The organism is Streptomyces sp. NBC_00873 (assembly GCF_045207415.1).
GTDB lineage: Bacteria > Actinomycetota > Actinomycetes > Streptomycetales > Streptomycetaceae > Streptomyces.
This window is the reverse complement of record NZ_CP108803.1, coordinates 859,896-917,299: the sequence shown is the minus strand read 5'-3', so window position 1 is coordinate 917,299 and position 57,404 is coordinate 859,896. Positions and strand designations below refer to the sequence as shown.

The window sequence follows — 57,404 nt, the reverse complement described above, 5'->3', positions numbered from 1 at the left end:
CGCGACGGCGATCTCGCTGTACTTCAGCCAACCGCTGAAGCCGTAGAAGATCTTCTCCGAGGGGTCGTCGCCGCGGCCGGCCGAACCGTGCTGCCAGCGTGAATAGAAGAGGTAGTACGCGCCGTCGCGGCCGCGGATGGGGGTGCCGCCCCAGGTGTACCAGCCGTCGGTACCGAAGATCTGCACCGCTGGGTCGACCGGCTGGATCGATGCCTGGAAATCGGGGGAGGATGGTCCGGATACCTCGTCGGCGGCCGCCGGTCCACTGAGGGAGGTGGCGGCCAGGGCCGCCGGTCCACTGAGGGAGGTGGCGGCCACGGCCGCCGATATCGTCGTGAGCGCTCTGCGCCGCGTCATGCCATTGCTGCCGGTCAAGGCCAGCTCCTTTCGGTCCTTGGGGCTCTTCGTCGTGCATCGGCCCCTTGACGATTCCTCAACTTGCCCTTACCTCGCTGCCGGGCGGCGGGGCCGCTCTTGCGGCTGTCGGAGGTACGGCGATCGCCAGGGTGCCGATCAACCGTGCTCTCGAAGGCATGGGAAGGTCTCCCTGCTGCGGGGTAAGGGAGTTTTCCTATATGATTTTCCACTACCGGCAGAACGTCAAGATGTGAGGCAGGAGAGATCCAACCGGGACCAGTTGAAGCCCGCCGTGCTGTAGGCCTCGGCGCGTGAACCGCGCCCAGGCGCCCTCGCCGTACCGGCTGCGCCGCTCGGACCCTTGACGCAGGGATCGCGCCAGCGCAGCATCCGCGCGAGAAATCCTATCGAATTTTCAGCGAGGTTCAGCGATGAAGCAGCTCTTTCCAGATGCCTTGTTCGCTGCATGCTCGCCGTGACGGTCCTCGCCACGGCTTCGTCGGCCTGCACCCTGAAGAACTCTGGCGAACGGTCCGACGCCCCAGCTGTCGCCTCCAGGAGCGAACCCGGCGGCGGGGCGGCCGAGTTGGGTGATGTCAAGGGCACCAAGGTCGCCCTTGTGCCGGGAGGCGCACACCACTGCTTCCAGCCGTGCAGGCTGGGGCGAATGCCCGGCGCGAGTACCAGCTCGGCGGTGTGACCTTCGACGAGACCGCCGAGTGGGACCAGCAGAAGCAGAACAACCTGCTGTCCACGCTTGCCGCGCGCGGTTACAACGCTTTCGGTGTGTTCGGGGACTTGCCGACCGCACGACAGCCGGCTGTCCGACCTCTCCCGGCTGAGCGTCAACGGCCGGGAGCGACAGAACTGCACCACCAAGAACATGACCTTCAATGTGAGCTCGTCGTCCGGTACCTCAGCCAGTACATGGTCCTCGAGCCCGGTGACACGGTGAACGGGGGAATCCGGCCAGGGTGGCCGCGGGACTCCCCGGCACGCCTCACCTCCGGGCCGGGGACACGGCGGAACTCGAGATCGACGGCCTCGGGTCGCGGCGGCAGATGTTCGGCCAGGGTTGATCACCGATGTCGAGCGTTCGACGGGGCGACCCCGGTCCGACGGCACTCGGGACCGTCTCACGTCCGAGACCATCCCGGGCTCTGTCGTCACCTCGCTAAACTGCGAGTGTCCCGACAAGCCCCGAGCAGCAGGAGAACGGATGCCGCCGCCCGACCGTTCCGCAGGCAGCGCAGGGGAGCCGAGCGGGAATCAGGGCTCGCCTCCTGCCCGGCAGGTGCTCTCGGACAGCGTCTACGAGGACATCAAGGCCAGGGTGATGGACCACGAGATCGCACCAGGTGCCCGGGTCGGAATCGAAGCCCTCTCGCGTACCCTCGGCGTGTCGCCGACCCCGGTGCGCGAAGCCCTGGCCCGGCTCGAGGCCGACGGTCTGGTGGTGAAACGATCTCTTTCGGGATACCGCGCGACCGAGTTGCTGACCCGCCAGGGGCTCGAGGAACTCTTCGAGATGCGTCTGCTGCTGGAACCGAGGGCCGCAGCGCTGGCCGCGACCAACGCGACCGAGGAACAGCTCGACGCCATCGAGCGGATCGTGGAGGAGATGCGGGCGCATCCGGGGCCGACCGGTCGGTACGCGGACTACCGTGACTTCGCCGCTCTGGACCAGCGGTTACACGACGCAATCGCCCAGGCATCGCATCGGCCGCTGCTCGCGGACGCGGTGGAGCGGCTCCACTCGCATCTGCACGTCTTCCGGCTCACCAACGTCAAGGTGACCGAGGACCCGACGCTGGCGGAACACGAACGAGTCGTCCGGGCCATACTGCGCAGAAAGTCCGATCGCGCCGCGGAAGCCATGGCGGAGCATCTGACACACAGCCTCGAGCGCCAGCTCAGCCACGAGACGAATTCCTGACTCACGCACAGGGGGTCACCGTGCCGAGACAGCGCCCTGCCTGCCCTGATCCCGGCACAGCTGCGGAAGGGGGCTTGACCCCTGATCTTGGACACGGCTTATGCGGTTGGGGTCAGGGTAGTTGATGGTGTGTCGAGTGGGGTTTCATGGGCGATGGGGCTGTGGCGTCCGAGGCTGGCGTGGCGGCGTCGGGTGTTGTAGTGGTGCAGCCAGCGGAACAGGTCGAGGCGGGCTTCACTTTCGTTGGCCCAGGCTTGGGCGCGGAGATTGCGAGATCACCGGCTACGACGTGCGGTCGTCCCTCGTCCCTCGTTTCTCGTCCTGCGCAGCGCCACCGATGGCGTACCCGCACTCACCGCCGCTTGCCCGATGGGCCGCCACGCGTCGGCGCTTCAGCTGCCTCTCTTTGCCATACAGGAGACAGAAGACGGCCCCTGGCCAGCGGTGACGCCGGCCAGGGGCTCCTTTTCGCGATCAGCCTATGTCAGCCGTCGTTCTCCGCCGACGGGATGTAGGCGCCCGGCACGTCCTCCGGTGCGAAGATCTTGTCCTCGCCGGGGTACGGCTTCTTCCAGTCGTGCGTCTCGTACCACGTGAAGTGGTTCATCTGCGCGGGGTTCGCGAAGTCGGGCACCGCGTGGGGCCCGGTCAGCCGCTGATGCGACTTCCAGTTGTCCCACTTTGCCGCGAGCGCCTGCTTGTCCGCCGGCACCTTCGCCGACGGCACGGGTGCCGCGCTCGGGTTCTGCGGCGCCGGGGTGTCCGGGCCGCAGGCAGGCGGGGTCTTCAGACCATCGGTCAGCGAGGTCCGGTTGGGCAGAGCGGTGAACGGCGTGAAGTCCGCGTGCTGGGTGAACGCCCCACGCATCGGGCTGGCCGCGCTGTCCTTCTGGTTCATCGGGTGGATCCCGAGGATCTGCTCGATGGTCCGCATCATCGTGATCTGCGAGTAGTAGCGGCTGTCGACCTTGCCGTGCTGCGCCCAGGGGCTGATGATCTGGATCGGGGCACGGTGGCCGTCGACGTGGTCGAGGCCGGCCTGGGAGTCGTCCTCGACGACGAAGATCGCCGAGTCCTTCCAGTACTTGCTGTGCGAGATCTCGTCAACCATCTTGCCGACCGCGAGGTCGTTGTCCGCGACCGCGGCGGCCGAGTTCGTCGGACCACCGGTGTGGTCGTTGGAGAACCAGAACATGTTCAGGTTCGCCGGACCGTTATTCTCGAAGTCCTGCTTCCAGATCTCGTGCTTGTAGACGTCCGGGACGTTCATGTCGAACTTCGGGAAGCCGGGCACCGACACCTTGTTGAGCGACGGGATCGCCGAGCCCGTTTGTATGGGGTAGGCGGTCTTCTGCCCGGTCGCGTCCATGTTCTTGGCGTCGCAGTACAGGTTCTGCCAGCTCGCGCCGGCCGGCTTGCTCTCGAACGACTGGAACTGGCCGAAGTCCCGCACGGTCTTCCCGGCCGCCTGCGCACCGGTCCAGATGAAGCCGGACTTCTGGTGGCCGAGAGCGTCGTCCTGGGTGTCGTAGCTGCGCTTGTACTCACCGGCCGAGGACTCGGTGTACTCCGGGTTGTCGGCCTGCATCAGCCAGTTGTGACCCTCGGCGGAGTTCGTGCCGATGTCGTACGTGTTGTCGTACAGCCCGAACTGCTTGGCCAGTGCGTGCTGGTTCGGCGTCACGTTCTCGCCGAACTGCGCCAGCGACGGTTCGCCGTTGCCCTGCGGCATGTCACCGAAGACCTGGTCGTAGGTCCGGTTCTCCTTGACGAGCAGGAAGACGTGCTTGATCGTCGAGGGGTCGCCGAGCTTCACCGGGACCGGTACCGGCTTCGCGTCGCCCGTGCCCTGGGTGACCGAGCCGCCGTGCCAGCCGTTCTGGGTGAAGACCTTGCCGGTCTCGGACTTGATGACGCCGTCGTCCGGCAGCGTGAACTGCGTCAGGCTCGACGTCGTGTCGTGGGTGCCGTGCCCGGCCTTGTTGGTGGGGCGGCGGGCGTCGATACCACGGGTGTTGGAGACGACCACGTTCTTGCCGACGGTGGTGATCTCCGCGGGGAAGTAGTCCGTCGGAAGCAGGCCGACGTAGCCGGCCGGCTCCTGCGGGGACGTGTACCGGTAGACGGCGACCGCGTTGGCGCGGCCGAGCGTCACCAGCAGGTGACCGTCGTCGGTGAGCGTCACCGCGTTGGGCTCGTAGCCCACCGACGCCTCCGGCCACGGCCGGGTGGCGATGGTCTGCACGACCTTGTCGTTGGCGGTGTTGATGACCGACACGTCGTTGTCGGCGGTGTTGGTGACGAACACCGCCCCGTTCTTGGCGTACACCGCGGTCGGGTGCAGACCGACGTCGATGCTCCCGACGGCGGCGGACGGGTCCGCCAGGTTGATGACGCTGACCGTGCCGGTGGTGGTGGCACCGGTGTCCGGGTCGGCCGGCACCTGGGTGCCGTAGGAGTTGATCGTGGTGTCGCCGGCCTTGGCCGGACGCCCGCCCTCGTTGCTGACGTAGAGCTTGTTGCCGACCATGGCGATGCCACGGGGGGCGTTGCCCACGGTCCAGCTCTGCTTGATGGTCCCGGTCGCCCCGTCGATGGCGACCACCCGGTTCTGGCCGTTGACCGCGGAGTACACGGTGGAGCCGTCGGCCGAGAACACCGCCGCACCCACCAGTGCGTGCTTGGAGCCGTCGGCCGGGATCTTGATGGACGTCGGGTTGGCGACGCTGCCGTCCGGGTTCACGGTGAACTTGGTGTAGCCGTCGGTCTGGCCCAGCCACAGCTGCGCCCCGTCGGGCGAGTACGTGGGGCCTTCCTGGCCGACGTCGTTGCCGCTGATGCGCAGGTCCGCCGCCGCGTTGTTGCCGACGCGCTGCTTCACCTGCCCGGTCTTGAGGTCCATGACGACCAGCGCCATCCCACCGTCGGTGACCGAGGCCGCGAGGTGGGTGCCGTCCGGGCTGACCGAGGACGACATGATCTTGCCGTCGTTGATGACGGTGCGGCTGCCGTACGGGGCGATGTACTGGTCGGCAGAGACGACCTGGCCGTCAGCGGTGACCTGGCCGACCTGCTGGGTGCCGAACTGGTGCGTCTGGGCAACAGCGGTGCCCGTGACGGCGAGAGCGACAGCGATGCCCGCCGTTACCAGAGTGGTCCGGCGGCCGACGCGCCTACCGAAAAGGCTGATCTGTTCCTTCTCGTTGATCCGACGCTGCCGTGTTACCTGCATGGAATTATCCCTTCGGGGTGGTGTGCAGCAGTTCGACGTTGCCGTCGAACTGCCAAAGTGGGTTCGGTGCGTCTCCGGTCGGGGTCCGCACCAGGAAGTAGCCGTTCACTTCCTTCGGTCCGTCGCCATCGGCCACGAACCGCCCGTCTGAGGCGACGTCGAGCTGGTAGATGGCCGTCCCTGCGGCCTCGACGCCGGGGAGATGCCAGGTGACGACGCAACGCCAGTCGTTGCCCGGCCCCTGGGGGGCGACCTGGCCGCCGCTCTTGTTGCACGCCGCCGTGACCCGCAGTTGCGCCTCGGTGACGGCGGGGCGGTTGAGCTGCTGGGTCTGTATGCGGTAGAGGTGGGCGAATGCCGTGGCGACCGACCGCTGCACCTTGTCCTGCTCGATTCCGGAACCCATCGACGGGGTCGCAACGGCGACGACCGTGACCGTGAGGGCGGTCAGTCCGACCAGCGGCAGGAGTCCGGTGGTGACCGCGCGGCGCCCGGAGCCGTCGTAGCTCAGGTTGGTGAAGTCGCGCCGCAGGAAAAGCAGGTAGGCCAGCGCGGTCGCGAGCACGGCCCACACCAGGCTGACCGCGATGGCGATCAGGAGCGGGCCGAGCTGTGCCGGGCTGGTGAACAGACCGTTCCAGGAGATGAAGGCGTAGCCGGGCAGGGCGAGGCGCACGGCGACGGGCAGCGGCAGCATCTGGGCGACCTGCATCGCGAGCGCGACAAGCGCGGGCAGCAGCAGTCCCATCGGGGACCGCCCCAGCGCGACCGACCCGAGCAGTCCGACCGCGGCAAGGGCCAGGGTCGGGGCGAGCACGCAGACCCAGGCGAGCAGGACCTTACCGGCGGCGTCCGCCGGCGCCAGCAGGTGGCCGTCGAGGCCGACCAGCGGCTGGTTGCCGACCGCCACGACCCCGCCGGCCGCGCTGGAACAGGCCAGCCCGGCCACGAGCAGCAGGATGACGGTGAGGCTGGCCAGCGCCTTCGCTGCGAAGATCCGACTGGGCGACCGGACCGCCACGAGCAGGTGGCGCCAGGTGCCGAGCCGGTCCTCGGAGGCGAACATGTCGCCGGCCACCACCGAAGTCAGCAGCGGGAGCGCCCAGGTGCCCGCGAAACCGAGCGTCACCAGCGGTCCGGCCCACCCCGTGGCGTGCATCCAGCGACCGAAGAGGGTGTCGGTGGGCAGCGTGCTCTGCTGGCTCACCGCGGCGACGAAGAGCGCCGGCGCGATCCAGCAGGCGAGGACCAGCAAGCGGATCCGCCATTGCGAGACCAGCTTGACCAGTTCGAAGCGGTAGGCGCGCGAAACCGGGACGCGGCGGGCACTGCCAAGGTTGTTGTCGGCGATGGTCGCGGTCATCGGCCGGCCTCCTGCTGCTCGGTGAGGGCGAGGAACGCGGCTTCGAGCGGCGACACCACGGGTGCGAGCTCGCGCACCGCGATGCCCGCGTGCACGAGCCTCACCACCAGTTCGTCGAGGGCGGGCACCCGCGCGCGCACGACGAGCACCTCGGCGTCGTGCCGTGCCCCGGCGTCGTCGACGACCCGGATCCCGGCCGTGTCGGCAGCCAGCCCGCGGGCGGCCTGCGGGTCGGAGGTGAGCAGCCGGTAGTCGAGTTCACGGTCCTCGGCGGCCAGCTTGCTCAACGGGCCGGAGAAGACGACCCGTCCGGTGGCGACGATGGTGACCTCGGAGCACAGCGCTTCGAGGTCGTCCATGCGGTGGCTCGAGAGCACGACGCTGGTTCCGTCCGTCGCAAGCCGGGTCAGGACACCGTGGACGTTCTTTTTGCCGGCCGGGTCGAGGCCGTTGGAAGGTTCGTCGAGCACGAGCAGCCGGGGTTTGGTGAGCAGGGCGGCGGCGAGCCCGAGCCGCTGACGCATGCCGAGGGAGAAGCCGCGGGCCCGGTCGTCGGCGACATCGGTGAGCCCGACCTGGTCGAGCACGTCGTCGATTCCCGCTGTCCGCGCGTCGTAGCCACGAAGAGCGGCCAGCGCGGCGAGGTTCTGCCTGGCGGTGAGCGAGGGGTAGAGACCAGGCCCGTCCACGAAGCCGGCGACGCCGTCGGGAACGGCGAGCGCCCGCCCGATCGGCGTACCCAGGATCTCGAGGCGGCCGCTGTCGGCGACGGCCAGGCCCAGCAGGAGGCCGAGCAATGTCGTCTTGCCAGCGCCGTTCGGTCCGACCAAGCCGTGGATCTGACCCTGCGCCACATCCAGATCGATGCCGTCGAGTGCGACGACGTCGTCGAAACGCTTGGTGATCCCGCAAGCCCGGATTGCGAGGAGTGTGTCCATGAGCCCCTTCTTTCTCAACCTTCAAGGACCTTAGGGGCGGCGCACAACGCTGGCAGGGGCGGCCGATTGAACGTTCATGGAACGGGAGACGACTGGAATCTGCTGCGCCGATGCCCCGCCGATAGCCGTCGAAATTTCGACCGGCACCTTTGGCCGGATCGCAGAGCACACCGGGCCATCAGACACGTGCGATCGCGAGCATCGCCGCCGGTTGGATCTTGATCACGACAAAGCGCCGGCAAGTCAGTGCGCACGAAGTGGCCAGCATCGAGACGGACTTGGGCAACGCCTGGATGCACCGAGTCCGTACGAAGTACCGTGCCCGCAATCCGGTGCGCTACCAGCACGAAGCGCGCCCACGGCGCACTGTGCAGGCGCTGCATCAGTGTCGAAGGCGGCGGGTTCGGCAACACCTCTGACCTCCAGCGGCACCTGCATGCCTACCGTGAAATCCCGCCCGCAGACGAACAGCAGACCACGCCGCCCTCGTCCGGTCCGCCGCGCGGGACGGCGCGGCGGACCGGCCGGGCGCGCGGGGCCGGCACCGCTGCCGGCCAGCACGGTCGCGGGGGAGCGCGGCGCCGGTGAACCCTGGCTCGATCTGCGCCCATTGGGCATCAGTCAACGACACACTCGAGCCAACGATCGGATGATGCGAAAAGAACGCCATGGCCTCAGTGCTGCGGGGGCCCGATGACCTTCTGCCCGATCTGCTCGGCGAGCCATTCCGCAAAGCGGTCTTCGTAGCCGTCGCGGTTGCCGCGCCGGACGTGGACGAGAACCAGGTGGGTGTCGGCGCGGGCATCGAGGCCGATGGAGTTGCAGTTGAGTAGGAGCGTCACCTCGGCGTGCTTGCCCTCGCCATGGAGGCCGCGTTCCGGCGCCTCTGGCCAGGACAGCGCGGACCAGTGGATCTCGGCCGGGTGGGAACTGACCACTGCCGCGAAGTGGTCTTCGATGCTCCCCACGGGCTGGTCCAGCATCGAGAGGGTGAATGGCAGGAAGTCCTTCACACGCGTCAAGTCGTCGGGAAGCTCCCGGGCGGGAACCCCCTGGCCAGGTCCGGGATGCCCGCCCCCGGATCGAATGGCGCCGTCCAGCTCATGAACCATGCCTCGGGAAGGGCATCACGCATCCGCGTCGTCTCGGCCAAGGTGGGTAGCTCGGCCTCCACCGACACCTCGGAGTACGGCTGGACACCGAACGCCACCATCCGGCGGGCCGTGTTCAGGGCGAGGACGAGGTCGGGGGTGCGGAAGACGGGGTAATCGATGCCGACGGACATGCGCCAACTCTGACACGGCCCCGTGCGGACGGTCCTCTGGCTTCTCGTCGAACGTCGGCTCGATCCGAATGAAACAGCCAAGCCTTCGTCGGCCCGGGCAGGCGCCTGACATGGCGCTGGGCTGACCTGCGCGGGACTCGGCACGACGGGATCGGCGAGGACATCGATCTGGTCATCGAAGCTCCGCAACCAGTCATCGTCCCGCCGCTCAGAGCCAGCCGCGGCGGCTGGCCTGGACGCCGAGCTGGAAGCGGGTCTGCGCGCCCAGGACTTCCTGGAGGCGGGCGATGCGGCGCGCCACCGTCCGTTCGCTGACGCCGAACTCGCGGGCGATGGACTCGTCGGTGAGTCCGCCGCTGAGGTAGGTGAGGAGCTGCCGGGCGTCGTCGGTGGGCGCGGCGCCGACGTCGTCCATGACCTCGTCGCCGGCGGGGAGCGGAACGGCCATCTGCCAGTACGCCTCGAACACGCCGATGAGGCCGTCGAGCAGGGCCGATCGCTGCACGGCGATGTGGTGGCGCCGCTGGGCGTCGCGCGCGGGTGCGGCGACAACGGCGAAGCGGTCGTCACAGATCATCAGGTTCAGTGCGACGTTGGGGAAGACGCGGGCACGTTCACCGAGGTTGACGCAGGTCTGAATGGCCTCCCGGCCTATCGGGTCACGCAGTACCCGGGCGCCGTAGACCACTGAGTACGCGACGCCACGCGCGAGCGCCTCCAGACAGCCGGGGGCCACCTCCGGGGGCGCGGCGAGACGGCCGGAGGGGCCGATGGACAGAGCGCGGACCTGGTGCACCGCCTCGTCCTGCACACGCCGGGCAAGCGCTTCACGGGCCTCCTCCGTCCGGACAATCTCGATGTATCCAGGGCCTTCGGCGTGGTGGTCGCGCCAGAACCGGGAGAGTTCGTCGGCGCTGTCCCGCAGGGCGCCGAGTTCCTTGGCGCGGATCTCCGCGAGGGCGTCGAGCGCGGCACGCGGGGGGCGGGCGACGAACCGTCCGCCGTCCGGTTCCACCAGGCCCAGGCCGGACAGTTCGCCGGCCGCCGCGCCGACGGCGCCCGGGGGCACGCGCAGGATCCCCGCCAGCGCGGCCGACGTCGTCGGGCCACGCTGAACGAGCGCGAGGTAGACGTCCTCAGCGGTCGCGGTGAGGCCGATGGCACGGAGTGGATGCATATTCGAATCATTGCACGCATATGCGACTTACTCCATGTCAAGATCGTCCACATGGTGACTACCGCCGGGTAGGACGATGCGCGGGATGACGTCTCGTCAGGTGAGGGATGGTCACACCGAGCGTTCACATGGGTGCATGACGTCTGTCACTTTCCTGCCATGCCGGATTCCGACAGCACCGACGGCTTCTCCAGAAGGTGCTTTCTTTGCAGACTCTTGGCCACGGCATAGCCAACCGCCTCACCCGTCCCACAAGGACGGCCGACGCGTCGGCTCCGCAGACCAAGGAGATTCCTGTGAAGAAGACCCTCGCCTGGGCCGTCACCCTCGTGACCGCGGCCACCTGCACCCTCGGCGCCGCCCTGCCGGCGGCGGCCGCGAACGACACGACGGCCACCGCCGCCACCGCCGCGGCCAACGGCTCCGCGATCGACACCTCCTCGCTCGACCCGAAGACGAAGGCCCTCGTCGACGAGATCCTCGCCAAGCTGCCGGCCAACTGGCAGGAGCGCCTCCAGACAGCAAACGCCAAGTACGGCATAGGCGACGCCCAGTGGACGGAGATCCGCGACAGCGTCATCAACCCGGGCGACTACAAGTGCCAGAGCACGGAGCTGACGGCCTACGCGAACACTCTGCTGGATGACGCCGAAGACCCGTTCGTCATTTTCATCCTCTCCCTGTTCGGCGGGTTCGACCTCCCCACGTACGATGCGCTGCTGTTCGGCAGCGAGTCCAAGGCCAACACCTTCGGTGTCAACGGCGAATACACCAACCAGCTGACGTCCGAGACCAAGGAACTCAAGAAGTTCTGGGACATCTACTCCGACGACATCCAGCTCATGCCGATGCACGGCGCCGACGTCTTCTCCTCGCCCGAGCGCGCTGCCCGCACCCTGGCCGTGCTCTACGGCGGCACGCCCGAGAGCAACCTCGACCTTGCCGAAACTTTCATCGAACTGATCAACTCCGAGCCCGTACTGAAGGGCGGCGCCAACCCGATCTTCACCTTCAACGCGTTCGCCTTCTCCGAGAAGGGCGACCCGCAGCCGCTGGGCATCTCCGACCGCATCGTCATGGGTGACGGCATCCTGGAGGCCATGCAGGCCATCGGTCTGGGCGACACCGCCCCGCGCGCCATCCTCGGCCACGAGTTCGGCCACCACGTGCAGTACGAGAACAACCTGTTCGACAACACCACGCTGACCGGGCCGGAGGCCACCCGCCGCACCGAGCTGATGGCGGACGCGTTCGGCACGTACTTCCTCACGCACTCGCGCGGCGAGGCTCTCAACACCAAGCGGGTGCTCGGCTCCGCCCAGTCCTTCTACCAGGTCGGCGACTGCAGCTTCCGCAGCAACGGGCACCACGGCACGCCCAACCAGCGGCTCGCGGCGTCCACGTGGGGCGCGAGCGTCGCCAACGACGCCGCCAACCAGGGCCACATCGTGCCGTCGATGAAGCTCGACGAGCTGTTCGAGGCGAAGCTCCCCGACTTCGTGAAGCCGGACGCGACGAACTGACGACCTGAGGACGTCACCCCGGGTGCGCGGCCCGGAGCCGGTGCGCGGCCATGGGGCCGCGCACCGGCCTCCCCATGGCCGCGCACCCGGGCCGCTTGCGTGCGTCTCCATCACGACGAGACGCACTACGTCTGTTCGCCAGTCCGGACACGGCGTCGCGGAGCCGGACCAGCGCGCATCCTCACCCGACGGGGTGGGGACGACTTCGCGTACCCGCTCGGCGCGTCGGGCCCGGTAGGCGGCCTGGTGACCGATGCCACCGGAGACGCGCTCAGCGAGCCGGCGTGACCAGCCCCGCCTCATAGACGGTGATCACGAGCTGAACCCGGTCCCGGGCGCTCCGCAGTCGCCGCCGCGAGCCGTTCGATGTCCGCCAGACCCGGCGAGGGCGCGAGCGGTGCGTGCCCCGAGGCCGCCGCGCCCAGGTCGGCCTGACGGAGCGCCACCAGGGTGCGCCGAAGGCCCGATCCGGCCGCCCAGGACGCCGATGGGGCGAGCCGTGGGGCGGTCCGGGTCGAGGGTGGTGAATCGTCCGTCGTGGAACACGGCCCGAGGGTCACAGGCGGCCGCGCCTGCCGTCCGGAGAATCCGGCATTCCAGCAGGCCACGGACCGAACGAGGTTAAACAAAAAGCTGAATGGTTGACCGGCTCGCAGGCGCAGGGTATGAGTTGGCTCCTTCCGTCCGGCCTGCGGACGGGGAAGCGCCTGGTCAGCTTGATCGCGAGAGGACGGGAATCGGTGCGGAACGACGGTGCGCTCCGCGAGTTGCGGCGACGGCATGAGCTGCTGGTGCTGACCACCCTGGTCGAGCGTGGTCCCTGCTCCCGCCGCGAGCTCGAGGATGCCACGGGGCTGTCGCGGACCACGATGTCGACCATCGTCGCCGACCTCGTCCGGCGTCGTGCCGTGGTGGGCGACGCGCTGCGACCGGCGTCGAGCCGGGGGAGGCCGACGACACTGATCAAACTGAATCCGCGTGCGGCGTCGGCGGTCGGGATGGAGCTGGGACGTGGCCATATCAGCGTCGCGATGGCCGACATCGGTCGCACTGTCCTTGCACACGTCACCGAGCCCGTCCGCGTCGACTGCGAACTGCCGGCACGGATGGACGCCGCTCTCTCCCTGCTGACGAAGGTCACACGCACGCACCGACTGGAACTCGAAGGGTTGGTGGCAGCAGGGCTCGGACTGTCGGGGCACCATCCCGATCCTGGAGCCGGCGGCCAATCAGCAGACGAAACGGTCGTCGGCGACCTGGTGGAGCGTCTGAAGGCGGCGCTCGACCTGCCCGTAACCTGGGACCACAACATTCGACTCGCCGCCGTCGCGGAGCGGGGGGCTGTCGAGCTGCCGGCCTGCGCCGACCTTGTGTATGTCGCGCTGTCCCACGGCGTCGGCAGCGGCATCGTGGTCAACGGAACACTCGCCCGCGGGGCCTCCGGTACACCCGACGGGGCGTGTACGTCCTCGCCGAGGACGCCGGCACCGTCGCCGGGATCGTGCTGCGCCGGCTCGACGTGCACGACGTGCACGGAATCCTCAACGGCCCTCGGGAGGCGAACGGCAAGTTCGGCAACGCCTCTGGCGGCATCGTCGTCGAGGCCGCCGGGTCGACCGTACCCACCTCGTTCACCGGTCTGCGCATTCTCAACAACACGATCCGGCGTGTTGACCGTGAAGGCATCTATGCCTGGTCGAACTGGTGCAACCGCGTCGAACTCGGCAACTTCTGGGCAGGGTTGTGCACGGCACCGTGGCACCCCTCCACCGGCCTGATTGTCCGCGGCAACATCCTCACCGACATCGGCGGCGACGGTATCGCGGTCAAGATGAACACCGACGCCCTGGTGGAGCGCAACAGCCTGGACGGGTACAACAAGCGCTCCGGTACCTACAACGCCGGTATGTGGACGGCGAACTCCGAACGCGTCACCATTCAGCACAACGTCGCTGCGCACGGCCACACCACGCTGGACGGCATGGCGTGGGACGTCGACCACGCCACCCGTAGCGTCGTGTTCCAATACAACCTCAGTCACGACAACGAAGGCGGCTGGTTGCTGCTGTGCCCGACCAGCACCGGAATCCGCGAGTTCGTCGTTCGCTACAACATCAGCGTCAACGATCACTTCCGTGGCGTGGAGAACTGCAGCGGAAACATCGAGTCTGGCCTGGTTCACAACAACACGATCTACATCGGCGACGGTGTGAAACAGGTCGTCGTCAACGAGAACAACACCCAGCCTCGTAACGTCCGTTTCGCCAACAACCTCGTTGTCCGTACCGGCACCGGCCAAGCGTCGCACCGCCTGATGAGCGGTCGGATGACCTTCGACCACAACCTGTTCTACGGTCTGCCCGCACCCGCCAACGCCACCGACACGGTCACCGGTGATCCTCGGTTCCGCTCTCCCGGTGGCGTCGACCCGGCCAGCTACCGGCTGAGCGACGGATCCCCCGCCATCGGTGCCGGGGCCGTTATCCCCGACAACGGCGGCCACGACTTCTTCGGTAACGACGTCCCGATCACCCAGCCACTCACCATCGGTGCCCACCAACGCGACTGACGGTCCGACGCCAGCGATGGGAGAAGGTCAGCCAGCGCTGACCCGCGCGCTCTGCGTCTGCGGCCCGCACCTACCTCCGGTGCGGGCCGCATCGCTGCTGTCGGACAGGTCAAGGCCGACCTGTTCTTCACGGACCTGGAGTACGCCGTCGTCGTGTTCGTCTTCTCCAAGGAGATGACGAACGAGAAGGAGTCCAAGAGGCGGGCAACTTGTCGGCGCGCGCCTTGAGTGTGGGTCCGACGGCTTGTCCGCATAGCCGACGACCACCGGCAGGCTGTCACTGCGGGAGTCGGCGTAGCCGTCCCTGATGAGCCGGGTGACATTGAACAGCTCGAGGTCGACGGCGTTGGAGGCAATGGCGTTCACTGCGTCGTCGGGGAGCACATACGTTTCCCCGTTCGGGCCGGACATCGTCTGGAAGCGCTTGTTCGCGCCTCCGGCGTCGGTTGGCTTACCTGTATGCGGGGTTGCCGCCGGCTGACAAAAAACGCTTGGACTCCGCCGGGGCTGTCGCGGGACACTGAGGTTCCGGGCCTGGCCTCCCCGTACTCGCACATATGCGTCGCCACGAGCTGCGCGGGGGCTCTGCCGCCGTGCCCCGCCTGCCGTATGACGACCCGAGCGACGCACTCACTCGAACTGAAGCTCCGCGCGGCCACTGAGGCAACGGCTTCACCCCGCAGAAGCACGAGGCGGGCTGCCGCACGACCACACAGGGTTGGTATGGGATCGCCTGAATCGCGCGAAGCACCGGGTAGGGGCTCGGTGCTCCTCGCACTTCGTTACTACGGACGGGAGTTGGCCAGGCTCCGGCGGCTGACGGTGCCCGCGATGCTGTTGCCGGCGCTCGGCAACATCGGCATTGCCTACATCGCGCCGCTGGTCGTCGCGAAGCTCGTCGGCCGAATCGCCGGCGACGCCGGTACCTCCATCGGCTCGACGCTGCCCTACGTCCTTGCCTTCGCCGGCGTGCTGCTCCTCGCGGAGACGCTGTGGCGTATCGGCCTGCACTTCCTGAACCGCCTCGACGCCCTTGGCATCGAGCACCTGTACGTAATCGGCATGGACGAACTGTTCGCCAAGGACGCCGCGTTCTTCCACGACAACTTTGCCGGCTCGCTGACCAAACGGGTCCTGAGCTTCGCCTCCCGCTTCGAGGAGTTCGTCGACACGCTGACGTTCTCGGTCGTGGGCAGCTTCGTGCCGCTGGTGTTCGGGTCCGTGGTGCTGTGGCGCTACGAACCGCTGCTCGTTGTCGGGTTATTGGCGATGATCGCGCTGACGGCGCTGTGTGTGACGCCCCTCATCCGTCGCCGCCAGTCGCTCGTCGACCAGCGGGAGGAGGCGATCGCCCGGGTGTCGGGCCACGTGGCCGACAGCCTGATGAACATGGACACGGTTCGGGCGTTCGCCGCTGAGGAACGCGAGGCCGCTGAGCACCGGTCCCGCGTCGCGGAGTCGCGGCGGCTCTCGTTGCGTTCGTGGGACTACGGCAACCTGCGGATTGACACGCTGGTCGCGCCGATGTCCGTGCTGACCAACGCGATGGGCCTGCTGCTCGCGGTTACTCTCGGCGGTGGTGGGCACGGTGTGGAGGCGGTCGTTGTCGCCTTTACGTATTACACCAACGCGACGCGGATCATGTTCGAGTTCAACCAGGTCTACCGCCGCCTGGAGAGGTCGATGACGGAGGCCGCGCAGTTCACCGAACTGCTCCTGACGCCGCCGACCGTGCTCGACCCGGCGTCGCCGGAGCCGCTGCTGTGCCGGGCCGCCGATGTCCGCTTCGAGCAGGTGACCTTCGCCCACGCGGGTGCGGTGCCGCTCTTCGAGCGCCTCGACCTGGCCGTGCACAGCGGGGCGAAGATCGGCCTCGTCGGCCGGTCCGGCGGGGGCAAGACCACGCTCACCCGGCTGCTGCTGCGGATGACGGACATCGACGCCGGCCGGATCCTGATCGGCGGTCAGGACATCAGCACGCTGCGTCAGGCCGATGTGCGCAGCCTGATCGCCTACGTGCCGCAGGACCCGGCGATGTTCCACCGCACGCTCCGGGACAACATCGCGTTCGCCCGGCCGGACGCCACCGACGCCCAGATCCGCCGCGCGGCCGAGGCGGCGCATGTCACGGAGTTCGCCGACGCGCTGCCGGACGGCTTCGACACCATGGTGGGCGAGCGCGGTCTCAAGCTGTCCGGGGGACAGCGCCAGCGGGTCGCCCTCGCCAGGGCGATTCTGCGCGACGCGCCGATCCTGCTGCTCGACGAGGCGACCAGCGCCCTGGACTCCGAGAGCGAGATTCTCGTCCAGGAGGCGCTGTGGCGGCTCATGGACGGGCGGACGGCGCTCGTGGTGGCGCACCGGCTGAGCACGGTCGCCACGATGGACCGGCTCGTAGTCCTGGACCGCGGTCGGATCGTCGAGCAGGGCACGCATCAGGAGCTGCTCGCGTCGGACGGCGCCTACGCGAAGCTGTGGCAGCACCAGTCGGGCGGCTTCCTCGACGACACTCCCGCGCCGCAGGCAGGCCTGCACTGAACGCTACGGGACAGCCCTCAGCCCGGTGGGTAAGGGTCTTGGAGTCCAGGTCGAACAGCGAGAACAGATAGCTTTTGGTCCCGGCCGACGCCCCGGACCACCGGATCGCGGGCGACTTGGGGCCGTACACCGTCGTACGCGTCTCCCGGGCGGGGCCGGTCCGTCACCGCTACGCTGTCGGGCGCACGCCGAGGTTCCCCCTTTCTTGCGGACAGGTGGTTGGATTTGCTGTACATCGCGTTCCTGCGCGGGATGAATGTGCCGGGCCGTTCGGTGAAGATGGAGTACTTGCGCAGCCTGTTCACGGACATGGGATTCGACTCCGTGCGCAGCTACATCCAGAGCGGGAACGTCTTCTTCGAGTCCGGCGAGACCGACCGTGCCGTGCTCAGTGACCGGATCGGTGACCATCTCGGAGAGACGCTCGGCTACGAGGTCGCGGTCTGTCTGCGTACGGTCCCGGAACTGGAGGCGCTGATCGCGCTCGACCCGTTCAAGGACGTCACGGTCACCCACGACATGCGCTGCTGCGTGGTGTTCACCACCGAGCGGATCGATTCGGACCTGGCTCTGCCACTGATCTCCCCGAAGAAGGACATGGAGATCATAGGCAGCACCGAGTACGACGCCTTTGTCGTCTGGTATCTGATCAACGGCAAGGCGCCCGCGGCCAAGGGCTTTCAGGAACGCGCGCTGGGCCGCGACGCGACGACGCGCTACTTCCACACCGTGGTGAAGATTCTCGACGCGGCCAAGAAGGGCGCGTCCTGACGCTCAATTCCGTGCTCGGCCAAGGCCGGCATCCCCTATCTGATTCCGGACGGGGAATCGCGGGTGGGCGACGCATGGCGAAATCTCCGGGATTCGCCGGAGCTGTTCACGATCGCCCCTTCTCGCGTGAGCCCGGGCCCGATCGGCAGCCTCGCCGGTATCGCCCTTCGACCCTCGCCGCCCATATCTGTCTCAGGGGGGCGCGTCTACAGGCGCGGCCACGGCCGGGCCCCGAGGCGTTCGATGTCGGTGTTGAAGCGCCTCAGACAGGAAGCGAAGGCGGCGATGTCGTCTTCCGGCCAATCGGCCATGACCCGGTCCAGGGAGCGGACGATGCCCTCCCTTTCCTTGTCGAGTACGCGTGTGCCCTCGTCGGTGATGCGGAACTTGCGGGCCATGCCGCCGCCAGGGTCCGGGATGCGCTCCACGAGTCCGGTGCGCATGATCGCAGCCGTCTGCCGGTTCAGGGTGGAGGCGTCCAGTCCGAAGGCGTCGCTGAGTTCACCGATCGACATCGGTCCCTGCATGCGAATGCGGCTGAGCAGGATGTAGGCGCTGCGCTCCAGGGCCCCGTCCTTGCGGTGTCTGCCTCGCTGGTTCACGAACGAGTGACGACTGAGCAGCATCTGCTCGTACTCAACCTCGTGTGTTGCCCGGGCCATGCGCCTGTCGCCTCCTGCCTGTCGCCGGGCCGCTCTCGCTCTCGTCCGGGCGGCCCGCTCTCCATTCTCTCATAGACGTGCACCATGCATGTAAAGTGCTCGACGCACAACATGTGTGTAATGCACAATGGCAGCTGTCACCCGTGGCGTTGGGTCCGGCGAAGGCGTGTGCCGCTTTCGGCGTGTCCGATGCCGTGCTCGGCCAGCGGGCCGACGCTCAGACCGAGTCGACGGCACTCGGCGAGCAGGCCGGGCAACGCATTCAGCGTGGCTCGCCACGCGCCTGGCGCGCTCCATCCGTCCGCGTCGTGCAGCAGCACCGTGCCACCGCCGGTCAGACCCGCGAGGACCGATGCCCTTACGGAGCGGGCATCGGCGTCCGCCGTCCAGTCCCGCCCCCATGCCGACCACAGCACTGGTCGCAGCCCGGCGCGGCGGGCAGCAGCCAGGCGGCCGCCGGTGAGGATGCCGTAGGGCGGTCGATACCACTGCGGGACGGTCCCGCAGATCTTCTGTACCGCGCCGACGGTTCGCGTCACCTCCCGTACGTCGCGCAGCGGTGTGGGGAACCAGGGGCGCTCGTGATGCCAGCCGTGCACCGCGACCTCGTGACCACCCGCCACAAGTGCCCGGCCAAGGGCGGGATGACGTTCCAGCGAGTCGCCGACGACGAAGAAGGTGGCCCACACCCGGTACTCGTCCAGGACGCGCAGGACGTGCGGGGTGCTGGCCGGGTCCGGCCCGTCGTCGAAGGTCAGTGCCACGTGAGAGGGATGACCGCGGCCGTCCAGCGCGGGGCTGAGGATCCTTCGTACGGGCGGCAGCCAGGTGGCGGCGGGCCCCATGTGCCACGCGGCAGCCACCCCGGCGGCCACACCCAGGGCGCCGGCCACCGCGCCGGACGACACCGCCGTCCGCCCTGCGGCGGAGCGTCTTACCATCGCTGTTCGTCCTTTCCGGAGACCACGGGGGAACTGCTCAGATGCACGCTGGCGAACGCGATGAGCCCGAGCGCCGCAGCCTCCGGCAGCACCCGCCAGCCCAGTTCGATCCGCTCCTCGAACAGCAAGACGCCCAGAATGACGCTCAGCAATGAGTCGCCGAGAGTGAGCGCGGGCTGCGACGCGGCGAGCGAGCCCGCCCGCAACGTGGCTTGCAGCATCAGGAACGAGCCCAGGCCGACGGCCGCGGCCGCGTAGATCTGCCACGTGGTGAACAGCACCCCGACTCCGCCGGACAGCAAGCCGAGCGTGTCCTTGATCAGCGCCGCGGTGAAGGAGAAGCCGATGGCGGTCGCCGACCCCAGCACCGCCGCACGGGCGGAGCCCCGCAACCCCATACCCACCACGATCAGCACGATTGACACGGCGGCGGCGGGCACAGCGCTGAGCAGCCACCTCTTCGGCGGCACGGTCTCCACGCCGCCGGTCGGACTGGCCAGCAGGAGGAAGGCCGCCAGGCCCAGCGCCATACTGAGGAACGCCGCCCAGGTCCGCGCCCCGGGCGGCCGCCGGAAGACGGCCGCAGCCAGCACCGACGTGAACAACAGCTCCGTCGTCATCACCGGCTGCACCACAGCCAGTGGCCCGGTCGCCAGGGCGAGGGCCTGCGCCGGCCCAGAGACGAGCAGCAGTCCCGCACCCCAGCGCCAGGCCGGCCGGCGGACGAAGCTCACGATCCCGAGGCGATGGCTGCCCGTGAGGCCAGGCAGGTCCGCCGCCGCGGCGTGGCGCTGCAGCACGGAGGCTGCCGCGTTCCCGAGCGCGGCGAACAGCGCCAGCACCACGGAGACGATGATCACGTGTCACCCACCCTGCGCGTGTGTCCATTGCCGGGGGCCTGCTCAGCCGAACCGCATGGCCAGCTTGCGGAAGAGCTGCGGAGCCACGCCCTGCAGCCGCCCCGGCACGCCCAGCCAGCGCGGCACGGTGATCTCGTCCCGGCCACCGGCGAGCGCCTTCTCGACCGCCGCCGCGACCCGCCCGGCGGGTACCGGCCGTGGCCAGGACCGCGTGTACGGGGTGCCACGGCGGGTGAAGAACGGCGTGTCCACGGGACCTGGCAGCACCAGGCAGACTTGGACGCCTGTGCCCCGGAGTTCGTAACGCAGGCTCTCCGCGAACGCGATCAGCGCGCCCTTCGTCGCCGCGTAGACCGCCTCGTCCCGTACACCGAACCGGCCGGCGACAGAGCCGATCAGCACCAGTCGGCCCGACCCGCGGGACACCATCTGCGGCAGCACCAGGCGGACGAGGTGGAGTACGGCGCAGATGTTGACACTCACCAGACGGTCCACCGTGGCGGGCGGCATGTCGGTGTACGCGCCCGCCCAGCCGAGCCCCGCTCCGGCGACGAGCGCGTCGACTCTTCCACTGTGCGCGAGTGCCGCCTCGGCCAGTTTGCGGCAGCCGTCCTCGGAGGCCAGGTCCATCGGCAGCGCGGCACCGGCGGTGCGGGCGGCGACACTGCCGAGCCGGTCCTCGTCCCGCCCGTTGAGCAGCAGCTCCCATCGCCCGCCGGCTGCGAGCCGTGACGCGACTTCGGCGCCGATACCGGAGGAGGCCCCGGTGATCAACACGACCGGCCGCGGGCCGAGGGCGGGCGGACCGGCCGCAACCGACTGCGTCGCGTCGGTCCCGGTCGCCGGGGTGCCGTGGGCTGGGTGGCTCTTGCGCATGGGCTTCCGTCCTCCGGGGCCGCCGACATCCTGGTGAAGCACCAGCCTGTAGCGGCCCGTACCGAGTCATCCTTCATGCAACCAGCGCACCGGCAAACGCGCTCGTCCGCGCCTGGGCTAACGTCCCGCCCGTCCGGGGTTGGCGCACCGGCCGTGATGCGACGAATATCCAAGAATGGGACGCCGGATTCTGATCGTCAGCGCGAGCATGGGCGCCGGACACGACGTCGTGGCCGCCGAACTGGCCGGGCGGCTGCGGGCCGGCGGCCATCTGACCGCGCGTGTGGACCTCCTCGACATGCTGCCGCCCGGCGCCGGGCGTGGGCTGCGCGCTGCATACTGCACGGCGCTCCGCCACTGCCCAGGGGCCTACGCGGCTGTCTACTCGGCATTTTTCCGCGACCGCGGAGATCAGCGCGACCGGAACGGCTGGGCGCCGAGCACCGGGCCGCTGGCGGCAGCCCTGGAGCCACGCCTGCGCGACGTCGTCGAGCGCTGGCGCCCGGATGCGCTCGTCTCCACCTTCCACCAGGCTGCTCAGGTCACAGGGCGGCTGCGGGCCCAGGGAGGTGACTGCCCGCCCAGCACGGTCGTGGTCACCGACTTCGCCGTGCACCGGCAGTGGCTCCATCCCGGCAACGACCTGCACCTGTGCCTGACCGAGGCCGCCGCGGCACGCGTCCGTGCCAGGACCGGACGCCCGGCGGAGGTGTGCGGCCCGGTCGTGCCTCCGGCCTTCGCCGCGGCGGCCCACGAGAATGCGGGCGAGCGGCCGTCGCGCTGGGCGCGGGAGTTCGCGCTGCGCGGCCCCGGCCGGCCTGCCGTGCTGCTTTCGGCCGGTGCCTGGGGCGTGGGACAGGGGCTGACTGCCACCGCGCTCCTGCTCGCCGGCGCAGGCCACCTCCCGGTGCTGCTGTGCGGCAAGGACGAACGACTGCGGGCCCGCGCTGCGATGCTTCCCGGCGTCCTGGCGCTGGGCTGGGTCGAGGACCTGCCTGAGCTCATGGCGGCATCGAGCGCCCTGGTGGACAACGCCGCGGGGCAGACGGCTGTGCAGGCCCTCGCCGCCGGCGTACCGGTCGTCGGATACCGGCCGATCCCCGGCCACGGCGCCGAGGGCGTCGGTGAGATGGCCGCCGCAGGCCTCACCGAACACGCTGCCGACACGATCGGGCTGCTCAGTTCACTGGACCGGCTGCTGCGCCCCGGCCCCGAGCGGGACCGACGGATCGCCGCCGGGCAGGCTGTCTTCACCGCAGACGCGGCCGAACTGGTTGCCTGGTGAGTCCGAGGGGAGAAGTACGGCAACTGGAGGACTGCAACCGGCTGCGGATGTGGGCCGCCGACGGTTCCTGGCTGCGCACGTTCACCGCGCTGGTGGCTCGGGCAAACACGGACGAGGACCTGAACCGTGTCGTCGCGGTGGACTCCACGATCCTGCGGGTCAGGAGGTGCCCGCCGGTGTCGGTGGAGCGCTGCCGGCAGGGGGCGGCTCGAAGGCGGTCGGGAGCGCGCCGGGGGTGACCGGGGTCCGCTGGCCGGAGCCGGTGACCGGGAGGCGGGCGCCGTCGAGAGCCGGGTCCACGTACTCGGCGAACCAGGCGTCGAGCCGGGTGGCGAGTTCGGTGCGGACGGCCGTGTGGAGCGGTGCGTCGGCGAGGTTGTGCTCCTCGCCCGGATCATGGGCCAGGTCGTACAGCTCGTGCGGGCCGTGCGGGTAGCGGTGGACGTATTTCCAGTCCCGGGTGCGGATCATGCGTACCGGCCCGTACTCGTCGTAGACGACGATCCGCTCCCGTTCGTCGCCGTCGCCGTCGTCCGTACCGGTCAGGATGTCCGCGAAGGACCGGCCCGGCAGCCGGGGGTCGTGGTGGTGCTCGAGCCCGAGGTGGTCGACGAGCGTCGGCAGGACGTCGTACTGCGACAGCAGGGCGTCGCAGTGGCGCCCGGAAGGGATGCGGCCGGGTTGGGAGATCAGACAGGGCACGAGGACCGAACTGTCGTACATGTTCTGCGGGAACGTGCCGTTGCCCTTGCCCCAGATGCCGTGGTGTCCGGCGTTGAAGCCATTGTCGCTGGTGAAGATCACGAGGGTGGATCCGGTGAGGCCGAGGGCGTCGAGCCGGTCCAGAACCCGGCCGATGGCGGCGTCCATGGCGGTCGTGGCGGCGAAGTAGCCGATCAGGGCCTGCCGGGTGTCGCTCTCGCCGCCGACCGGTGAGCCGTCCTCGGCCAGCGGCTGCCACGGGTGCGCCGGCCCCTGCGGGCAGGTGTCGAAAGCGCAGTCCTCGTACAACGCGGTGTACTGGTCGGGGTGTTGTCCGCGCCACGGCTTGTGCGGCGCGGTGAAGTGCAGGGAGAGATGGAAGGGCTCGGGGCGCTCGGACTCGGCGGTGAGGAACTCCTCGGCGTCGGCGGCGAGCGCGTCGGTGAGATAGTCCGGCTCCTCCGTCCGTGTTCCGTCGCGGTACATCGGCGCGCCGTAGTACGGGCCGCCGCCGCTCTCATGGGCGTACCAGTGGACGAAGCCCTTGCGGGGACGGTCGTTGGCGCCCAGATGCCACTTGCCGCTGAGACCGAGCCGGTATCCGGCGTCCGCGAGCAGATCGGTGAAGAGCATGCGTCCGGAGAGGAAGTCGATGCCCGTGCGCCCGGCGTGATGGTACGAGAGCCAGTCGTGGACCCCGTGCTGGGAGGGCAGTTCCCCGGTGAACAGGGACGCGCGGGCCGGCGAGCAGACCGGTGAGGTGCAGAAGAAGCGGCTGAAGCGGATTCCCCGGGCCGCCAGGGCGTCCAGGTGCGGGGTGTGGATCTCGTCGTTGCCCGCGCACCCCATCGCCCACTGCCCCTGGTCGTCGGAGAGGATGAGCAGGATGTTGGGGCGGTCTGGGTCGCGGCTGGCCAAGGGATCCTCCTCGAACGGTGGCCGTGAGGGCCTGGACGGGCAGAACGCCCGTGCCGATGGAGTCCGCCGCAGCGTGGGTACGGGGGCTTCGTCATGGAGCACGGGGCCGGGGCGTGGCCTGCTGCCGGTCCGTATGAGCTGTCTGTGCTGCGTGAGAGCGAGCGCCCCGCATGTCCTGAGTCTGGAGGTCGGCTGCGCATCGAGTCAACTGCTCACCGGGTAATGAATCCCCCATGAATGCTGCGGTCACCTGGCGATCAGCCGAGGTGCGGATGGCTCCTTACGCTCGGCTGACCGCTGGCTGCGCCCATCCAGTCGTTCATTCATTGGTAATTCATGTTCTCTAATGGCGATTGACTGCTCGATGAATGGCTGGAAATCATAGGCCCAATCTTTCCGGCCCCGCCTCAGACCGCAGTCCCCGAGGAGAGCTATGCCCACCGACAGCCAGCCCGTCAGCTCTGCCCGCATCTCGCGCCGAGCTGTCCTCACCACCGCCCTCGCCGCCTCCGTCGGTCTCACCGTGGCCGCCTGTTCCCCCGGTGCGTCCTCCACCGGGGGCGGCGGTGACTCGTTCACGTACTGGTCCATGTGGAAGCAGAACGAGCCACAGGCCAAGGTGCTGCAGGCGGCGATCACCCGGTTCACCAAGGACACCGGCATCAAGGTCAGCATCCAGTGGAAGGGCCGACAGGTCATCCAGCAGCTGGCGCCCACTCTGAACACCGCCAACGTCCCGGCCGACCTCGTCGACTCCGCGGACCGCTTCGCCTATGCGCAGCTCCAGGCCACCGGCCAGGCGCTCGACCTCACCCCGCTGCTGAGCGAGGCGATACCCGGGGAGAGCGGCAACACCGTCGGCAGCGTCGTCCCGGCCCGTTACCGCGATCTGAACACGACCGACGGCACCCTCTGGCAGATTCCGTACGAGGTGCTCACCACCCAGATCTGGTACGACGGGAAGACCCTGCCCGACGTGGCCGCCAACCCGCCCGCGACCTGGAAGGCGTTCACCGAACTGCTGGCCCGGCGGAAGCAGGTGCTCGGTGACGGTCCGCTCGCACTCGACGGGGACATCCCCGATTACGCCGCCTACTGGACCTATTACGCCGTCCTGCGCGGACTGGGCCCCGGGGCCTTCGGCAAGGCGGCCATGGACAGGACCGGAGCCGCGTTCGAGGCCGAGGGCTTCGTCGACGCGCTCCGGCACATCGAGAATCTGATCGGCGCCGGCGACTTCACGTCCGGGTACGACGGCTCCAAGTGGCCCGCCGTGCAACAGAAGTGGGCCAAGGGAAAGTCCGACTTCCTGCTGCTGGGCACCTTCGCGCCCAGCGAGACAGCCGAGTTCGCCTCCTCCGGCTTCCGCTACCGGTCCTTCCCCTTTCCGGCGTTCACCGGCGGCGGCGAGGCGGCCCAGGACATCTCGCTCATCGGCTTCTCCATCCCCAAGAAGGCCAGGAACAGCGCCGCCGCGCAGAAGTTCATCGCCTACTTCCTCGCCAAGCGCCAACTGTCGGGCATCTCCGACCAGGCCAAGAACATCACCCCGCGCACCGACATCACCGCCCCCGCCGAGCTGGCCGACGCCCAGAAGGCCCTCGCCTCCGGCACCATCGTGAAGACCCTGGACGGCGTCAAGGAAACCGCCGCCGAGTGGTACACCAAGGTCTTCCAGCCGCTGAACACGAGCTTCATCACCGGTCACCTCACCGCCAAGGAATTCGCCGGCAAGCTCAAGTCCGCGTCCGCCGCCTACTGGAAGACCGCCTCGTGACGGCCGACGCCGCCGACGGGCTGCGGACCCGTCGGTGGACGTCCGCCTCGCGGACGGAGGCGCGCCCCAGCCCGCTCGCCGCACGGCGCCGCCGGCTGTTCTGGCCGCTCCTCGTGCCCGCAGTCATCGTCTACGTCGTCTTCTTCGCCGGCCCCTCCCTGTACACGGTGTGGCTCAGCTTCAACGAGTGGGGCGGCGCCGGTCCCATGAGCTTCGTCGGGATCGACAACTACCAGCGCCTGCTGGAGGATCCGACGTTCCGGCAGTCCTTCACCAACACCCTGTGGATCATCCTCGGCGTCGGCGGGCTGACCTTTCTGGTCTCATTCGCGCTGACCATGGTGCTCCGCGACATGAAGGGCCGCAAGGCCGCCCGGTCCATCCTCTTCTTCCCCAACATCGTCCCCAGCATCGCCCTGTCGATCCTGTGGGGTTTCCTCTTCCAGCACGACGGACTCGCCGACGCCCTCGTCGGGGCGCTGGGGATGGAGCACCCGCCGAACTGGCTGGGGCAGAGCACCATCTTCCGGGTCATCATGATCGGCCTGGTGTGGACCTCGACCGGCTTCTACACCACCATCCTGATGGCCGCAGTCGACCAGATCCCGCCCGAGCTGTACGAGGACTGCGACCTCGCCGGAGCCAACGCCTTCCAGAAGTTCCGGCATGTGACCCTGCCGCTGATGTGGGACGTGGTCGGCATCTGCGCGGTGCTCTGGACCATCAGCGCCGTCAAAGTCTTCGAGTTCATCTACGCCTTCGCCGGCGCGGCGGGCCAGATGCCCGACACCGGCGTGTGGAACACCGCCCTCTACACCTACGGTGAGGCATTCGCCTCGGGCGGCGTACCGCGCTACGGCTCCGCCGCAGCGAGTGCCGTGGTCATGGTCACCCTGGTCGGCGTCCTCGTCGTGCTGATCCGGCGCGTCATGCGGCGCGACACCGTGCAGTTCTGACCGCCGGGCGCACCGTTCCCCAGCCCATCGTCTCCCGAAGCCCGTTGTTTCCCGAGAACCCCAGGAGGCCCGCCGCCATGGCCGTCATTACATCCGGTCGCCCGACCGGCCGCCTCGCCCGCCTGCGCGGCCGGCTCACCGCCACCCGTGTCCTCGGAGTGCCCCTGGTCTGGGCCTTCGCCGGCTTCAACATCCTCACCGGGTTGTGGCTGCTGCTGTCGTCGCTGAAGAGCGCGAGCGAGATCTTCAGCTCCCCGTGGGAGTTGCCGCACACCCTGCACTGGGACAACTACGCACGGGCCTGGACCGGCGGCCTCTTCGGACAGGCCGCCCTCAACACCCTGGTCGTCGTGGCCGGCACCGCGGTGGGCACCCTCGTCCTCGCCGCGCCCGCCGCGTACGTCCTCAGCCGCGTCACCACCCGTTTCAACGGCGGCTTCATCCTCTTCTTCGCCCTGGGCCTCGGTATCCCCGCGCAGGTGGTGATGCTGCCCCTGTTCGTGGTCATGAACAAGCTGTTCCTGGTCGACAGCCTCTTCGGACTCATCGTGGTCTACGTGGCGACCTCGCTGCCCTTCGCCGTGTTCTTCCTCACCGGGTTCTTCTCGACCCTCCCGGTGGAACTGGAAGAAGCGGCCGCGCTGGACGGGGCGTCCGCGTTCCGCACCTTCTGGCAGGTGATGCTGCCGCTGGCCCGCGGCGGACTGGTCACCGTCCTGATCCTCAATATCATCCAGCACTGGGGCGAGACCGTCTTCGCGCTGGTCTTCATCCAGAACACCGATCACCAGACCCTCTCCCTCGCCCTTCTCGGCTTCCTCCAGCAGATGCAGTACAACGGCGCCGACTGGGGCGGCCTGTTCGCCGGCGTGGCCGTGGTGGTCCTGCCGGTGCTCGCCTGCTACGTATGGCTCGGCCGCCGGATCATCGAAGGCATGACCGTCGGCTCCGTCAAGTGACAGGCAGAGGAGACGTCATGGCCGACCGGCCACATCCGTCAACGGCACACATCGCCGAAGGCACGAAAGACCTGAAGTTCCGCCAACTCGCCCACGAAATACGCCAACAGATCCGGGACGGCGTCTGGCCCGTCGGCGGCCGAGTGCCCACGGAAAAGCAACTCGCCCTCAACAGCGGCACATCGGTCAGTACCGTACGGCGCGCCGTCGACGAGCTCATCGCCGAAGGACTCGTCGTACGACGCCAGGGATCGGGCACCTTCGTGCTGCCGCCCGACGCCCCCGGCACCGGCCGTGCCCTGATCGGCGTCCTCGTCCCCGACACCACCTTCTACTACCCCCAGATCCTCCAAGGCATCGAGGAAGGACTGTCCACCGCCGGTGCGCGACTGCTCCTCACCTGCTCCGGTTACGATCAGGAGCGCGAGGCCCGCGACATGCAGGACATGCTCGACGCCGGCACCGACGGGCTGCTGCTCGTGCCCACGCTCACCGGGCCCGAACCGGCGGACCGGTACCTCGCGCGTCTCGCCGAACTTCCCGTGCCGGTCGTCCTGGTCGAGCGCCGGAGCACCTCCCTGAGCGACACCAACGAGTACGTCTGCACCCACCACGAGGCCGGCGCCTACGACGCCGTCCGGCATCTCGCCGGACTCGGCCATCGGTCCATCGGCCTCGTCCTGCGCGCCCCGAGCCCCACCGCACCTCCGGTGATCGAGGGCTACCGGCAAGCGGTGCACGAACTGGGCTGTTCCGCAGCCGAGTTCCGTGCCACCCGGCAGGAGTGGAGCCCGGCGGCGGCCGACCGCTGCCTCGCTGTGCTCCGGGAGGCGGGCGTCACCGCAGCCGTGTGCTTCGGCGACCGGCAGGCTGCGCTCCTGGAAGGCGCCGCCCGCCGGACCGGACTCACCGTCCCCGACGACCTCGCCCTGGTCGCGTACGACGACGAGATCGCCGACCTCGCCGACATTCCGCTCACCGCGGTCGCACCGCCCAAACACCTGCTGGGCAGAACGGCCGCCGAGACGCTGCTGCGGCGGCTGGGCGAACCCGGACTGGCCCGCCACCGCATCCTGCTGCGCCCCAGCATCACCGTCCGCCAGTCCTGCGGGGTGCGGACGACCAACACCGGCACCACACCGAAGCAACAGGAGATCACCTCGTGACGGACATACGGCTCGGCCTGATCGGAGCAGGCGCGGTCGCCGCCCTGCACGCGCAGGCCGCCCAAGGCATCCCCGGCGTGCGGGTCACCGCTGTCTGCGACCTCGTAGCGGCCACGGCACGGAGTGTCGCCGGGCCTCTGGGAGCAGCCGAGTTCACCGACCACCGTGCGCTGATCGCCTCCGGGACGGTCGACGCCGTCGTGGTCAACACGCCGCACGCCCTGCACACCGCGATCGTCACCGACTGCGCAGCGGCCGGACTGCACGTCCTGGTGGAGAAGCCCATGGCCACCACCTCCGCGGACTGCGAGATCATGGACCGCGCCTGTCAGGACGCCGGCGTCGTCCTCTTCGTGGGGCACATCCAGCACTTCCTGCCGCCGATGGTGGCCGCCAAGGCCGCGCTCGACGCGGGCGCCATCGGTTCACTGCTGGCCGTCAGCGACTGGCGCAGCACCGACTACCGGCCCGGGAGCCGCCCTGCCTGGTTCTTCGATCCGGCCGTGTCCGGCGGTGGCGTCTTCATCAACATCGGCACCCACTGTGTGGACCGATTGCTGTGGCTGGCCGGACGGCGGGTCCTCGCGGTCAGCGCCACCGCCGCCCACCGGGCGAACACGCCGGCACGCATCGAGACCGATGTCCTGGCCCGCGTGGAGCTGGAAGACGGTCTCGTCGGGCACATCGGCATCACCAGCACCACGCTGCCCGCCCGTGACGAACTCACACTGATCGGCGAACGCGGAGCCATCCGGGTCGCCCGCGGCTCCGGCGCGACCCTGCACCCGGACGACGCCCCCACGGGCGGCTCCACCGTCCTGGCCGCGGAGTCCGACGGCGACATCCCCCGGGCCTTTGGCGACCAACTGGCCGCGTTCGCAGCCGCGGTGCGCGGACAGCAGCCTCCAGCCGTCACCGCCGAGTACGGGCGGCAGGTCATCGAGGTCGTCGAAGCCACCTACCGGTCCACCGCCGCCGGAGAGCGCGTCGCTCTGACTGCCAGGCTGGGAGGCACCCCTGCCTGAGCGCAGGGCCGACGCGTCCCCGGAGCCCGCGCTCAGCAGCCCCGCCTGCCCGGAGACGTCCGGGCAGGCGGTCGCGGCCGACCTCGGCGGTACGCACATCAAGGCGGCGCCGGTCGTCCATGACGGCACCGCGCTCCGTCGCGTGCGCAGAGCCACCCGCCGCGCACGCGGCCCGAGACCATCCTCGACCGGGTGGCGCAGACCGCGGCGTGTCCGGCGCCGAGTGCCCCGCCGTGCACTGACGTGGAATGTGGACCCGCAGGGGGAGAGCGGAACAGCATAGCCACTCGTCCGGCGCCGCCATCAGCGCGGTGGTCAGATGCGGAGGCGTGGGCGTCGAACAGAAACGTGCCCGCCTCTCATGGACGCCGCCTTCGCCGCCTGTCCCGGAACGGCGGCCCTGCGAGGCCACTACCGACGCACCGATGCGGTGACGGTGTTACCGAGCTTCCTGCGCCGGCCGTGCCAGCTCGACATTGAACTGGGCCCCGGCCAGCAGAGCGAGATTGGTGAACCAGACCCAGATCAGGAAGACGACCAGCCCGGCGAGCGATCCGTACAGCCGGCTGTAGGAACCGATGTGGGTGGCGTACAAGGTGAACCCGGCCGATGCCACGAGCCACAGGGACGCGGCGAGCACTCCGCCGGGCAGCCCTCGCCGCAGTCCTCTGGCCGCCTCCGGGCCGGTACGGAACAGCACCGCGATCAGACAGGCGACGAGAAATATCAGGATGGGCCACTTCAGCACCGTCCAGACCGTGTCACTTGCGTGTGAGAGGCCCATTCTGTGTCCCAGCCAGTGGGCCAGCGGCCCGGTCAGCACCAGCGCGAACGCGCTGGTCATCAGCAGCAGGAGCAGTCCGACGGCGGTGGTCACGATGATGTGCGCCTTGCGCAGCGCGGGCCGTGTGTCGCGGACGCCGTACAGGGTGTGCAGAGTACGGCGGAAGACGGCCAGATAGCTGCAGGCGGACCACACGGCGCTGACGGTCCCCGTCGCGACCAGCAGCCACACGGCGCCGTGTTCCTGGGTCGCGGCCTCCAGGGGGCCGCGCAGCGCGGCGCCGGACTCCGCGGGGGCGAAGGCCGTGATGTCGGCGATCAGGGCGTCGGTTGCTCGGGGGTTGGCCAGGCCGATGAGGGAGACGGTGACCAGGAGCGCCGGGAGCAGGGCGAGGATGGCGTAATACGTCAGGGCGGCGGCCCAGTCCGAGAGGTCGTCGTTCCACAGGGAGACGGGGGTGCGGCGCAGGGCGGCCCGGTAGTGGGCCGCCCGCCCGGAGGGCGCGCCCTGGCCGGGGACGTGTCCTGAGGCGGTGGGTGTGGTCTTGCTGGGCACACTGGTCTCCGGGGGACGTGATCAGGCACGGCTCGGCCTGGCGGCGCCGGGGGAGGCAGCGGATCCCCCGCAGTACGGACCTCCTTTGCCACCACCCTTCCTCATGCCTTCGATCATGGGTCGTACTCCTGCCGTGTCCAGGGCCACCTGGGCCTTCGGCACGCCGGGATGTGGCACGGTGAACATGCAGCCCGATGGATCACCGAGAATGGATCAACGAGGAGGAGATTCCGTGTCGAATCCACCGCTTCCCGGGACCGCGATCGCCATGCTGAAGAAGCCCAACCCGGCCGTCATCGCGACGCTTCGGGCCGACGGCCAGCCAGTGTCCACGGCCACCTGGTACCTCTGGTACGACGGCCGGATCCTGGTCAACATGGATGAGGGCCGCAAGCGGCTCGAACATATCCGCAACGACCCCCGGGTCACGCTCACCGTGCTCGACGAGGGGAACTGGTACACCCACCTCAGCATCATCGGGCACGTCGCCGACGTACGTGAGGACAAGGACCTCACCGACATCGACCGCCTGGCCCAGCAGTACCTCGGCACGCCGTACCCGCAGCGGGACCGCGGCCGGGTCAGCGCCTGGATCGAGATCGATCGCTGGCACGGCTGGGGCACGCTCAAGGAGAACAGCCAGCCCGGCTGACCCGCGCGTCGCGGCGTCCGGCACGCACGCTCTCCGCCTTGTCGGGATCACCCGCGCACGACCTGTACAAGGGCGACCCTGCGCCTCGCGATTGCACACACCAGACGCCGAGCCGGGGGTGGCATTCGCCGCCGAGCCGGGCGCAACCAACGTCTCGTCACCCAGGCGCGGCTTTGCCGCCCGTACCGACATCAGTCGCACAGGGGCCCGGCCTGCCCCTGTCCGGACCAGCTTTCCAGTCCGGATCCGCACATCCTTGACCCGAGGCGGCGGTGCCTGTCCGGGCGAGGGGAGTCTGGCCGGCTGTCAGCGAGCTGCGCGGAGGGGCGTATGTCGTGACCAGAGGCCACCCAGGGGTAACCGGGCGTAGGGCCCACTTTGCTGCCGGTGGCGGCCGGCGGTGGGAGAGCAACCTGATGCCGATCGGTATCAGGTTGCCGCCCCACCGCCGCCCCGCCTGCCGAGGCACCGGAACGGACAGTCCGCCGAGATCAGACCGCCGGGGCCGGGAAGGTCGGGTACTCGACTCCGGAGACGTGCTGGACGACGCGGATGACCTGGCAGGAGTAGCCGAACTCGTTGTCGTACCACAGGTAGAGGATCGCGTTGTCGCCCTCGACCTTGGTGGCCCCGGCGTCGACGATCGAGGCGTGGCGCGAGCCGATGAAGTCGCTCGAGACCGCGTCGGGCGCCGTGGTGAAGTCGATCTGGCGCTTGAGCGGGGAGGTCAGCGACACGTTGCGGAGGTAATCGAGGACCTCCTCGCGGGTGGTCTCACGCCCGAGCCGCAGGCTGAGGATCGCGATCGAGACGTCCGGAACCGGGACGCGGATCGAGCTGCCGGTGATCGGCGCCTTGAGGTCGGGCAGCGCCTTGGCGACGGCGGAGGCCGCACCGGTCTCTGTGATGACCATGTTGAGCGGCGCCGAGCGGCCGCGGCGGTCGGCCTTGTGGTAGTTGTCCAGCAGGTTCTGGTCGTTGGTGAACGAGTGGACGGTCTCCACGTGGCCGCGCAGGACGCCGTACTCGTCCGCCATCGCCTTCAGCGGCGGGACGATCGCATTGGTGGTGCAGGAGGCGCAGGACAGGATCTGCTCGTCCGGCTTGATCGTGTCGTGGTTGACGCCGTGGACGATGTTGGGGACGTCGCCCTTGCCCGGCGCGGTCAGGACGACCTTGTCGATGCCGGGGCGCAGGTGCTTCGACAGACCCTCGCGGTCGCGCCACTTGCCGGTGTTGTCGATGAGGATGGCGTCGTTGATGCCGTACGCCGTGTAGTCGACCTCCGACGGGTCGTTGGCGTAGATCACCTTGATCTCGTTGCCGTTGGCGACGATCGTGCTGTTCGCCTCGTCGACGGTGATCGTGCCCTGGAACTGGCCGTGGATGGAGTCGCGGCGCAGCAGCGAGGCGCGCTTGACGATGTCCTGGTCGCCGCCCTGGCGGACGACGATGGCGCGCAGCCGCAGGCCGTTGCCGGAGCCGGCCTTCTCGATCAGCAGGCGTGCGACGAGGCGGCCGATGCGACCGAACCCGTAGAGGACGACGTCGCGGCCCTCGCAGCGCTCGATCTTGTTGGCACCCGTGGCGCCTGCGACGGCCTCGGCGGTGAAGCCCTCCACCGAGAGACCGCGGTCGTCACTCTTGTACGTCGCGGCGAGCATGCCGATGTCGATCTGGGACGGGCCGAGATCGAGCGTGGTGAGTGCCTGCAGGAACGGCAGCGTCTCGGTGACCGAGAGTTCCTCACCGTCGATCTGCCGGGCGAACCGGTGGGTCTTGAGGATGCTGACCACCGACTTGTTCACCAAGGAGCGGCTGTGAAGCAGGACCGTGACGTCCCGCTCCCGGTGCAGCTTCCCGATGATCGGGATCATCGACTCCGCGATCTCCTCGCGGTTCTTCCAGTTGGTGAACGAGTCCTCGTTGACAGTCACAGATTTATCTTTCGAGCTAGGCGGTGCTCATATGCTAACCGCCCGCCGATTCGATCATTCACCCGGTGCCACCTGAGCGGGATCCCGTGATCGGGCCCCATGGTCACATCAGGACAGGGAATGGGCTGCCGTGCCGCGAATCGGTGCTCGATTTGCGATGATCCATCCCGGTGTGCCCCCCAGAGTGATCCTCGTCGACCTCGGTGCCGACGCCATCCGTCGAGGGGGCAGTGGCCGCCCGCACAGGAAAAGAACCTCGACGCGCTCGGTCCCGGATGCGTTGGGGTGACGATCAGTTGCCTTCGCTGCCGGCCCCGGCGCCCGGTGCAGGGTTCGCACGATCCAGGGAAGGGACCGGAGGCCGTCGATCCCGCACCAGGAACGCACCCGGACCGCCCGTCGCACTCCCGCAGCACAACGGCGCCGATGAGTCGGTGGGGGGAAGCGGCCCGCCCGGTCGACGTGCGAAGGACTCCCGGGCGGGCTACGTCGTCCACGCTGCCCTGAACGTGTCCGCCCGCGCTGCCGACGGGCCGGTGCCTGAGCCGAACGAGGGTGCAGAATGCACCGTCAGGCGCTGGGCGCTTGCCCGTGGGTGTCGATGGCCGCGGGCAGCACGCCCAGGTGCTCATTGAGATCGGCGACCGCGCGGACGGTCCGGTCGGCGAGAAGCGTGTCGAGGCGGGTCACCCGGCCGGGGCCCGATCGACCAGGCATCGCTGGTTCGAGAGTGACTGAGTGGCGCCGGGCCGGATTCCTGTCAGTCCGGCGTGAGCACCGCGGCGCCGTTCACGCGGTCCGCGGCCAGGTCGGCCAGTGCTTGATCAGCCCGGTTCAGGGGATAGCGGCTGACGGTGACCTGGATACCGATGCGTTCGGCGAGTTCGAGAAAGTCGCGGCCGTCCTCGCGGGTGTTGGAGGTGACGCTCCGCAGATTCCGCTCCTGGAAGAGATGCCGCTGGTAGTTCAGCGCGGGAATGTCGGAGAGGTGGATACCGGCGATCGCGAGGGTGCCCGACCGGTCGAGTCCCTCCAGGGCCACCGGCACCAGATCACCCACCGGAGCGAACAGGATCGCCGAGTCCAGCGGCTCCGGTGGGCTGTCGTAGGCGCCGCCTACCGATGAAACACCCAGGGACAGAGCGAGTTCACGCGCCTGCGCGGAACGCGTCATCACATGGACGGTCGCGCCGTCGGCCAGAGCCACCTGAGCCGCCAGATGGGCCGACGCGCCGAAACCGTAGATTCCGAGCCTGCCGCCCTTCGGCAACGCACTGCGGCGCAGCGACCGGTAGCCGATGATTCCCGCGCACAGGAGAGGGGCGAGCAGGGCCGCGTCCTGGGCCTCGGGGAGCCGGTAGGCGAACGCCTCGGGAACAAGTACCAGGTCGGCGAAGCCGCCGTCCGCATCCCACCCCGTGTACGTGGACCGCGGGCACAGGTTCTCCCGTCCGGAGCGGCAGTAGCGGCAGGACCCGCAGGTACGGCGCAACCAGGCCCCGCCGACCCGGTCGCCCACACGGAACAGGCCGGTCGCCTCGCCGACCGCTGCCACGCGGCCTACGATCTCGTGCCCGGGAATCGTCGACGGACGGTGGGGAGTGAGGTCCCCCTCGGCGAGATGCAGGTCCGTGCGACAGACACCGCAGGCTTCCACCCGCAGCAGGAGTTCATCCGGGGCGGGCGCGCTCACTCGGCGGTGTCTCCGTATCAGGGGACCGGTACCGATCGGTCCGGGTGTCCCGACGGCCCAACCGCTGAGCATCTGTGAGTGGGGGAGCCCCATGCCTCCAGCCTGCGGCCGCTGGGTGGGTCCGGCAAACCGGCCGGTTTCCGCATGCGCCTCGGGATCCGCAGATCGGGGCTGCTGCTGCGTCGGCGGGAGTGGATGACCCGCCAGGTCCTCGCCCGGGGACCATCCGGCCCATGCGCACCGAGCTCCTGCCGAGTCAGCCTGGCAGTGCCCCGTACTGGACCTGACAGGAAGAAGGGCGATGTCATGAAGGCACTCGTCTTCCAGGGCCCCAGCCGGACCGCGTGGGGGGATGTACCGGATCCCGGCATCAAGGACGCCGCGGACGCGATCGTCCGCGTCGACACGGTCACTATCTGCGGCACCGATCTGCACATCGTCAAGGGCGATGTGCCCGAGGTGGTTCCGGGTCGTGTGCTCGGGCACGAAGCGGTGGGCACCGTGGTCGAGACCGGCGGCGATGTCCGGACGGTGCGGCCCGGTGACCGCGTGCTGATCTCGTGCATCTCCGCCTGCGGACGGTGCCGGTTCTGCCGCGGCGGACAGTACGGTCAGTGCCGTGGGGGCGGCGGCTGGGTGCTGGGCCACACGATCGATGGCACCCAGGCCGAATATGTGCGGGTGCCGTTCGCCGACCTGTCCGTACATCCGGTGCCGGGCGCCGTCGACAGTGACGACGCGGTCCTGTTGGCCGACATCTTCCCGACCTCGTACGAGGTCGGGGTGCTCAACGGCAACGTGCGGCCCGGCGACACGGTCGTCGTGGTCGGTGGGGGGCCGATCGGTCTGGCGGCCATCATCACCGCGCGTCTGTACAGCCCCGGCCGCATCATCGCGGTGGACCTCGCGGAGTCCCGGCTGGCTGCCGCGCGCGCACTCGGTGCGGACGCGACCGTCAGCGCGAGCGAGGAACCCGAGCGCCTCGTCGAGGACCTCACCGATGGACTCGGTGCCGATGTCGTCATGGAGGCTGTCGGCGTACCGGAGACATTCGAGATGTGCACCCGGATGGTCCGCCCGGGCGGCCGGGTCGCGAACATCGGGGTCCACGGCAAGCCTGCGGTCCTGCACCTCGAAGACCTCTGGATCAAGGACGTCACGATCACCACCGGGCTGGTGGACACCCACTCGACGCCCATGCTGCTGGGCATGATGGCCGCAGGGCGTCTCCCGTCGGCTTCGCTGATCACCCACCGTTTCGAGCTGGGCCAGATGGAGGAGGCGTACGACATCTTCTCCCGCGCCGCCGAAACCGGTGCCCTCAAGGTGGCACTGGGCAGCCCGCAGCACAATGTTGTCTCCGTCCCCGACCTGCCGTGACCCGATGGACGTGAGGACCATGAGCGAGGGCACGCCTTCATCCGCTTCCAGCGAGTCTCCGACCGGCCGCAGCGACCTCGGACGGCGCGTGGCAGCGCGCCGTCAGGAACTCGGTCTTACCCGTGAGGAGGTGGCCGAACGCTGCGGCGCCGCTCCTTCGTACATCGCCTATGTGGAGGACCGGGCTGCTGTACCGGCCGTCAGCGTTCTCGTGCGCCTCGCCGATGCGTTGGAGACGACTGTGGCCGAGCTGACCGGTATGACGGTGGAAAGTCCCCCCGGCAGGGCAGCGGCACTGCCGGGCGCCGAACTCGTCGCGCTCAGTGAAACCGAGTGCCTTCGACTGCTTTCCAGCCACGGTGTGGGCAGGATCGCGATTGTCACGGCGGACGGGCCGGCCGTCTTCCCGGTCAACTACGTGCTGGCGGGCAACGAGATCGCGTTCCGGACCACCGGCGATGGACTTCTGGCCGCGTCCGCGGGAACCGAGGTGGCCTTCGAGGCCGATCACATCGACGACGTGATGAGCCAGGGCTGGAGTGTGCTGGTGGTGGGCGATGCATCAGGTGTCACCGCTGCTCAGGCCATCCAGCGACTGGACCATGTTGCCCCCTCCCTTCCCTGGGCGGGTGGCCCCCGCACCCACTGGATGGTGGTCACCCCCACTCGTATCACCGGGCGTCGCGTGGTGCAGAAGTGAGAGAGCTGCCTGTCGTCATGTCGTCGCCGGCATCCGCTCCCGCCCGCCGCACACGGTGTGCAGCGGGCGGGAGCTCGAGCGGGCTGCGACTGCCGGTGCCGGGGCGCGCAGGCGGAACCCGCGGCCGGCACCTACGACCAGCATGTCCGCTCCCGCGGCCGCTTCGATCAAGGCGCATGCGCGCCGCTGCCGCCGCCCAGTCCAGTGCCCGCAGACTGCGGCCGGACGGGCTTCTCGTCGGGGCCGTTCAGGACGCGTCGGCCAGGAGGTTTCCGTACCAGGACGTGTTCCCCGGGTGCGCTCCACCGGGCGCCTCGTGGTGTTCGGCCGCTACCGTGGACATATGGCCCGCCCGTGACGCGCGGGCCATGGCGGAGGCACCGTGGGCGACAAGGGCACTGACCGCAACGGCGAGGAACGCCGTGGGCTCGGCACACTCCCCGGCGACCTCCAGGAACGCCTCGATCTTTCGCAGCGCGGCCCCGCCGAGGCGGCGCTGCTGCTGGACGCCGTCATGTCGGTGGGAAGGGGGCTCGATCTGCCGCGGGTGCTGCGCCAGATCGTCGAAGCCGCAGTCGTCGTGGTCGATGCCGAGTACGGAGCCCTCGGGGTGCTCGGCGAGGGAACCCGCCTTGCACAGTTCCTGCCCGTGGGCATCACGGACGAACAGAGGGAAGCCATCGGCTCGCTGCCCGAGGGGCACGGCATTCTCGGCGAGCTGATCCGCCACCCCGTGCCACTGAGGCTCAAGGAAATCGCCGACCACCGGTCGTCCCACGGGTTTCCGCCGAACCATCCCCCCATGCACTCGTTTCTGGGGGTGCCCATCCGGGTCCGCGACGAGGTGTTCGGCAACCTGTACCTGACCGAGAAGCGGGGCGGCCGCGCCTTCGACGCCGAGGACGAGACGGTGCTCTCCACCCTCTCTGTGGCAGCCGGGGTCGCCATCGAGAACGCACGCCTGTACTCGGAGACGCGTGACCGGCAGCGTTGGCAGGAGGCCAACAGCGAGATCGTCGAGGGTCTGCTGAGCGGGGTGGACGAGGCGTACATCCTGCAGATGATCGTCGACCATGCCTCGCGTATCCTCTCCGCCGACCTGGGTGTTCTGGCGCTTCCCGAGGGGGAGGGCGCCCTGCGGGTGGCGATAGCCTCCGGCGTGGACGCCGACACGCACCGCGGACTGGTCCTGCCACGCGAAGGTTCGTTCGTCGGCACAGCTCTTCACGCGGGCGAGCCGATCATCAGCCTCGATGTCGAGTGTGATCCGAGGATCACCGCTGGGCCCCCGCGATGGGCAGGGCTCGGTCCGGCCGTCGCGGTGCCGATGAAGACGGGGGGACGGGTCCTGGGGGTGTTGCTGCTGGCCCGTGTACGGGAGCGTCCCGCATTCACCGAGTGGGAGACCGCGCCCCTGCTGACGTTCGCCGGGCAGGCGGCGCTGGCGATGGAACTCACGGAACGGCGCGAGTCCGCCGAGCAGATCGCCCTGCTGGAGGACCGGGACCGGATCGCCCGGGACCTGCACGACCTCGCCATTCAGCGGCTGTTCGCCACCGGCATGACCCTGCAGAGCGTGGTGCGGTTCGTGGACCACCCCCAGGCAAGTGAACGGCTGCTGCGGGCCGTGGACGATCTCGACGAGACCATCAAGATCATCCGGTCGACCATCTTCGGCCTCCGCGCACGCGAGTCGGGCCGTGCCGAACAAGGGCTGCGCGTCCGCACGCTGACCGCGGTGGAGCAGGCCGCACGTGGCCTGGGCTTCCAGCCGTCTCTCCGCATGGGAGGGCTCATCGACACAGATGTGCCGGCTGAGACCGCGGACCAGGTGATCGCGGTGCTCGGCGAAGCGCTCAGCAACGTCGCACGCCATGCCCGGGCGACCTCGGTGGACGTCTCGATGGTGGTCGGTGAGGGAGCACTGACGTTGGTCGTGTCCGACAACGGAGTGGGCATGCCGGAACACGACGGCGCACACAGTGGGCTGGACAACCTTGCGGAGCGCGCCAAGAACCTCGGCGGTGACATGACGGTCGAGCCGTCGGCGGAGGGCGGCACCCGGGTGAGGTGGCGCGTGCCTCTGCGACTGACGTGATCCGTGGACCGCGCGGAGGGGGCAGCGTCGGCGTCAGTACTCGCGACCGCTCGCCGAAGGCGGCGAGGAGGGTGCCGGTCTGTGCGCGGCGATCACGGCTGCCTGAATACGGCGCTCCACGCCGAGCTTCGCCAGGAGGCGGGAAATGTGGTTCTTGACCGTTTTCTCGGACAGATAGAGGCGTTTGCCGATCTGGCTGTTGGTCAGTCCTTCACCGATCAGAGCAAGAACGTCCTTCTCCCGTGGAGACAGCACGGAGAGCGCATCCTCGGGCTCGGTGCCGGAACCCTCTCCGCGCAGGCTGTCCATCAGCCGTGCGGTCGTCGCCGGATCGAGGGTGGAGCGCCCGGCAGCCAGCGTGCGGACGGCTGTGACGAGGTCGGATCCCTTGATCTCCTTGAGCACGTAGCCTGCTGCGCCCGCCATGATGGCGTCGAGCAGCGCTTCGTCGTCATCGAACGAGGTGAGCATGAGACAGGCCAGTTCCGGCATCCGTGAACGCAGTTCACGACAGACACTGATCCCGTCGCCGTCCGGGAGCCGTACATCGAGGATCGCGACATCCGGGCGCAGCGCCGGGCCACGGGCCAGCGCGTGATCGGCCGTACCGGCATCGCCGACGACCTCGATGTCGGGTTCCGCGTCGAGCAGATCCTGCACCCCGCGCCTGACCACCTCGTGGTCGTCGAGCAGGAACACGCGGATCGGATGCTGTGCGGAGAACGCGGCTTCGCCGCTCATGGCGCCCACCTCGCTTCTGCAGGGCTCTGCCACCGGCCCCATGTTCATCGTGGCCCGCACACCGACGGTGCACCAGAGCCGGTCGGCCCCTGCACCACCCGGGCCGTTCAGTCCTCGGCGATGTCGGCTTGGGGACCGTACAGCTGGAGCAACCTCGTTCGCGTTCCGTACAACCGCTCCGCCACTGTCTCGGCCACGTACTTGTACACCGCCCGGCCCAGCACCGCATCGGCCGCGCACAGCGCGCGGACGGTCGCGGCGTCGAACTCCAGGGCCTGACCCGCGTGGACCACGTGTGCGCCCATGTGCCACACATGCGGGGAGCAGAGCCAGGACCAGCCCAGCAGGTCGTCCTGGCCCAGGGTCTCGACGACCGCCGGGCGGCGGCCGGGCACATGAAGGTCGACCTCGACCCGGCCGGAGCGGATGATCCAGAAACGGTCGGCCCGCCTGCCCTCCTCGAAGACGCGTGAGTCGAGGACCAGCGGCACTTCGTGGGCCGCCGTGTCGAGCAGGCGCTGCCGGCTCTCGGGCGGGAGCGCGTCGAGCAGACTGTGCGTCGACATGGGGTCCTCCGTCCCTGGCGGGCGATGGCGGCTCCGCGCGTGACAGCCCGGCCGCGTGCCCGACCGTCCGGTGTGAACGATAGGCGGGGCTCCGGGGGGAGGCTCGGTCATCGGGCACCCCCGGGGTCTGCCGTACCCGAACCCGCCGAACGGCATCAGCCCGTTGACCGGCATTCCACGTGATTTTCACGGTGATCCGCTCAGCGACCCGCCCGCTTGGGCCGTACGGGGGGCGGTCCGGGACCGATCGGCCCATGGGCTCGGATCACCCGCCACAGGATTGTGGAGGACGCACCTGGGCACATACCCGGTGAGCGCCAGGAGGTGGTGGCAGTGAGCCGCATCAGAATTGTCCGTCGCCCACCGCCTCCCTCGGGGCCTCCGCCCCTCGACCTGCGAACTCCATCCGGGCGGCCTCTGCCCTACTGAGGTCCACGACGCGCCCGTGTCCCGGAACCGTGATGCCATGTAAGGAAGTCCTGGCGAAGGGACCGCCCCGTTCATGGCAGCCGTACCGTCTCCTGCCCCGTGCCTGCACTCCGTGCGGGCCGTGGTCTTCGACACCGACGGAGTGATCACCGACTCCGCCCGGAGCCACGCCGCGGCCTGGAAGAAGGCATTCGACGCCTGTCTGTCGGAGCGGGAGGGACAGCGGCCCTTCGATCCGGTTGACGACTATCTCCGCCACGTCGACGGCCGTTCACGGCAGGACGGCGCGGCGGCCTTCCTCGCATCGCGAGGCCTGGATCTTCCCGAGGGCAGCCCGGAGGACCCGCCCGGCACCGCGACGGTAGGGGCGGTCGCCGCACGCAAGGACGAGCTGTTCACGGAAACGCTGCGCACCCACGGGGTCGATGTCTGGCCCGGCACGGTCCGTCTCCTTCACGCGCTGCGCAGTGAGCGGATCCCCTGTGCTGCCGTGTCCGCCTCCCGCCACGCGACGGAACTCCTGTCGCGGGCCGGCCTCATCGGGCAGTTCGGTGCCGTGGTCGACGGAAATGAGGCACGGCGGCTCGGGCTCGCGGGAAAGCCGGATCCCGCGCTCTTCGTCGAGGCGGCGCAGCGCCTCGGGGTTCCCGTTTCGGACACCGCTGTGGTGGAGGACTCCCTGGCCGGTGTCGAGGCCGGCCGCCGCGGCCGATTCGGACTTGTGGTCGGCGTGGACCGGACAGGCGGTCCCGGCAAGGCCGCGGATCTGCGACGCCGTGGCGCCGACATCGTGGTGTCCGATCCCGGCGAACTGCTGATCGGCGACGACTGATGGCGGGGGCCTGGGAGTGGTCGTACGAGGGGTACGAGCCGGAGGAGGAGCGGCTGCGCGAGGCGCTGTGCACGCTCGGCAACGGGTACTTCGCCACCCGTGGAGCCGCATCCGAGACCATCACCAGCAGGTCTCACTACCCGGGCACCTACATCGCGGGTTGCTACGACCGGCTGACCTCATCGGTCCAGGGCCGGCAGGTGGAGAACGCCGACTTGGTCAACCTGCCGAACTGGCTGCCGCTGCGCTACCGCATCCGCCCCGCCGGCACAGCCCCCGGACCGTGGCTGTCACCGGACCACGAACATCTCGCGGAACACCGGCAGACGCTCGATCTGCGCCGCGGCACGCTGACCCGCCGGTCCGTCTACCAGGACGAGGCAGGCCGTCGCCTCTATGTCGAGCAGTGCCGTCTGGTGCACATGGGCAACCCGCACCTCGCCGCCCTCCACACGGCTTTCACCGCGACCGGGTGGGTGGGGGCGATCGAGGTGGAGGCGGCGATCGACGGTGACATCCGGAACGCCGGTGTCGCGCGGTACCGGGATCTGTCGGACTGTCATCTGACCGGCTGGTCGACCGGAACGGAACAGGACGACGTGGTGTGGTTGAGATGTCGCACCGTGGAGTCGGACATCGGCTTCGCGCTGGCCTCCCGCATCGTGGCCACGTCCGGCGGTGATGGGCGGCGGCCGGATGAGTCCGGCCCGCGTCCCCGTCCCCGGCAGATCCCACGGAAGGTCTTCCAGACATTGGTACTGCCGCTGGATTCGGAATGCGACGCCGTCGTGGACAAGACAGTGGCGCTGTACACCTCGCGTGACCCGGCGATCGGCAGCCCGCTGCGGGCCGCTGTCGCCGGGGTGCGGACGGCTCCGGAGTTCACAGAGTTGCTGGCCTCGCACCATCGGGCGTGGGCCGGCCTGTGGCAGCGGACCCGAATCGAGGTTCCGGGCGAGGCGGGCAGGATTCTGCGACTCCACCTCTTCCACATGCTGCAGACGCTGTCCCCGCACACGGCAGAGCTCGATGTGGGCGTACCGGCGAGAGGGCTGCACGGGGAGGCATACCGAGGCCATGTCTTCTGGGACGAGCTCTTTGTGCTGAGGTTCCTGAGTCTGCATTTCCCGGAGGTTTCCCGGGGACTTCTGGACTACCGCCACCGGAGGCTGTCCGCGGCCTGCCGCGCGGCACAACAGGTGGGGCGGGCCGGGGCCATGTACCCCTGGCAGAGTGCCGACGACGGCCGGGAGGAGACCCAGGAACTCCATCTCAACCCGCGTTCGGGGCGCTGGCTGCCCGACCATTCACGTCTGCAGCATCACGTCGGTTCGGCCGTCGCCTACAACGTGTGGCAGTACTGCCAGGCCACCGCGGACACGGATTACCTGCATTCCAAGGGCGCGGAAATGCTGCTGCAGATCGCCCGGTTCTGGGCGGACAGCGCCGCATGGGACGCGCCGCTGGCCCGGTACCGCATCCGCGGTGTGGTCGGCCCCGACGAGTACCACGACGCCTATCCGGGAGCCGGGACTGCAGGCATAGATGACAACACGTACACGAACGTGACGGCGGCCTGGGTGCTGGCCCGGGCCACGGAGCTGTACCGCGACCTGCCCGAGCCCCGGCGGGGGCTCCTTCTGGAGCGCATCCGCCTCGACCCTGCGGAGCTGGAGCGCTGGGAGGACGTCTCCCGTCGGCTGCATGTGCCGTATCACCGTGGTGTCATCAGCCAGTTCGCCGGTTACGGAGAACTGGACGAACTCGACTGGGCCGCTTACCGGAAGCGCTACGGCGACATCCGGCGGCTCGACCGCATCCTTGAGGAGGAGGGCGACACGGTCAACCGCTACCAGGCATCCAAACAGGCCGATGTGCTGATGCTCGGCTACCTGTTCTCACCCGGAGAACTCGGCGGCCTGTTCCAGCGCCTCGGACATGTGCTGGACGACGACACCTGGCGCGCCACCGTCGACTACTACCTCGCGCGTACGAGCCACGGTTCCACCCTCAGCTCCCTGGTTCATGCCTGGGTGCTGGCACGGGCGCACCGCGAGGAGGCGTGGGCATACTGCAAGGAGGCGCTGACCGGTGACGTGGTCGACATCCAAGGTGGCACCACGGCGGAAGGCATCCATCTGGGGGCGATGGCCGGCACTCTCGATTTCGTGCAACGCGGAATGACCGGGCTGGAGACGCGTGACGACGCACTGTGGCTCTCCCCGGCCCCGCTTCCCCAGCTCTCGAAATTCGGCGTACGCATCGGATTCCGCGGGCACGAGGTGGACCTGGGCATACGGGCACAGCGGCTCCGGATCGCGGTACCGGACTCGCACCGCCCAGCCGTCCGGCTGGTCCTGGGTGGCCACACCCACATGATCGTCCCCGGCACGGTGCGATGGCTCGATCTGCCGCCGGACCGTCGCCCCGCCCGCCGTCACAGGAAGGGTAGTCAGGACTGACGGCCTCCACAGCACGCACCGGCGGGGTTGCGACCGGACGAGCGAGGTGTCCTCGATGCACCCGCCGGGGCGAACCGGCAGGGAGGGGCCGGACGGCCCCCGCAGGGGCCCGTTGGCCCCAAGCGGAAGTGTCCCCTGCCGGACGAAATTGAAGAAGGACATCGATGATGGCGCCCCCGAGGCGCCGGAAGTGGAGCACACGATGTCAGGAACGCAGATGGAGCGGAGGCACGGCCTCTTCCCCGGCCTCATGGTGGCCGATATGCCGGGGCCGGGCGGTGGCGACGCAGGGGGCTGCGCCGACCGGTACGCCCACGGCCTGACGCAACGGTCACCCCGGTCCGTGCGGCAGGCGCCCGGCCGACGACGGTGCGGCGTCGCGCGGCATACCGCCGGTGGCGGTGTCCGCCCCGCACAGGAGCGGGCCGGAGTGAAGACTTCCGCACTCTTCCGGGGGTCCAGACCAGAGCTCATCTCCCAGGTGCCGAACCCACCGCTGCGTGCGGGTACGGCGACGGCACAGGGCGGAGGCGTGACATGTTCCAGTCCGACTCGCCCGGACCCAAGTCCATATGGCCCCGGAAGCGGCACGGAAGCCGAATGCGACGACCGTTTGAGCGCCGCCCGAATCCGCTGCAGCGGGCTGCCGACCGTGTACGCGGCCGCTGGCTCGCCGCTTCCGTGCTCTTTGTGCTCGTGGCAGTGTTCTGCGGTGTTGCTGTCGGAATCAAAGTCTGGGACGCCGACAGCGTGACCGCACAGCACGAGGCCCGACACCGCCACCAGGTGGTGGCGACAACAGTCAGTAAGGCCGAAGACAGACTTCCTGCCCGGTTTGCGGGGGCTTCGGAAGCAACGGCTCGGGCCGTCTGGGAGTATCCCGCCTCCCTGCCTCATACGGACACCATCGCGGTCACCCCCCATACGCCGGTGGGCCGGACGGTCACGCTGTGGGTGGATGACTCGGGCAGGATTTCGGCTGCCCCGCCTTCCCGTGGAGAACGCGCCGTGCAGGCCGCCGCAGCAGGGGCCTGTGCCATGGGCGTGGTTGCCCTGTCCGCCGGATTGGTTGTCCGCCTCAGGCTCCGTCGCGTCGAGACGCGCAGCCTCGCCCAATGGGACCAGGAGTGGGAGCGCGTGGAGCCGCGCTGGTCCGGCCGGCTGCGCCGGGACTCGGGGGCCGATGACGACTGACGGATGGACCGGCGCCAGGACCACCGCATCTGCTTCGATGCCGAGCCCGGACCCGCTGGAGCCGCTTCCACTGCTGCGCCGGGATCTCGGCACCGGCCCTCGCGGCCTCTCTGCGCGAGAGGCGGCGCGCCGGCGGCCGCGCATCCAGCTCGGTGAAGGGCAGGAGCCGCCGCTCCTCACCGGTGGGCGATGACGGCGACGGGCACCGCCGGCTCGGTCATGAGATGTCCGGCGGTAACGGAGCGCGGCACATCCACCCCGTGCGCTTTGGGCAGCAGGTCACTCTCGGAGACGACATCGACCATCCGGTCTTCGCGGTCGAGCACAGGGAGTCCGCTCATATTGTGCTGTGCGAGCAACTTCGCGACATCCTTGGAAGGAGTTGGCGGAGACGACAGAAGGAGTGGGCGGAGACGACCGAAACGGTCTCGTCGGTCATCAGGTCTCCCCACCTTGATGTGCTTCAGGGAGGCAACCGCCTGCCGATTCTCAACGATTCACCGGGCTGCGGCGCCCGTCCTCGTTCCGAACCCAGGATCCGCTGGACCACGGCACCGAAAGCAGGTCCGAACGGGCCCCACCTGGGGGTGTTCGGGCACGCCACGGCCGGGGAGAAGCACACGGGGCGGCGAACCGACAGGGACATTCGGCCCCCGCGGGGTCCTGAGCGGCCCTCTCGCAGCGCGGGGCGCGGTGCCAGGGTGAGAGCTGCACCGGCAGCCTTCGGTGAGGAGGAACCATGAATTCCAGCGACAAGGGTGGCCCGGTACTCGGAGCGCTCGTGGCCGGGGTGGACGGCTCCGAGCCCGCCAAGCGGGCAGTGCTGTGGGCCTCCGAGGAAGCTCTACGGCGTGATCGTCCTCTGCACCTTGTCTACGCAGCCGACACGGACAGCCGGATGATCTACGCGTCCATGGAAACCATCGAGCAGGTTCGGCACGCGGGTCGAGACCTTCTCGAGGAGACCGCAGCCATGGTGTCCGAGCGTTACCCCAGCCTGAGCGTGACGAAGGAGCTGAGCCGCCGTGAACCGGTGGTGAGCCTGCACACCGCGGCGGGAAACCACGGCACGATCGTGGTGGGCAACCGTGGTCGCGGAGGTTTCAACTCACTGTTGCTCGGCTCGGTCGGTTTGAAGGTTGCTGCGGGTGCCAGGACGCCGGTGGTCGTGGTGCGCGGCACCGAAGGCGCTCCCGCGGCAGACGTCGTGGTGGCCGCCGTCCACGACGAGCACGACCTGGAATGCGCACGCCACGCGGCGAGTGAGGCGGCGCTGCGCAAGGCGTCGTTGCGGCTTCTGCACGTATGGAACGTGCTGGAGTCGGTCGGGAATGTCGTGACGATGCTCGACGCCGTGGACGAGATGGCTCGCAACCACGTTCGCACGTTGATGGGAGTGACGGACCGTATCCGTGCCGACTTCCCGGGACTCACCGTGGAGGCGGATGCGGAGAAGAGCATGTCCGCCGCCGGTGTCCTGGTTGAGGCGACTCGGCACGCGGATCTGCTGATCATGGGTGGGCGGCGCTTGCCCGGGAACTTCGGCCCGACGCTCGGCCGGGTCACCCACAGCCTGCTGCACCATGCGAACTGCCCGGTCGAACTGATCCCGCGGCATGGCAAGCGGACGACGGGTGAGCCGCAGTGAACAGTGAGGCGCGCTGTCCCGTCGCGGTCGTGGGCGATGCCGAACATGTCACCCAGGAGCTCCCCAACCTGGTCGTGGGAGGTAGCGAGTCCTCAAAGGCGGCGCCGGCTCTTCGAAGACCGGATTGGGTCCGGTTCCTCGCCGGGAACCGGGCCTTCATCGGGACAGGCCGCGTCGGCGAGGAGGCGACCGTCAGGCGTTCTGTTGCGCCCGCGCAAGCCGCCGGACACCGGCACCCGCTGCGGCATGACGACGCAGAGGTCGTGCAGGTCATGATGGTCAGCTCCCGTTGACGGGGGAGGACGACCGTAAACCGTGCGTGCCGGGAGCGGAACGCCATTCAAGGGGCGGCGTCGGTGCCGTCGACGGAGTAGGTGCAGTGCGCCTTCCCCGCCGGTGAGGCCCGGCTGCAGCAGCTGTTACTCCCGACCGCTGTGCCGGCCCGGCAATGCGGCTCTCCGCACTCGGCCAACTGACTGATCTGATGTAGCGCTGACCATGTGCCTGTCGGCAGCTGTGCGAGGCTCCGCCCATGACAGTCGCAGCAGATACCTCCGATGGGATGCCAGCCGCAAGGACTGTTCTCATCACATTGGCGGCAGGTCAGTTCCTGATGGCTCTCGACAGCTCGGTCATGAATGTCTCCATCGCCAGTGTCGCCGCCGACGTGGGGACGACGGTGACCGGGGTCCAGGGTGCGATCACGGCCTACACGCTCGTGATGGCGATGTTTATGATCTGCGGCGGAAAGGTGGGTGCGCTCGTAGGCCGTAAGCGCGCCTTCATGGCCGGCTGCGTCGTCTACGGCTGCGGGTCTCTCACCACCGCGCTCGCTCCGAACCTCACCGTGCTACTGGTTGGATGGTCGTTCCTTGAGGGAATCGGGGCGGCGCTGATCCTGCCCGCGATTGTGTCGCTCGTAGCGGGGAACTTCACTGTGGAACGGCGTCCTGCCGCCTACGGGATCGTCACCGCTGCAGGAGCGGTGGCCATTGCACTCGGGCCGATCATCGGCGGCATCGCGACGACCTACTTTTCCTGGCGTTGGGTGTTCGCCGGCGAGGTGGTGGTGGTGGTCGGGATCCTCCTGTTCACCCGCCGTATCGCCGACGCGCCGCTCGACAGGCGACCGCACATCGACATTCCTGGCGCGCTGCTTTCCGGCCTGGGAATTGGAATCTTCGTCTTCGGTGTACTCCGCTCGGCCGAATGGGGTTGGTTCGTACCCAAGGCCGGAACCCCGTCCATGCTCGGCATCTCCCTGGTTGTCTGGTTGATGCTGGCAGGGCTGTTCCTGGTCTGGCTCTTCTTCCGCTGGGAGGTCCGACTCTCGGACCGCGGCAAGGAGCCGCTCATCGACCCTGAATTCCTGAAAAACCGGCAACTCACCGGTGGCCTGACGATGTTCTTCTTCCAATATCTGGTGCAGATGGGTGTGTTCTTCATTGTCCCGCTGTATCTGTCGGTCGCGCTTGGCCTCCCGGCAGTCGATACCGGCGTCCGCATCCTTCCGTTGTCTTTGACGCTGCTCGCAGCCGCCACCGCGATTCCGCGCTTTCTCCCGCACGCTTCGCCGCGGCGCGTGGTGCGCCAGGGGATCTTCGCGCTTCTCGTGGGGGCGATTGCCCTCCTGGCGGCGCTCGATACGGAGTCGGGCGCGGAGATTGTCACTATTCCCCTCCTGTTCATCGGATATGGCATGGGGGCGCTGGCGTCGCAGCTCGGGTCGGTCACCGTGTCGGCGGTCCCCGACGAACAGAGCGCCGACGTGGGTGGCGTCCAGAACACCGTCACCAACCTCGGCGCATCGATCGGCACCGCGCTGGCAGGGTCGATTCTCATCGCCGCCCTGACGTCTTCGTTTCTCGCCAACATTGACCGGAGCCCAGCGATCCCGGCTGAAATCAAGGCACGGGCGAACATCGAGCTCTCAGGTGGCGTACCGTTTCTGTCGGACGCTCAGCTCAAGAAGCAACTCGACGAGGCGGGTGCACGTACGGATGCGGCCCAGGCCGCTCTCGATGCCAACGCCGACGCGAGGGTCGACGCTCTGCGCGCCGCTCTCGCCATCCTTGCTCTTGCGGGCCTGATCGCTTTGTTCTTCACTCATCGCATCCCCGCGACCCAACCCCGCAGTCGTCAGACGTAACGGTTGGCCCACTGCGATCCGGTCGGGAACTTCAGCGCGGTCCCATCGATCACCTGCCGGTCACGGCGACCGCCCCGAAGACGACGGCGGTGCCGCGAACGGCTCCCCAGGTTCCTGACCCGTCGTCCGGTTCAGTTCCAAGTGGATGTCCACAACGCCCTCGACCGCTCGGGTGGCTCGGGCGAGCAACGGGATGAGCGTCCGGTCGCGTACCACACCTCCGAGCGTGACCACTCCGTCCACGACGGATACGGTCACCGCTCCTCCGGGGTGGGACAAGTCGGTGACGGTGCGCCGGATCTCGTCGGCAAGGTCTTCGTCCGAGCGGAGAAAGACCTTCAACAGATCACTGCGGCTGACGACTCCCTCCAGCAGTCCGGCCGCGTCGACCACTGGCAGCCGCTTCACGTGGCGCTGGGCCATGATGCGCGCTGCCTCTGCTATAGGGGCGTCAGGATGGACCGTCACTGCCGGGCTCGACATCAGCTCCTTTGCGCTCACGGCGCCCGCCTTCAGTCTGTCGGTCAGAGGCAGCTCCGGCCGGGTCGGGTCGTCGATGCGGGACTCCTCCTTGGGGAGCAGATCGGCCTCCGAGACCACGCCGATCACTCGTCCCTCGCCCTCGAGTACGGGAAGGGCGCTCACCCCCCACTCTTTCATCAGCTCGACGATTTGCTTGTAACTGGCCTGTCCTCCCACCGCGATGGCGGTGTGGGTCATGACATCGCTGACCGTGTGCGGTGAATCAGGCATGGTGGTCTCCTCACCGGGGCCCGCCCGACCGGGACGGCGCATCAGGTGACATGGGGCAGCCCACTTCCGTGCGGTGCGTACAGGTCCAGCAGACGGGCCCTGGCGGACTGGAGTCGGTGGGCTATCACCCGGCCTACCCACAGGGCCACGGCGGCGGCCAGTTCCGGGTCCAAGTCGCATGCGTGGCGCACCTGCGCGGCATCGAGTTCGTAGGCACGCACGGGCGTCATCGCCTCTGCTCCGAGCTGCCACACATAGGGGCTGAACAACCATGACCAGCCGACCAGCTCTCCGTGCCCGAGCGACTCGATGACCGCCGGCGGCCCTTTCGGCACGCGAAAGTCGAGGCTGACGGTGCCGGTCCGCACGATCCAGAAGTGGTCGGCACGCTGCCCTTCCTCAAAGATGCGTGTCCCCTCCGGGAACGACACTTCTCGGGTGAACTGCATGAGCCGGTCCCGATGCTTGATGCCCAGCGACCGGATGGTTGGAGTGGTCATGATCTGGTCTCCTTCACAGGGCGGCACGGATCTTGAGATCGTTGTCGGCAGTGCCTGAGCCGGAGGCGTGCTCCTCTCGGCACTTTGCGTCCTTGCACTGCGTGCGGGTCCTATCAGTGGGGATCCACATGGTCGTACCATCCGCGGGCCGAGGCTGCCGTAGTGACTCGGTTCCGGTCATGTCGATGCTTCCTCCGACGGAACTGAGAACAGCCTGCGCCGAATGATCTGTGGTCCCCAGGGGCTCTATGGGGGTGCCCCGGGGGCCAATCGGCCCTACATGTGAGCCTGGCTTCGACCGCCGCCCGCGCGGCCCGCCGACTGCCCGCATGAGGAGCCTGCGTCCTGCTGAGGGGCCGGGGCAGCGGGATGGATCCACACCGAACACATACGCCGGTTCCTCCTGAGGGGTATATATCGATCGCGTCGTCTATTACGAATATTAGGTCGAATGTCCCGGATCGGGTCCTGATCATCCCTCCTGGGAAGTCCAGGGGTGGCACGGTGGCGACGTGGGCATCCGACGACAACGGGACGAAAGGCGATGGGGACCATGGAGCCGCCCCTGGTCGTGGGCGTGGATGGATCGGTTTCGAGCTTCCGGGCGGTCGACTGGGCCGTGGAGGAGGCAGCCCGTCACGGCCTTCCTCTGAGAGTTGTGTACGCCTCCCGATGGGAACGCTACGAGGGGGCAGGCCTGCATCGGAGCGTCGAGCGCCCCTCCGAGCAGATTCTGGCCGACACCGTCGTGGCCACCGCGGTCACGCGCGCAAGCACCCGTAATCCCGATCTGAAGATCACCACCGAGGTTCTGGCAGAGGACACGGTCAACGCGCTGCTCGACGAGGCGCACGAGGCTGCGATGCTGGTTGTCGGATCCAGGGGCCGGGGCCAGTTCAAGGAGCTCCTGCTGGGTTCCGTAAGTCTGGCCCTGGCGTCCCGGGCCCACTGCCCTGTCATCGTGGTACGTGGCGACGCGGCAGGAACAGCCGGAGCACACGGCCGCATCCTGCTCGGCGTCGCGGACGTGGCCCACGGGTCGGCTGCCGTGAGGTTCGCTTTCCGTGAGGCAGCCACCCGGCACTGTGAGATCGACGCAGTACGCGCCTGGCGTTGCCCCGCGTTTGAAGCGGTCGGCCGGCCGCACACCAAGGACTCTCCGCCGCCCCTCACCTGGGAGATGCGGGCGGCGACGGAGCTTGACCAAGCGCTTGAGGCCTCGATCGAGGAGAACCCGGCCGTTGTCGTCTCCCGCTCCACTGTCGAGGGGCCGGCCCATCAAGTTCTCGTCCGGCGGTCCGCCGCCGCCGACCTCCTTGTCGTGGGTGCATCGCGGCGCAAGGGGCACGTGGGTCTGCAACTCGGCCGGACAGCCCACACGGCGCTCCATCACTCCAGCTGTCCTGTCGCAGTAGTGCCCCACCTTCCATGAACCACTGCCGAGTCAAGGAGGTGGACGGACAGTGGGCAGGCCCGCGTGGCCTGCGGCGTGTTCACAGTCCATTGCCTGCAGGTCGCGGTCCGTGGCACCGGACGCAGACCGCCGGTGCCGCGAGAAGGCCGTACGTCAGCGGACGGATGCGTCGTCGATGGCGTATCCGAGGTGCTGTGCCACATGAACCACTCCGTCGACGGTGCGGCACAGCCGTTCGATCACCGGGATCAGGCTCTTGAACCGCACCGAGCCGTTCAGTTCGACACGGCCGTCGGTCACTTCGACGGTGATGGTGCCGGGGTCCTGGTGCAAGGTCAGGTCGAGTACGTCGCCGGTGATCTCGTGGCGAATGGTTTCGTCGTCGCGCAGGAAGATCTTGAGCAGATCGCGCCGGCTGACGATGCCCACCAATGTGTCCGCCTCGTCCACGACCAGCAATCTTCTGACGCTCTGCGCCTCCATGAGCCGGGCCGCCTCGGCCACGGTCCAGTCCGCCCTGGCGCACACGGCGGGTGCAGACATCAGTTCCTCGGCCCGCGTGCCCTCCGCTTTCTCCCGCTTGCGCGGCTCGGGAGCGGGCAGGGACCGCAGGAAGTCCCCCTGATCGGCCGACTTCGGCAGGAGGTCACCTTCCGATACCACTCCGAGCGGGTGCCCCATGTCGTCGACGACCACGACGGCCGACACCTGGTGCTCAGTGAGTGTGCGCACGATGTCCTTGAACGTCGCATTCCCCGGGACCGTGACGACCTCGCGGGTCATCAGCTCGCCAACGTCTCGATGTCTCACCCGTCCACTCCTATCGCCCTGCGGCTTCTCGGGCGTCGACCGACATGTCGTCCTGCTCGTACGTGAGCCGATTGGCACGTTCACCACTCCGTGGACGCTCCGGCACGACCGCAGGACCGCATCTCCGAGCCTGAGGGCCGGGAACGCGCCGGGTAGGGTCGTCCGGGGTCGGGTGGACGCTGTGCGGCCCTGGTGGCCGCCTGCCACTCGGGGTGCTTTCATGAAATTGACGGAAAGAGTCCTTACCAGGATGCGGAGAAGCGGCTGGCGGCCGTGCACCGCACAATCGGGATCCGCGAGAAGCGGATGGGCTCTTTCCGCCCTTGCGTGGAGCGGCGGCTCACCGGTGGCCACGGTCACCGTCACGCTGACGCCGCTCGGTGCCATGCGGAGCGTCTGACCGAGCACTGCGTGGACGATCTCGTCGCGGTCGACGGCACGCCGGCGGCCGGGTCCGCCGCGGGGGTGATCAGGACGACGACGCCGGCGACGGGTCCCTGTCGTTCGCGCCCGCGGCGGATTCGGACAGCGGCTGCTGCGCCCAGATGACCTTGCCTTCATGGGTGTACCGCGTGCCCCAGTTCTCGGCGATCTGCGAGACGAGGAACAGTCCGCGGCCTCCCTCGTCCATAGTGGCCGCGTACCTCAGATGGGGCGAGGTGCTGCTGCCGTCGGATACCTCGCAGATCAGGCTGCGGTCACGCAGGAGCCGCACCCGGACCGGCGTGGAGGCGTGCCGGATGGCGTTGGTGATCAGCTCGCTGAGTATCAACTCGGTGTTGAACGCCAGTTCCGACAGGCCCCAGTGGTCCAGCTTCTCCGCGACGGCGGCGCGTATCCCGGCTACGACGGCGGGGTCGAGCGGAACGTCCCATTCGGCGATCTGGTCGGCGGAAAGCGCGCGGGTGCGGGCGATGAGCAGTGCTACGTCGTCCTTGGCCTGGGTGGGAAGGAGCGCGTCGAGGACTGCCCGGCAGTGCTGTTCCGGCGAACGGCCGGGATGGGAAAGGGCCTGGCGGAGCAGCTCCATCCCCACATCGATGTCCCGGGTGCGGTCCTCGATCAGCCCGTCGGTGTAGAGGACCAGCTGAGCACCCACGGCCAGATCCAGTTCGGCGGTCCTGAACGGCATGCCGCCGAGCCCCAGCGGTGGCCCGGCAGGAAGCTCGGGGAACTCCACGCTTCCGTCGGGGTGGACCAGCGCGGGGAGGTGATGCCCGGCGCGGGCCATGGTGCAGTGCCGGGAGACCGGATCGTAGATCGCGTACAGGCACGTGGCTCCCACGATGCCTGCACCGACGTCCGTGCTCTCCTCTTCCTTGTCGATGCGGTCCACGAGGTCGTCGAGGTGGCCGAGGAGCTCATCGGGCGGCAGATCGAGTGTGGAGAAGTTGTGCACAGCGGTGCGTAGCCGCCCCATGGTGGCGGCGGCGTGCAGCCCATGGCCGACGACGTCACCGACGACCAGCGCGACGCGGTTGCCCGACAGCGGAATCACATCGAACCAGTCACCGCTGACTCCGGACTGTGCGGGCAGATAGCGGTGGGCGACATCCAGGGCGTTCTGTTCGGGCAGCGCGCGCGGCAGCAGGCTGCGCTGCAACATCACCGCCAGGGCGTGTTCGCGGGTGTACCGGCGTGCGTTGTCGATGCTGACCGCGGCACGGGCGACCAGTTCCTCGGCGAGTGACCGGTCCTCCTCGTCGAACGCTCCGGCCTCCCGCGAGCGCCAGAAGTTGGTCATGCCCAGAACCACGCCCCGCGCCTGCAGTGGCGTCGTGAGGAGTGAGTGGATTCCGTAGTCGACGATATTGCCTGTCCGTTCCGGGTCCTGAGCGCGCCATTCGCGTGCGGAAGACAGATCGGGCACCATCACCGACCGGCCGGTGGCGAATCCGCGTGCCTGAGGCGTGGAGGGATGAAAGGTGATGAGCTTGCCGCACGGGTAGAGGGGATGGTCGTCCCGGATGCCGCTGACGGCGGTGCGGCGCATCGCGGCAGCCGTGCCGGTCGGCTCCTCCCCGAGCAGGACGGGGGCGGCGAGGTCGACCGTGACGAAGTCCGCGAACCGGGGGACGGCCATCTTGGCCAGTTCCTCGGCCGTGCGCGTCACGTCCAGGGTGGTGCCGATGCCCACCCCCGCGTCGTACAGCAGCCTGAGGCGTTCGTTCGTCGTTTCCACCTTGCCCGTCAGTGCCAGGAGCTGGGTGGAGTCGCGCAGGGTCGCCACCGTTCCCAGGGGGCTTCCGTTGCGGGCCGTGCGCCGCTGGTTCACCACCAGCATGCGGTCCCGGGCCAAGTACACCTCGTCCGTGGCCACGCGGCCGGAGACAAGCAGCTCCGCAGTGGCCGGGTCGAGGCTCTCCAGTTCCTTGACGGGGCGTCCCTGGGCGTCGGGCGGCAGATCAAGAAGCCGTTCGGCCTCGTCGTTCGCCAGCAGCAGCCGACCGTCGTGTCCAACGATGAGTACTCCTTCGCGGACGGCGTGCAGCACCGCGTCATGGTGCTCGTACATGCGGGTCATCTGGGCGGGATCGAGCCCGTGGGTCTGCCTTCGCAGCCGCTTGGCCACCAGGGCGGCCCCGCCCGTGGCCAGGACGAGCGCCGCGGCCCCGCTGGCAAAGATGACCAACAGCTGCCTGTTGACCACGTTGGTGATGTTCTCGACCTTGAGACCGGCGGCCACCAGGCCCACGACGGAGTTGTCGGGAGCGTTGACGGGGACCACCGCCTGGACTTCATGGCCAAGGGGCCCCTGGACGTTTTCCACGTGGACCCGGCCCGCCAGCGCAGGTTCGATGGTGCCGACGAATGGCTTCCCGATGAGCTCCGGACGGGGGTGTGTGTAGCGAGTCCCGTGTGTGTCCGTCACCACGATGAAGTCGACGCCGGCCAGCTTCCGCGCCTCCTCGGTGAGCGGCTGCAGCACCTTGGAGGGATCGGGAGATTTGAGCGCCGCCACAATCCCCGGAGAGTGTGCGAACGTCTGTGCTGCAGCCACCGAGCGGTGCTCCGCCTCCGTCTGGGCGTCGTGCAACGATTGGAGGACCAGCGCCAGAACCGCGCCCGCGACAAGCAGGACAACGACCACCGCCTGCAGGATGAATACCTGCCCGGCTACGCTTCGCGGGCCCTTGCCGCTCAGTGACCGAGCCGACCCGCTCCGGGATCGGTCGGAATGGTCGACCATGTCGATATTCCTAACACTTACTAGCAACGTATGCCTATTGGGTCCCTCATCGTCCGATTGCCGTCGACCGACTCACCACAACCTCGGATTCGCCCAGTGGATGCCATGGGGTGCAGGGGACATGGAGATGCTCCGGTCGGCGCCGATGAGATCTACCTCAGGCCACTGCTCCAATCCGGCCATACCGCCACCGTGGCCGCTCAGCCGCACGACGCGCTTCGCGCCGGGCCGCTATGTTTGCGGCGACCACAGGGCGACCGGTTCCGTACAAGGCGCGCTCGCGTCCGGCGCGCGGGCCGCCCGAGAGGTCCTCGCAGACCTCGGCGGCGGCGCGGGCACACGCTGACCTGGGCGCACCCGGCGTAGGGACGAACCGCATCCGCACCCCGGACGTTGCCCGAATACATCGGCAAAGAACCGCCGTCCTTCGGAACGGAGTGCCGGATGGAATTGTCAGGAGCCTGCGTCCTGGGGGCGGGGGCTACCGGCGTCATCGGGCAGGGCCTGGCCGGGCGCCTGTCCGACCGGGGAGCGTCGCTTGCCCTGGCCGGCCGCGACGAACAGCGCCCGGCGCAGGCGGCCGACCGCCACGGCTCCGTCCCCCGCCGCACCAGCTTCGCCGACGGGGCTGTCGCGGGGACACCGCCGCCCATGCCGCCCGCGGGTGATCCGGGCCTTGCGGTACGGTCCGTCCACGGACACCCCTCGGCTAGGATCCCCGTCCCTGGACACCATGGACGGGGATTTCTCGCATCAGGACACCGACCGCGGCACGGCCGTGGAGTTCGTCTACCGGCTGGCGGTCGCGGACTTCGAGGAGGCGCTTCGTGCGCGAGCCCGCCGGACACCGGCGGGCAGGGCCCAGGCGCTGCTGGCACCGCTGGTGGCGGCGGCCGCTGTGGTCGTCTTCGCGGCGCTCCGTGATGCCGCGCTGATCGTGTGGATCATCTCGTTGGTGCTCTCCGTGGGAATCGCGTCCTGGGGCACCGTACGTAGGCTGCGCACCATGGCCCGCCGGATGTTCAGCATCGTGGAGCCGTACGGGCAGTGCCGCATGGTGGCCGACGACCGCGGCGCGGTCAGCACCGGCGAGCGGGTGTC

General features: G+C 68.8%; 49 protein-coding genes and 2 pseudogenes (2 of these 51 cut by a window edge). 24 read left to right on the top strand and 27 right to left on the bottom strand.

Annotation, left to right across the window (positions count from 1 at the left end):
- Both OH809_RS04340 and OH809_RS04335 read right to left on the bottom strand, forming a co-directional pair.
- Window positions 1-375, bottom strand: the 5' portion of a protein-coding gene (locus OH809_RS04340; RefSeq protein WP_406423825.1) for a glycoside hydrolase family protein. The gene continues 849 nt to the left of window position 1, outside the view; the window shows 375 of its 1,224 coding nt (coding positions 1-375); its start codon is at window positions 373-375; its stop codon lies beyond the left edge, outside the window.
- A gap of 225 nt (window positions 376-600) precedes the next feature.
- Window positions 601-1,242 (bottom strand): hypothetical protein, encoded by a 642-nt coding sequence (locus OH809_RS04335; RefSeq protein WP_406514843.1) that lies wholly within the window; start codon window positions 1,240-1,242, stop codon window positions 601-603.
- A 334-nt stretch (window positions 1,243-1,576) separates the two neighbouring features.
- On the opposite strand from OH809_RS04335, the gene OH809_RS04330 reads away from it, so the two are divergent.
- Window positions 1,577-2,293, top strand: a complete 717-nt coding sequence (locus tag OH809_RS04330) for a GntR family transcriptional regulator (RefSeq protein WP_406423829.1) — start codon at window positions 1,577-1,579, stop codon at window positions 2,291-2,293.
- 98 nt (window positions 2,294-2,391) lie between these two features.
- On the opposite strand, the pseudogene OH809_RS04325 reads toward OH809_RS04330, so the two are convergent.
- The 7 genes and pseudogenes from OH809_RS04325 to OH809_RS04295 form a co-directional block, all read right to left on the bottom strand.
- Window positions 2,392-2,538: pseudogene (locus OH809_RS04325) on the bottom strand (integrase core domain-containing protein); the annotation flags it as partial.
- 239 nt (window positions 2,539-2,777) lie between these two features.
- Entirely contained in the window at window positions 2,778-5,525 is a 2,748-nt protein-coding gene (locus OH809_RS04320; protein ID WP_406423831.1) for an alkaline phosphatase family protein, read from the bottom strand.
- 4 nt (window positions 5,526-5,529) lie between these two features.
- A complete protein-coding gene (locus OH809_RS04315; RefSeq protein WP_406423833.1) occupies window positions 5,530-6,888 on the bottom strand; it encodes an ABC transporter permease in 1,359 nt (452 codons plus the stop codon).
- Window positions 6,885-7,826, bottom strand: a complete 942-nt coding sequence (locus tag OH809_RS04310; protein ID WP_406423835.1) for an ABC transporter ATP-binding protein — start codon at window positions 7,824-7,826, stop codon at window positions 6,885-6,887. Before OH809_RS04310 ends, OH809_RS04315 begins: the two co-directional genes overlap by 4 nt.
- Window positions 7,827-8,500: 674 nt before the next feature.
- The gene (locus OH809_RS04305) at window positions 8,501-8,848 is read right to left on the bottom strand and encodes a hypothetical protein (RefSeq protein ID WP_406423837.1); all 348 of its coding nucleotides are present in this window, start codon (window positions 8,846-8,848) and stop codon (window positions 8,501-8,503) included.
- A complete protein-coding gene (locus OH809_RS04300) occupies window positions 8,845-9,111 on the bottom strand; it encodes a hypothetical protein (RefSeq protein WP_406423839.1) in 267 nt (88 codons plus the stop codon). Before OH809_RS04300 ends, OH809_RS04305 begins: the two co-directional genes overlap by 4 nt.
- A gap of 208 nt (window positions 9,112-9,319) precedes the next feature.
- Window positions 9,320-10,288, bottom strand: a complete 969-nt coding sequence (locus OH809_RS04295) for a LuxR family transcriptional regulator (RefSeq protein ID WP_406423841.1) — start codon at window positions 10,286-10,288, stop codon at window positions 9,320-9,322.
- Between the two features lie 206 nt (window positions 10,289-10,494).
- Here OH809_RS04295 and OH809_RS04290 point away from each other — a divergent pair, with 206 nt between their 5' ends.
- The 3 genes from OH809_RS04290 to OH809_RS04280 all read left to right on the top strand — a co-directional run bounded on the left by OH809_RS04290 (window position 10,495) and on the right by OH809_RS04280 (window position 14,380).
- Window positions 10,495-11,811 carry a hypothetical protein gene (locus OH809_RS04290; RefSeq protein ID WP_406423843.1) on the top strand — a complete coding sequence of 439 codons (1,317 nt, stop codon included), beginning with the start codon at window positions 10,495-10,497 and terminating at the stop codon, window positions 11,809-11,811.
- 665 nt (window positions 11,812-12,476) lie between these two features.
- On the top strand, window positions 12,477-13,589 hold the full coding sequence (locus tag OH809_RS04285) for an ROK family transcriptional regulator (RefSeq protein WP_406514842.1): 1,113 nt from the start codon (window positions 12,477-12,479) through the stop codon (window positions 13,587-13,589).
- Window positions 13,553-14,380: a hypothetical protein gene (locus OH809_RS04280; protein ID WP_406423846.1), complete on the top strand. Its 828-nt coding sequence runs from the start codon at window positions 13,553-13,555 to the stop codon at window positions 14,378-14,380. The genes OH809_RS04285 and OH809_RS04280 overlap by 37 nt, the downstream gene beginning before the upstream one ends.
- A 27-nt stretch (window positions 14,381-14,407) precedes the next feature.
- Here OH809_RS04280 and OH809_RS04275 read toward each other — a convergent pair whose 3' ends face one another.
- Window positions 14,408-14,764, bottom strand: coding sequence for a hypothetical protein (locus OH809_RS04275; protein WP_406423848.1), 357 nt, complete (start codon window positions 14,762-14,764; stop codon window positions 14,408-14,410).
- Between the two features lie 339 nt (window positions 14,765-15,103).
- Between OH809_RS04275 and OH809_RS04270 the strand changes: the two genes are divergently transcribed.
- Complete coding sequence (locus OH809_RS04270) at window positions 15,104-16,918, top strand: ABC transporter ATP-binding protein (RefSeq protein WP_406423850.1); 1,815 nt, start codon at window positions 15,104-15,106, stop codon at window positions 16,916-16,918.
- Between the two features lie 225 nt (window positions 16,919-17,143).
- The gene (locus OH809_RS04265) at window positions 17,144-17,689 is read left to right on the top strand and encodes a DUF1697 domain-containing protein (RefSeq protein ID WP_406423852.1); all 546 of its coding nucleotides are present in this window, start codon (window positions 17,144-17,146) and stop codon (window positions 17,687-17,689) included.
- Window positions 17,690-17,895: 206 nt separating this feature from the next.
- Here OH809_RS04265 and OH809_RS04260 read toward each other — a convergent pair whose 3' ends face one another.
- The 4 genes from OH809_RS04260 to OH809_RS04245 form a co-directional block, all read right to left on the bottom strand.
- Window positions 17,896-18,351, bottom strand: coding sequence for a MarR family winged helix-turn-helix transcriptional regulator (locus OH809_RS04260; RefSeq protein ID WP_406423854.1), 456 nt, complete (start codon window positions 18,349-18,351; stop codon window positions 17,896-17,898).
- Window positions 18,352-18,488: 137 nt separating this feature from the next.
- Window positions 18,489-19,292: a polysaccharide deacetylase family protein gene (locus OH809_RS04255; protein ID WP_406423856.1), complete on the bottom strand. Its 804-nt coding sequence runs from the start codon at window positions 19,290-19,292 to the stop codon at window positions 18,489-18,491.
- Window positions 19,286-20,152 (bottom strand): DMT family transporter, encoded by an 867-nt coding sequence (locus OH809_RS04250; RefSeq protein ID WP_406423858.1) that lies wholly within the window; start codon window positions 20,150-20,152, stop codon window positions 19,286-19,288. Before OH809_RS04250 ends, OH809_RS04255 begins: the two co-directional genes overlap by 7 nt.
- A gap of 42 nt (window positions 20,153-20,194) precedes the next feature.
- Window positions 20,195-21,028: an SDR family NAD(P)-dependent oxidoreductase gene (locus tag OH809_RS04245; RefSeq protein WP_406423860.1), complete on the bottom strand. Its 834-nt coding sequence runs from the start codon at window positions 21,026-21,028 to the stop codon at window positions 20,195-20,197.
- 175 nt (window positions 21,029-21,203) lie between these two features.
- On the opposite strand from OH809_RS04245, the gene OH809_RS04240 reads away from it, so the two are divergent.
- A complete protein-coding gene (locus tag OH809_RS04240) occupies window positions 21,204-22,313 on the top strand; it encodes an MGDG synthase family glycosyltransferase (RefSeq protein ID WP_406423862.1) in 1,110 nt (369 codons plus the stop codon).
- A 159-nt stretch (window positions 22,314-22,472) separates the two neighbouring features.
- Here OH809_RS04240 and OH809_RS04235 read toward each other — a convergent pair whose 3' ends face one another.
- Entirely contained in the window at window positions 22,473-23,933 is a 1,461-nt protein-coding gene (locus OH809_RS04235; RefSeq protein ID WP_406423864.1) for a sulfatase-like hydrolase/transferase, read from the bottom strand.
- Between the two features lie 433 nt (window positions 23,934-24,366).
- Between OH809_RS04235 and OH809_RS04230 the strand changes: the two genes are divergently transcribed.
- The 5 genes from OH809_RS04230 to OH809_RS04210 all read left to right on the top strand — a co-directional run bounded on the left by OH809_RS04230 (window position 24,367) and on the right by OH809_RS04210 (window position 29,816).
- Window positions 24,367-25,710 carry an ABC transporter substrate-binding protein gene (locus OH809_RS04230; RefSeq protein WP_406423866.1) on the top strand — a complete coding sequence of 448 codons (1,344 nt, stop codon included), beginning with the start codon at window positions 24,367-24,369 and terminating at the stop codon, window positions 25,708-25,710.
- Window positions 25,707-26,666: a carbohydrate ABC transporter permease gene (locus tag OH809_RS04225; protein WP_406423868.1), complete on the top strand. Its 960-nt coding sequence runs from the start codon at window positions 25,707-25,709 to the stop codon at window positions 26,664-26,666. The genes OH809_RS04230 and OH809_RS04225 overlap by 4 nt, the downstream gene beginning before the upstream one ends.
- Before the next feature lie 77 nt (window positions 26,667-26,743).
- A complete protein-coding gene (locus OH809_RS04220) occupies window positions 26,744-27,625 on the top strand; it encodes a carbohydrate ABC transporter permease (RefSeq protein WP_406423870.1) in 882 nt (293 codons plus the stop codon).
- Between the two features lie 17 nt (window positions 27,626-27,642).
- On the top strand, window positions 27,643-28,791 hold the full coding sequence (locus OH809_RS04215; protein WP_406423872.1) for a LacI family DNA-binding transcriptional regulator: 1,149 nt from the start codon (window positions 27,643-27,645) through the stop codon (window positions 28,789-28,791).
- Entirely contained in the window at window positions 28,788-29,816 is a 1,029-nt protein-coding gene (locus OH809_RS04210; RefSeq protein ID WP_406423874.1) for a Gfo/Idh/MocA family protein, read from the top strand. Before OH809_RS04215 ends, OH809_RS04210 begins: the two co-directional genes overlap by 4 nt.
- Before the next feature lie 439 nt (window positions 29,817-30,255).
- On the opposite strand, the gene OH809_RS04205 is transcribed toward OH809_RS04210, so the two are convergent.
- Window positions 30,256-31,155 carry a YihY/virulence factor BrkB family protein gene (locus OH809_RS04205; protein WP_406423876.1) on the bottom strand — a complete coding sequence of 300 codons (900 nt, stop codon included), beginning with the start codon at window positions 31,153-31,155 and terminating at the stop codon, window positions 30,256-30,258.
- Window positions 31,156-31,387: 232 nt separating this feature from the next.
- Here OH809_RS04205 and OH809_RS04200 point away from each other — a divergent pair, with 232 nt between their 5' ends.
- Entirely contained in the window at window positions 31,388-31,807 is a 420-nt protein-coding gene (locus OH809_RS04200; protein ID WP_406423878.1) for a PPOX class F420-dependent oxidoreductase, read from the top strand.
- Window positions 31,808-32,298: 491 nt separating this feature from the next.
- On the opposite strand, the gene OH809_RS04195 is transcribed toward OH809_RS04200, so the two are convergent.
- The 3 genes from OH809_RS04195 to OH809_RS04185 all read right to left on the bottom strand — a co-directional run bounded on the left by OH809_RS04195 (window position 32,299) and on the right by OH809_RS04185 (window position 35,530).
- A complete protein-coding gene (locus tag OH809_RS04195) occupies window positions 32,299-33,744 on the bottom strand; it encodes a glyceraldehyde-3-phosphate dehydrogenase (RefSeq protein ID WP_406423880.1) in 1,446 nt (481 codons plus the stop codon).
- 570 nt (window positions 33,745-34,314) lie between these two features.
- Window positions 34,315-34,461, bottom strand: coding sequence for a hypothetical protein (locus tag OH809_RS04190; protein ID WP_406423881.1), 147 nt, complete (start codon window positions 34,459-34,461; stop codon window positions 34,315-34,317).
- 43 nt (window positions 34,462-34,504) lie between these two features.
- Window positions 34,505-35,530, bottom strand: a complete 1,026-nt coding sequence (locus tag OH809_RS04185) for a zinc-binding alcohol dehydrogenase family protein (protein WP_406423883.1) — start codon at window positions 35,528-35,530, stop codon at window positions 34,505-34,507.
- Between the two features lie 213 nt (window positions 35,531-35,743).
- On the opposite strand from OH809_RS04185, the gene OH809_RS04180 reads away from it, so the two are divergent.
- The 3 genes from OH809_RS04180 to OH809_RS04170 all read left to right on the top strand — a co-directional run bounded on the left by OH809_RS04180 (window position 35,744) and on the right by OH809_RS04170 (window position 39,615).
- Window positions 35,744-36,817, top strand: a complete 1,074-nt coding sequence (locus tag OH809_RS04180; RefSeq protein WP_406423885.1) for an alcohol dehydrogenase catalytic domain-containing protein — start codon at window positions 35,744-35,746, stop codon at window positions 36,815-36,817.
- The gene (locus OH809_RS04175; RefSeq protein WP_406514841.1) at window positions 36,789-37,517 is read left to right on the top strand and encodes a helix-turn-helix domain-containing protein; all 729 of its coding nucleotides are present in this window, start codon (window positions 36,789-36,791) and stop codon (window positions 37,515-37,517) included. Before OH809_RS04180 ends, OH809_RS04175 begins: the two co-directional genes overlap by 29 nt.
- A gap of 382 nt (window positions 37,518-37,899) precedes the next feature.
- Window positions 37,900-39,615 carry a GAF domain-containing protein gene (locus OH809_RS04170; RefSeq protein WP_406423889.1) on the top strand — a complete coding sequence of 572 codons (1,716 nt, stop codon included), beginning with the start codon at window positions 37,900-37,902 and terminating at the stop codon, window positions 39,613-39,615.
- Between the two features lie 33 nt (window positions 39,616-39,648).
- On the opposite strand, the gene OH809_RS04165 is transcribed toward OH809_RS04170, so the two are convergent.
- Window positions 39,649-40,356, bottom strand: coding sequence for a response regulator (locus OH809_RS04165; protein ID WP_406423891.1), 708 nt, complete (start codon window positions 40,354-40,356; stop codon window positions 39,649-39,651).
- A 107-nt stretch (window positions 40,357-40,463) separates the two neighbouring features.
- A complete protein-coding gene (locus tag OH809_RS04160) occupies window positions 40,464-40,922 on the bottom strand; it encodes a cyclic nucleotide-binding domain-containing protein (protein WP_406423893.1) in 459 nt (152 codons plus the stop codon).
- A gap of 502 nt (window positions 40,923-41,424) precedes the next feature.
- Here OH809_RS04160 and OH809_RS04155 point away from each other — a divergent pair.
- From OH809_RS04155 to OH809_RS04145, 3 genes are all read left to right on the top strand, one after another.
- Window positions 41,425-42,183, top strand: a complete 759-nt coding sequence (locus tag OH809_RS04155) for an HAD family hydrolase (protein ID WP_406423895.1) — start codon at window positions 41,425-41,427, stop codon at window positions 42,181-42,183.
- Window positions 42,183-44,645, top strand: coding sequence for a glycoside hydrolase family 65 protein (locus OH809_RS04150; protein WP_406423897.1), 2,463 nt, complete (start codon window positions 42,183-42,185; stop codon window positions 44,643-44,645). Before OH809_RS04155 ends, OH809_RS04150 begins: the two co-directional genes overlap by 1 nt.
- Before the next feature lie 1,038 nt (window positions 44,646-45,683).
- The gene (locus tag OH809_RS04145) at window positions 45,684-45,839 is read left to right on the top strand and encodes a hypothetical protein (RefSeq protein ID WP_406423899.1); all 156 of its coding nucleotides are present in this window, start codon (window positions 45,684-45,686) and stop codon (window positions 45,837-45,839) included.
- A 176-nt stretch (window positions 45,840-46,015) separates the two neighbouring features.
- On the opposite strand, the gene OH809_RS04140 is transcribed toward OH809_RS04145, so the two are convergent.
- On the bottom strand, window positions 46,016-46,198 hold the full coding sequence (locus tag OH809_RS04140) for a CBS domain-containing protein (protein WP_406423901.1): 183 nt from the start codon (window positions 46,196-46,198) through the stop codon (window positions 46,016-46,018).
- 380 nt (window positions 46,199-46,578) lie between these two features.
- On the opposite strand from OH809_RS04140, the gene OH809_RS04135 reads away from it, so the two are divergent.
- Together OH809_RS04135 and OH809_RS04130 are read left to right on the top strand one after the other, a co-directional pair.
- Window positions 46,579-47,487, top strand: a complete 909-nt coding sequence (locus tag OH809_RS04135) for a universal stress protein (RefSeq protein ID WP_406423903.1) — start codon at window positions 46,579-46,581, stop codon at window positions 47,485-47,487.
- Between the two features lie 532 nt (window positions 47,488-48,019).
- Complete coding sequence (locus tag OH809_RS04130; RefSeq protein WP_406423905.1) at window positions 48,020-49,636, top strand: MFS transporter; 1,617 nt, start codon at window positions 48,020-48,022, stop codon at window positions 49,634-49,636.
- Window positions 49,637-49,696: 60 nt separating this feature from the next.
- Here the strand turns inward: OH809_RS04130 and OH809_RS04125 are convergent, their stop codons facing one another.
- Both OH809_RS04125 and OH809_RS04120 read right to left on the bottom strand, forming a co-directional pair.
- Window positions 49,697-50,389, bottom strand: coding sequence for a CBS domain-containing protein (locus tag OH809_RS04125; RefSeq protein WP_406423907.1), 693 nt, complete (start codon window positions 50,387-50,389; stop codon window positions 49,697-49,699).
- 41 nt (window positions 50,390-50,430) lie between these two features.
- Window positions 50,431-50,889 carry a Crp/Fnr family transcriptional regulator gene (locus tag OH809_RS04120; RefSeq protein WP_406423909.1) on the bottom strand — a complete coding sequence of 153 codons (459 nt, stop codon included), beginning with the start codon at window positions 50,887-50,889 and terminating at the stop codon, window positions 50,431-50,433.
- A gap of 553 nt (window positions 50,890-51,442) precedes the next feature.
- Between OH809_RS04120 and OH809_RS04115 the strand changes: the two genes are divergently transcribed.
- Entirely contained in the window at window positions 51,443-52,321 is an 879-nt protein-coding gene (locus OH809_RS04115; RefSeq protein WP_406423911.1) for a universal stress protein, read from the top strand.
- A 135-nt stretch (window positions 52,322-52,456) separates the two neighbouring features.
- Here the strand turns inward: OH809_RS04115 and OH809_RS04110 are convergent, their stop codons facing one another.
- Entirely contained in the window at window positions 52,457-53,113 is a 657-nt protein-coding gene (locus OH809_RS04110) for a CBS domain-containing protein (RefSeq protein ID WP_406423913.1), read from the bottom strand.
- A gap of 469 nt (window positions 53,114-53,582) precedes the next feature.
- Window positions 53,583-56,303 carry a SpoIIE family protein phosphatase gene (locus OH809_RS04105; protein WP_406423915.1) on the bottom strand — a complete coding sequence of 907 codons (2,721 nt, stop codon included), beginning with the start codon at window positions 56,301-56,303 and terminating at the stop codon, window positions 53,583-53,585.
- A 175-nt stretch (window positions 56,304-56,478) separates the two neighbouring features.
- On the opposite strand from OH809_RS04105, the pseudogene OH809_RS04100 reads away from it, so the two are divergent.
- Window positions 56,479-56,649: pseudogene (locus OH809_RS04100) on the top strand (FAD-dependent oxidoreductase); the annotation flags it as partial.
- A gap of 107 nt (window positions 56,650-56,756) precedes the next feature.
- On the opposite strand, the gene OH809_RS04095 reads toward OH809_RS04100, so the two are convergent.
- The gene (locus tag OH809_RS04095) at window positions 56,757-56,999 is read right to left on the bottom strand and encodes a hypothetical protein (protein WP_406423917.1); all 243 of its coding nucleotides are present in this window, start codon (window positions 56,997-56,999) and stop codon (window positions 56,757-56,759) included.
- A 37-nt stretch (window positions 57,000-57,036) separates the two neighbouring features.
- Here OH809_RS04095 and OH809_RS04090 point away from each other — a divergent pair, with 37 nt between their 5' ends.
- A protein-coding gene (locus tag OH809_RS04090) for a hypothetical protein (protein ID WP_406423919.1) crosses the window boundary here: on the top strand, window positions 57,037-57,404 show its 5' portion. It continues 139 nt past the right edge of the window; 368 of the gene's 507 nt are visible here — the first part of the coding sequence; it begins with the start codon at window positions 57,037-57,039; its stop codon lies off the right edge, out of view.

What these genes read in the sequence shown, in the direction of transcription:
- OH809_RS04180 (WP_406423885.1), top strand. Translation starts at nt 35,744, where the DNA reads ATGAAGGCACTCGTCTTCCAGGGCCCCAGCCGGACCGCGTGGGGGGAT.
- OH809_RS04165 (WP_406423891.1), bottom strand. Translation starts at nt 40,356, where the DNA reads ATGAGCGGCGAAGCCGCGTTCTCCGCACAGCATCCGATCCGCGTGTTC.
- OH809_RS04255 (WP_406423856.1), bottom strand. Translation starts at nt 19,292, where the DNA reads ATGGTAAGACGCTCCGCCGCAGGGCGGACGGCGGTGTCGTCCGGCGCG.
- OH809_RS04105 (WP_406423915.1), bottom strand. Translation starts at nt 56,303, where the DNA reads ATGGTCGACCATTCCGACCGATCCCGGAGCGGGTCGGCTCGGTCACTG.
- OH809_RS04120 (WP_406423909.1), bottom strand. Translation starts at nt 50,889, where the DNA reads ATGACCACTCCAACCATCCGGTCGCTGGGCATCAAGCATCGGGACCGG.
- OH809_RS04315 (WP_406423833.1), bottom strand. Translation starts at nt 6,888, where the DNA reads ATGACCGCGACCATCGCCGACAACAACCTTGGCAGTGCCCGCCGCGTC.
- OH809_RS04220 (WP_406423870.1), top strand. Translation starts at nt 26,744, where the DNA reads ATGGCCGTCATTACATCCGGTCGCCCGACCGGCCGCCTCGCCCGCCTG.
- OH809_RS04125 (WP_406423907.1), bottom strand. Translation starts at nt 50,389, where the DNA reads ATGCCTGATTCACCGCACACGGTCAGCGATGTCATGACCCACACCGCC.
- OH809_RS04160 (WP_406423893.1), bottom strand. Translation starts at nt 40,922, where the DNA reads ATGTCGACGCACAGTCTGCTCGACGCGCTCCCGCCCGAGAGCCGGCAG.
- OH809_RS04320 (WP_406423831.1), bottom strand. Translation starts at nt 5,525, where the DNA reads ATGCAGGTAACACGGCAGCGTCGGATCAACGAGAAGGAACAGATCAGC.
- OH809_RS04285 (WP_406514842.1), top strand. Translation starts at nt 12,477, where the DNA reads ATGAGTTGGCTCCTTCCGTCCGGCCTGCGGACGGGGAAGCGCCTGGTC.
- OH809_RS04245 (WP_406423860.1), bottom strand. Translation starts at nt 21,028, where the DNA reads ATGCGCAAGAGCCACCCAGCCCACGGCACCCCGGCGACCGGGACCGAC.
- OH809_RS04145 (WP_406423899.1), top strand. Translation starts at nt 45,684, where the DNA reads ATGGGCGTGGTTGCCCTGTCCGCCGGATTGGTTGTCCGCCTCAGGCTC.
- OH809_RS04215 (WP_406423872.1), top strand. Translation starts at nt 27,643, where the DNA reads ATGGCCGACCGGCCACATCCGTCAACGGCACACATCGCCGAAGGCACG.
- OH809_RS04150 (WP_406423897.1), top strand. Translation starts at nt 42,183, where the DNA reads ATGGCGGGGGCCTGGGAGTGGTCGTACGAGGGGTACGAGCCGGAGGAG.
- OH809_RS04115 (WP_406423911.1), top strand. Translation starts at nt 51,443, where the DNA reads ATGGAGCCGCCCCTGGTCGTGGGCGTGGATGGATCGGTTTCGAGCTTC.
- OH809_RS04130 (WP_406423905.1), top strand. Translation starts at nt 48,020, where the DNA reads ATGACAGTCGCAGCAGATACCTCCGATGGGATGCCAGCCGCAAGGACT.
- OH809_RS04155 (WP_406423895.1), top strand. Translation starts at nt 41,425, where the DNA reads ATGGCAGCCGTACCGTCTCCTGCCCCGTGCCTGCACTCCGTGCGGGCC.
- OH809_RS04310 (WP_406423835.1), bottom strand. Translation starts at nt 7,826, where the DNA reads ATGGACACACTCCTCGCAATCCGGGCTTGCGGGATCACCAAGCGTTTC.
- OH809_RS04330 (WP_406423829.1), top strand. Translation starts at nt 1,577, where the DNA reads ATGCCGCCGCCCGACCGTTCCGCAGGCAGCGCAGGGGAGCCGAGCGGG.
- OH809_RS04185 (WP_406423883.1), bottom strand. Translation starts at nt 35,530, where the DNA reads ATGGGGCTCCCCCACTCACAGATGCTCAGCGGTTGGGCCGTCGGGACA.
- OH809_RS04190 (WP_406423881.1), bottom strand. Translation starts at nt 34,461, where the DNA reads ATGCCTGGTCGATCGGGCCCCGGCCGGGTGACCCGCCTCGACACGCTT.
- OH809_RS04135 (WP_406423903.1), top strand. Translation starts at nt 46,579, where the DNA reads ATGAATTCCAGCGACAAGGGTGGCCCGGTACTCGGAGCGCTCGTGGCC.
- OH809_RS04300 (WP_406423839.1), bottom strand. Translation starts at nt 9,111, where the DNA reads ATGTCCGTCGGCATCGATTACCCCGTCTTCCGCACCCCCGACCTCGTC.
- OH809_RS04175 (WP_406514841.1), top strand. Translation starts at nt 36,789, where the DNA reads ATGTTGTCTCCGTCCCCGACCTGCCGTGACCCGATGGACGTGAGGACC.
- OH809_RS04230 (WP_406423866.1), top strand. Translation starts at nt 24,367, where the DNA reads ATGCCCACCGACAGCCAGCCCGTCAGCTCTGCCCGCATCTCGCGCCGA.
- OH809_RS04260 (WP_406423854.1), bottom strand. Translation starts at nt 18,351, where the DNA reads ATGGCCCGGGCAACACACGAGGTTGAGTACGAGCAGATGCTGCTCAGT.
- OH809_RS04335 (WP_406514843.1), bottom strand. Translation starts at nt 1,242, where the DNA reads ATGTTCTTGGTGGTGCAGTTCTGTCGCTCCCGGCCGTTGACGCTCAGC.
- OH809_RS04295 (WP_406423841.1), bottom strand. Translation starts at nt 10,288, where the DNA reads ATGCATCCACTCCGTGCCATCGGCCTCACCGCGACCGCTGAGGACGTC.
- OH809_RS04270 (WP_406423850.1), top strand. Translation starts at nt 15,104, where the DNA reads ATGGGATCGCCTGAATCGCGCGAAGCACCGGGTAGGGGCTCGGTGCTC.
- OH809_RS04240 (WP_406423862.1), top strand. Translation starts at nt 21,204, where the DNA reads ATGGGACGCCGGATTCTGATCGTCAGCGCGAGCATGGGCGCCGGACAC.